Annotated in this window: 54 protein-coding genes and 1 tRNA gene (1 of these 55 cut by a window edge); 20 read left to right on the top strand and 35 right to left on the bottom strand. The window is 70.2% G+C overall.

Annotated features, from left to right (window positions below):
- A protein-coding gene (locus IEZ24_RS16385) for an asparaginase (RefSeq protein WP_129455701.1) crosses the window boundary here: on the bottom strand, positions 1-97 show its beginning. 872 nt of this gene lie to the left of the window's left edge; the window shows 97 of its 969 coding nt (coding positions 1-97); the start codon lies at positions 95-97; the stop codon falls past the left edge of the window.
- Positions 98-138: 41 nt separating this feature from the next.
- Between IEZ24_RS16385 and cysC the strand changes: the two genes are divergently transcribed.
- From cysC to IEZ24_RS16360, 5 genes are all read left to right on the top strand, one after another.
- Complete coding sequence (gene cysC / locus IEZ24_RS22425) at positions 139-1,365, top strand: adenylyl-sulfate kinase (protein WP_207206851.1); 1,227 nt, start codon at positions 139-141, stop codon at positions 1,363-1,365.
- Complete coding sequence (locus IEZ24_RS16375; RefSeq protein ID WP_129455700.1) at positions 1,358-1,903, top strand: arsenate reductase/protein-tyrosine-phosphatase family protein; 546 nt, start codon at positions 1,358-1,360, stop codon at positions 1,901-1,903. The genes cysC and IEZ24_RS16375 overlap by 8 nt, the downstream gene beginning before the upstream one ends.
- Positions 1,903-2,913 carry a sulfite exporter TauE/SafE family protein gene (locus IEZ24_RS16370; protein WP_129455699.1) on the top strand — a complete coding sequence of 337 codons (1,011 nt, stop codon included), beginning with the start codon at positions 1,903-1,905 and terminating at the stop codon, positions 2,911-2,913. Before IEZ24_RS16375 ends, IEZ24_RS16370 begins: the two co-directional genes overlap by 1 nt.
- 67 nt (positions 2,914-2,980) lie before the next feature.
- Complete coding sequence (locus IEZ24_RS16365; RefSeq protein WP_129455698.1) at positions 2,981-3,820, top strand: DUF559 domain-containing protein; 840 nt, start codon at positions 2,981-2,983, stop codon at positions 3,818-3,820.
- Between the two features lie 165 nt (positions 3,821-3,985).
- Entirely contained in the window at positions 3,986-5,044 is a 1,059-nt protein-coding gene (locus tag IEZ24_RS16360) for an NHL repeat-containing protein (protein ID WP_129455697.1), read from the top strand.
- A 13-nt stretch (positions 5,045-5,057) separates the two neighbouring features.
- On the opposite strand, the gene IEZ24_RS16355 is transcribed toward IEZ24_RS16360, so the two are convergent.
- Positions 5,058-5,882 carry a BKACE family enzyme gene (locus tag IEZ24_RS16355; protein ID WP_129455696.1) on the bottom strand — a complete coding sequence of 275 codons (825 nt, stop codon included), beginning with the start codon at positions 5,880-5,882 and terminating at the stop codon, positions 5,058-5,060.
- A 17-nt stretch (positions 5,883-5,899) separates the two neighbouring features.
- On the opposite strand from IEZ24_RS16355, the gene dtd reads away from it, so the two are divergent.
- Positions 5,900-6,328 carry a D-aminoacyl-tRNA deacylase gene (gene dtd, locus IEZ24_RS16350; RefSeq protein WP_129455695.1) on the top strand — a complete coding sequence of 143 codons (429 nt, stop codon included), beginning with the start codon at positions 5,900-5,902 and terminating at the stop codon, positions 6,326-6,328.
- Positions 6,329-6,585: 257 nt separating this feature from the next.
- Complete coding sequence (locus tag IEZ24_RS16345) at positions 6,586-7,590, top strand: DUF2157 domain-containing protein (protein ID WP_165356109.1); 1,005 nt, start codon at positions 6,586-6,588, stop codon at positions 7,588-7,590.
- Between the two features lie 12 nt (positions 7,591-7,602).
- On the opposite strand, the gene IEZ24_RS16340 is transcribed toward IEZ24_RS16345, so the two are convergent.
- Complete coding sequence (locus IEZ24_RS16340; RefSeq protein WP_129455693.1) at positions 7,603-8,766, bottom strand: glycoside hydrolase family 16 protein; 1,164 nt, start codon at positions 8,764-8,766, stop codon at positions 7,603-7,605.
- Positions 8,767-8,868: 102 nt separating this feature from the next.
- Here IEZ24_RS16340 and cysD point away from each other — a divergent pair, with 102 nt between their 5' ends.
- Together cysD and cysN are read left to right on the top strand one after the other, a co-directional pair.
- Complete coding sequence (cysD, locus tag IEZ24_RS16335; protein WP_129455692.1) at positions 8,869-9,783, top strand: sulfate adenylyltransferase subunit CysD; 915 nt, start codon at positions 8,869-8,871, stop codon at positions 9,781-9,783.
- Positions 9,783-11,072, top strand: coding sequence for a sulfate adenylyltransferase subunit CysN (gene cysN, locus IEZ24_RS16330; RefSeq protein ID WP_129455691.1), 1,290 nt, complete (start codon positions 9,783-9,785; stop codon positions 11,070-11,072). Before cysD ends, cysN begins: the two co-directional genes overlap by 1 nt.
- A gap of 170 nt (positions 11,073-11,242) precedes the next feature.
- On the opposite strand, the gene IEZ24_RS16325 is transcribed toward cysN, so the two are convergent.
- The 11 genes from IEZ24_RS16325 to IEZ24_RS16275 all read right to left on the bottom strand — a co-directional run bounded on the left by IEZ24_RS16325 (position 11,243) and on the right by IEZ24_RS16275 (position 23,927).
- Positions 11,243-12,304 carry a glycosyltransferase gene (locus tag IEZ24_RS16325; RefSeq protein ID WP_275938087.1) on the bottom strand — a complete coding sequence of 354 codons (1,062 nt, stop codon included), beginning with the start codon at positions 12,302-12,304 and terminating at the stop codon, positions 11,243-11,245.
- Positions 12,305-12,358: 54 nt separating this feature from the next.
- On the bottom strand, positions 12,359-13,729 hold the full coding sequence (locus IEZ24_RS16320) for a lipopolysaccharide biosynthesis protein (RefSeq protein WP_165356108.1): 1,371 nt from the start codon (positions 13,727-13,729) through the stop codon (positions 12,359-12,361).
- Positions 13,730-13,803: 74 nt separating this feature from the next.
- Complete coding sequence (locus IEZ24_RS16315) at positions 13,804-14,607, bottom strand: glycosyltransferase (protein ID WP_129455688.1); 804 nt, start codon at positions 14,605-14,607, stop codon at positions 13,804-13,806.
- A 161-nt stretch (positions 14,608-14,768) separates the two neighbouring features.
- Entirely contained in the window at positions 14,769-16,073 is a 1,305-nt protein-coding gene (locus IEZ24_RS22420) for an O-antigen ligase family protein (protein WP_165356107.1), read from the bottom strand.
- A 14-nt stretch (positions 16,074-16,087) separates the two neighbouring features.
- A complete protein-coding gene (locus tag IEZ24_RS16305; protein ID WP_165356106.1) occupies positions 16,088-17,188 on the bottom strand; it encodes a glycosyltransferase family 4 protein in 1,101 nt (366 codons plus the stop codon).
- Between the two features lie 44 nt (positions 17,189-17,232).
- The gene (locus IEZ24_RS16300) at positions 17,233-17,877 is read right to left on the bottom strand and encodes an acetyltransferase (protein WP_129455685.1); all 645 of its coding nucleotides are present in this window, start codon (positions 17,875-17,877) and stop codon (positions 17,233-17,235) included.
- A complete protein-coding gene (locus IEZ24_RS16295) occupies positions 17,874-18,482 on the bottom strand; it encodes a sugar transferase (protein WP_129455684.1) in 609 nt (202 codons plus the stop codon). The genes IEZ24_RS16300 and IEZ24_RS16295 overlap by 4 nt, the downstream gene beginning before the upstream one ends.
- Positions 18,479-19,624, bottom strand: coding sequence for a DegT/DnrJ/EryC1/StrS family aminotransferase (locus tag IEZ24_RS16290; RefSeq protein WP_129455683.1), 1,146 nt, complete (start codon positions 19,622-19,624; stop codon positions 18,479-18,481). Before IEZ24_RS16290 ends, IEZ24_RS16295 begins: the two co-directional genes overlap by 4 nt.
- On the bottom strand, positions 19,621-21,450 hold the full coding sequence (locus IEZ24_RS16285; protein ID WP_207206850.1) for a polysaccharide biosynthesis protein: 1,830 nt from the start codon (positions 21,448-21,450) through the stop codon (positions 19,621-19,623). The genes IEZ24_RS16290 and IEZ24_RS16285 overlap by 4 nt, the downstream gene beginning before the upstream one ends.
- Before the next feature lie 193 nt (positions 21,451-21,643).
- Positions 21,644-23,437 (bottom strand): DUF4012 domain-containing protein, encoded by a 1,794-nt coding sequence (locus tag IEZ24_RS16280; protein ID WP_129455682.1) that lies wholly within the window; start codon positions 23,435-23,437, stop codon positions 21,644-21,646.
- Positions 23,438-23,510: 73 nt separating this feature from the next.
- Positions 23,511-23,927: a hypothetical protein gene (locus IEZ24_RS16275; RefSeq protein WP_129455681.1), complete on the bottom strand. Its 417-nt coding sequence runs from the start codon at positions 23,925-23,927 to the stop codon at positions 23,511-23,513.
- Between the two features lie 215 nt (positions 23,928-24,142).
- Here IEZ24_RS16275 and IEZ24_RS16270 point away from each other — a divergent pair, with 215 nt between their 5' ends.
- Both IEZ24_RS16270 and IEZ24_RS16265 read left to right on the top strand, forming a co-directional pair.
- Positions 24,143-25,525 (top strand): polysaccharide biosynthesis tyrosine autokinase, encoded by a 1,383-nt coding sequence (locus IEZ24_RS16270; RefSeq protein WP_165356105.1) that lies wholly within the window; start codon positions 24,143-24,145, stop codon positions 25,523-25,525.
- An 81-nt stretch (positions 25,526-25,606) separates the two neighbouring features.
- Positions 25,607-26,965 (top strand): helix-turn-helix domain-containing protein, encoded by a 1,359-nt coding sequence (locus IEZ24_RS16265; RefSeq protein ID WP_129455679.1) that lies wholly within the window; start codon positions 25,607-25,609, stop codon positions 26,963-26,965.
- 432 nt (positions 26,966-27,397) lie between these two features.
- On the opposite strand, the gene IEZ24_RS16260 is transcribed toward IEZ24_RS16265, so the two are convergent.
- The 7 genes from IEZ24_RS16260 to IEZ24_RS16230 all read right to left on the bottom strand — a co-directional run bounded on the left by IEZ24_RS16260 (position 27,398) and on the right by IEZ24_RS16230 (position 34,318).
- A complete protein-coding gene (locus IEZ24_RS16260; protein ID WP_275938086.1) occupies positions 27,398-28,867 on the bottom strand; it encodes a sensor histidine kinase in 1,470 nt (489 codons plus the stop codon).
- Positions 28,868-29,056: 189 nt separating this feature from the next.
- Positions 29,057-29,359: a DUF1416 domain-containing protein gene (locus IEZ24_RS16255; protein WP_129455677.1), complete on the bottom strand. Its 303-nt coding sequence runs from the start codon at positions 29,357-29,359 to the stop codon at positions 29,057-29,059.
- Between the two features lies 1 nt (position 29,360).
- Positions 29,361-30,209 carry a sulfurtransferase gene (locus IEZ24_RS16250; protein WP_129455676.1) on the bottom strand — a complete coding sequence of 283 codons (849 nt, stop codon included), beginning with the start codon at positions 30,207-30,209 and terminating at the stop codon, positions 29,361-29,363.
- Between the two features lie 38 nt (positions 30,210-30,247).
- Complete coding sequence (locus IEZ24_RS16245; protein WP_129455675.1) at positions 30,248-30,721, bottom strand: DUF4395 domain-containing protein; 474 nt, start codon at positions 30,719-30,721, stop codon at positions 30,248-30,250.
- 286 nt (positions 30,722-31,007) lie between these two features.
- Positions 31,008-31,502, bottom strand: coding sequence for a TlpA family protein disulfide reductase (locus tag IEZ24_RS16240; RefSeq protein WP_129455674.1), 495 nt, complete (start codon positions 31,500-31,502; stop codon positions 31,008-31,010).
- Positions 31,503-31,618: 116 nt separating this feature from the next.
- Complete coding sequence (locus IEZ24_RS16235; RefSeq protein WP_129455673.1) at positions 31,619-33,811, bottom strand: carboxypeptidase-like regulatory domain-containing protein; 2,193 nt, start codon at positions 33,809-33,811, stop codon at positions 31,619-31,621.
- Between the two features lie 210 nt (positions 33,812-34,021).
- Entirely contained in the window at positions 34,022-34,318 is a 297-nt protein-coding gene (locus IEZ24_RS16230) for a MoaD/ThiS family protein (RefSeq protein ID WP_129455672.1), read from the bottom strand.
- Between the two features lie 111 nt (positions 34,319-34,429).
- Between IEZ24_RS16230 and IEZ24_RS16225 the strand changes: the two genes are divergently transcribed.
- The gene (locus IEZ24_RS16225) at positions 34,430-35,161 is read left to right on the top strand and encodes a winged helix-turn-helix transcriptional regulator (protein WP_129455671.1); all 732 of its coding nucleotides are present in this window, start codon (positions 34,430-34,432) and stop codon (positions 35,159-35,161) included.
- Positions 35,162-35,166: 5 nt separating this feature from the next.
- Positions 35,167-35,973, top strand: coding sequence for a mycothiol synthase (gene mshD, locus IEZ24_RS16220; RefSeq protein ID WP_129455670.1), 807 nt, complete (start codon positions 35,167-35,169; stop codon positions 35,971-35,973).
- Between the two features lie 199 nt (positions 35,974-36,172).
- On the opposite strand, the gene ygfZ is transcribed toward mshD, so the two are convergent.
- Genes ygfZ through IEZ24_RS16205 form a run of 3 tightly spaced genes read right to left on the bottom strand, consistent with a single transcriptional unit; the run spans position 36,173 to position 38,054 of the window.
- Positions 36,173-37,108 carry a CAF17-like 4Fe-4S cluster assembly/insertion protein YgfZ gene (gene ygfZ / locus IEZ24_RS16215; RefSeq protein ID WP_129455669.1) on the bottom strand — a complete coding sequence of 312 codons (936 nt, stop codon included), beginning with the start codon at positions 37,106-37,108 and terminating at the stop codon, positions 36,173-36,175.
- 9 nt (positions 37,109-37,117) lie between these two features.
- Positions 37,118-37,552, bottom strand: coding sequence for a Fur family transcriptional regulator (locus tag IEZ24_RS16210; protein ID WP_129455668.1), 435 nt, complete (start codon positions 37,550-37,552; stop codon positions 37,118-37,120).
- 7 nt (positions 37,553-37,559) lie between these two features.
- Positions 37,560-38,054, bottom strand: a complete 495-nt coding sequence (locus IEZ24_RS16205) for an FABP family protein (protein WP_129455667.1) — start codon at positions 38,052-38,054, stop codon at positions 37,560-37,562.
- Positions 38,055-38,077: 23 nt separating this feature from the next.
- Here IEZ24_RS16205 and IEZ24_RS16200 point away from each other — a divergent pair, with 23 nt between their 5' ends.
- The 4 genes from IEZ24_RS16200 (at position 38,078) to IEZ24_RS16185 (ending at position 42,458) form a co-directional block, all read left to right on the top strand.
- A complete protein-coding gene (locus tag IEZ24_RS16200) occupies positions 38,078-38,440 on the top strand; it encodes a DsrE family protein (protein WP_129455666.1) in 363 nt (120 codons plus the stop codon).
- 45 nt (positions 38,441-38,485) lie between these two features.
- Positions 38,486-40,663 (top strand): RNA degradosome polyphosphate kinase, encoded by a 2,178-nt coding sequence (locus IEZ24_RS16195; protein ID WP_129455665.1) that lies wholly within the window; start codon positions 38,486-38,488, stop codon positions 40,661-40,663.
- Positions 40,664-40,839: 176 nt separating this feature from the next.
- Complete coding sequence (locus tag IEZ24_RS16190; RefSeq protein ID WP_129455664.1) at positions 40,840-41,457, top strand: DUF47 domain-containing protein; 618 nt, start codon at positions 40,840-40,842, stop codon at positions 41,455-41,457.
- Positions 41,458-41,462: 5 nt separating this feature from the next.
- The gene (locus IEZ24_RS16185) at positions 41,463-42,458 is read left to right on the top strand and encodes an inorganic phosphate transporter (RefSeq protein WP_129455663.1); all 996 of its coding nucleotides are present in this window, start codon (positions 41,463-41,465) and stop codon (positions 42,456-42,458) included.
- A 162-nt stretch (positions 42,459-42,620) separates the two neighbouring features.
- On the opposite strand, the gene IEZ24_RS16180 is transcribed toward IEZ24_RS16185, so the two are convergent.
- From IEZ24_RS16180 to IEZ24_RS16155, 6 genes are all read right to left on the bottom strand, one after another.
- The gene (locus tag IEZ24_RS16180) at positions 42,621-43,496 is read right to left on the bottom strand and encodes a hypothetical protein (RefSeq protein ID WP_129455662.1); all 876 of its coding nucleotides are present in this window, start codon (positions 43,494-43,496) and stop codon (positions 42,621-42,623) included.
- Between the two features lie 447 nt (positions 43,497-43,943).
- The gene (pstB, locus tag IEZ24_RS16175; RefSeq protein WP_224745454.1) at positions 43,944-44,714 is read right to left on the bottom strand and encodes a phosphate ABC transporter ATP-binding protein PstB; all 771 of its coding nucleotides are present in this window, start codon (positions 44,712-44,714) and stop codon (positions 43,944-43,946) included.
- A 120-nt stretch (positions 44,715-44,834) separates the two neighbouring features.
- Positions 44,835-45,740: a phosphate ABC transporter permease PstA gene (pstA, locus tag IEZ24_RS16170; protein WP_129455660.1), complete on the bottom strand. Its 906-nt coding sequence runs from the start codon at positions 45,738-45,740 to the stop codon at positions 44,835-44,837.
- Positions 45,740-46,681 carry a phosphate ABC transporter permease subunit PstC gene (gene pstC / locus IEZ24_RS16165; RefSeq protein WP_129455659.1) on the bottom strand — a complete coding sequence of 314 codons (942 nt, stop codon included), beginning with the start codon at positions 46,679-46,681 and terminating at the stop codon, positions 45,740-45,742. The genes pstA and pstC overlap by 1 nt, the downstream gene beginning before the upstream one ends.
- Before the next feature lie 22 nt (positions 46,682-46,703).
- Positions 46,704-47,660 (bottom strand): PstS family phosphate ABC transporter substrate-binding protein, encoded by a 957-nt coding sequence (locus IEZ24_RS16160; protein ID WP_242498519.1) that lies wholly within the window; start codon positions 47,658-47,660, stop codon positions 46,704-46,706.
- A gap of 228 nt (positions 47,661-47,888) precedes the next feature.
- Entirely contained in the window at positions 47,889-48,746 is an 858-nt protein-coding gene (locus IEZ24_RS16155) for an NUDIX hydrolase (RefSeq protein ID WP_129455657.1), read from the bottom strand.
- Between the two features lie 40 nt (positions 48,747-48,786).
- Between IEZ24_RS16155 and IEZ24_RS16150 the strand changes: the two genes are divergently transcribed.
- Complete coding sequence (locus IEZ24_RS16150; RefSeq protein ID WP_129455656.1) at positions 48,787-49,851, top strand: hypothetical protein; 1,065 nt, start codon at positions 48,787-48,789, stop codon at positions 49,849-49,851.
- A 24-nt stretch (positions 49,852-49,875) separates the two neighbouring features.
- On the opposite strand, the gene IEZ24_RS16145 is transcribed toward IEZ24_RS16150, so the two are convergent.
- From IEZ24_RS16145 to IEZ24_RS16130, 4 genes are all read right to left on the bottom strand, one after another.
- Positions 49,876-50,037 carry a hypothetical protein gene (locus IEZ24_RS16145; RefSeq protein ID WP_165356104.1) on the bottom strand — a complete coding sequence of 54 codons (162 nt, stop codon included), beginning with the start codon at positions 50,035-50,037 and terminating at the stop codon, positions 49,876-49,878.
- A gap of 221 nt (positions 50,038-50,258) precedes the next feature.
- A complete protein-coding gene (locus IEZ24_RS16140) occupies positions 50,259-50,462 on the bottom strand; it encodes a cold-shock protein (RefSeq protein WP_045548871.1) in 204 nt (67 codons plus the stop codon).
- Positions 50,463-50,708: 246 nt separating this feature from the next.
- Positions 50,709-52,055 (bottom strand): hypothetical protein, encoded by a 1,347-nt coding sequence (locus IEZ24_RS16135; RefSeq protein ID WP_129455655.1) that lies wholly within the window; start codon positions 52,053-52,055, stop codon positions 50,709-50,711.
- A gap of 144 nt (positions 52,056-52,199) precedes the next feature.
- Positions 52,200-53,366: an enolase C-terminal domain-like protein gene (locus IEZ24_RS16130; protein ID WP_129455654.1), complete on the bottom strand. Its 1,167-nt coding sequence runs from the start codon at positions 53,364-53,366 to the stop codon at positions 52,200-52,202.
- A gap of 85 nt (positions 53,367-53,451) precedes the next feature.
- On the opposite strand from IEZ24_RS16130, the gene IEZ24_RS16125 reads away from it, so the two are divergent.
- Positions 53,452-54,108, top strand: coding sequence for a GntR family transcriptional regulator (locus IEZ24_RS16125; protein ID WP_129455653.1), 657 nt, complete (start codon positions 53,452-53,454; stop codon positions 54,106-54,108).
- A gap of 201 nt (positions 54,109-54,309) precedes the next feature.
- Here IEZ24_RS16125 and IEZ24_RS16120 read toward each other — a convergent pair whose 3' ends face one another.
- Positions 54,310-55,863 (bottom strand): DUF4082 domain-containing protein, encoded by a 1,554-nt coding sequence (locus tag IEZ24_RS16120; protein ID WP_129455652.1) that lies wholly within the window; start codon positions 55,861-55,863, stop codon positions 54,310-54,312.
- A 450-nt stretch (positions 55,864-56,313) separates the two neighbouring features.
- Here IEZ24_RS16120 and IEZ24_RS16115 point away from each other — a divergent pair.
- A tRNA-Lys gene (locus IEZ24_RS16115) sits at positions 56,314-56,386 on the top strand.
- Positions 56,387-56,515 lie beyond the last annotated feature (129 nt).

Raw genomic sequence — 56,515 nt, 5'->3', positions numbered from 1 at the left:
CGGCGGCGAGCGCCACGATCGAGCCGTAGTGGTGGCCCTCGACGAACCCGGAGCGGACGATCTCGGCGACGACGGGCTGAGCGGCAGCGGCAGACATGGGGCGCAGGCTACTCACCGTCAGGGTGAGAGGATGCGCGGGTGATCCAGCACTGCCCGACGCCGACCGAGCTCGACGACCTGGAGCTCCTGGTCTCCGGCGCCTACGCCCCGCTCACCCGCTTCAACGAGCCCGGCTCCCCCGTCACCCTGACCCTCCCCGACGGCGCCGCCGAGGCCGAGCTGGTCGATCCCGAGGGGCTGCCGCTGGCCCGGGTCGCCGCCGACGGCTCGCTCGAGCCGCTGACCCACGCCCAGTACGGCCCCTTCCGCCGGCTGCACCTCACGCCCGCGCAGGTGCGGGAGCAGCACGCCGGCGCCACGTTCGTGCCGGTCGTCGACGCGCTCACCGAGGCCGACCTCGCCGAGCTCCGCGGCCTCGGCCGTGTTGTCCTCCTCGCGCTGACCGGCACCGGGACCGCCGAGCTCTCCCCCGTCGCGCTCGTCCGCGCCACCCTCGCGGCCGCCGAGCTGCTCGACGACGCCTCCGTCGTGGCGGTGCCGCTCCCCTCCCACGGCGACGCCGAGGCCGACCACGCCCTGGGGGCGCAGGTCGTGGGGACGTACGCCGGGCCCGACCCGGTCCACGCCCTGGCCGACCGCTGGTTGAGCAGCGAGCGTGTCGAGACCGGGGCCACCCTCCCCGACGCCTTCCCCGCCGCCATCGCCGCCATCGTCGACGAGGACCGGCCCGCGCGGGAGGACCAGGGGCTCGTCCTGTTCTTCACCGGTCTCTCCGGCAGCGGCAAGTCCACCCTCGCCCGCGCCCTGATGGACCTCCTCCTCGAGCAGGGCGGCCGGTCGGTGACCAGCCTCGACGGCGACGTCGTACGCCGCCACCTGTCCGCCGGGCTCACCTTCTCCAAGGCCGACCGCGAGACCAACATCCGCCGCATCGGCTGGGTGGCCGCCGAGATCGCCCGCCACGGCGGGGTCGCCGTCTGCTCGCCGATCGCGCCGTTCGCCGAGACCCGCGAGCAGGTGCGGGAGATGGTCGAGGCCGCCGGCGGGGCGTTCTTCCTCGTCCACGTCGCCACGCCGCTGGAGGAGTGCGAGCGCCGGGACCGCAAGGGCCTGTACGCCAAGGCGCGCGCCGGCGAGATCCCCGAGTTCACCGGGATCTCGTCGCCCTACGAGGAGCCGGAGGACCCCGCCGTACGCGTGGACACGACGGGCCGCACCATCGAGGACGCGCTGGACGACGTCCTGGTCGCGCTCGACGAGGCGGGCTTCCTCCACCTGCCGACGCTGACCGGCACCCATGCCTGAGCCGCTCCGGGTGCTCTTCGTGTGCACCGCCAACATCTGTCGCTCGCCCGTCATGGAGCTCGTCGCGCGCGACCTGGCCGGTGACCCCGAGCGGTCGGGCGTCGAGTTCAGCAGCGCGGGCACGCACGCCCGTGACGGCCACGCGATCAACACGGACATGACGCCCACGCTGCCGCCGACCCTCGCTCCCGGGGGCGCCGACGCCTTCCGCAGCCGCTACCTCTCCGCAGCGGTCCTCGCCGACGCCGACCTGGTCCTCACCGCGGAGTCCACCCACCGCCAGCACATCCTCGACGACCACCCGCAGCTGCACCGCAAGGTCTTCACGCTCGGGCAGTTCGAGGCGACGATCGCGGAGCTCCCCGGCCTGAGCGGCCGCGAGCTGGTCGAGGCCGCCGGCCGGCGGCGTACGCCCGCCTCCCCCGCCCACGACGTGGCCGACCCCTACCGGCGCGGTACGGCGGCCGCCGAGACGGCAACCGGCACAATCACTGCCATGCTGAGCGTCGTCGTCCCCAGACTCGTCGGAGAGCGCTGATGCTCGAGTTCATCACCATCACCTTCTTCTCCATCCTCGCCGCCGGCTTCATCGTCGGCATCGTGGTCGGGCTGACCGGCATGGGCGGCGGCGCACTGATGACGCCGGCGCTGCTGTTCCTGGGGGTGGGCGAGGCCGCGACGGTCGTCACCGCCGACCTGACGGCGGCCGCGGTCTACAAGACCGGCGGCGCGATCGTGCACAAGCGCGAGGGCTCGCCCAACATGCAGCTCGCCAAGTGGCTGATGATCGGCTCCATCCCGATGGCCCTGCTCGGGCCGCACCTCGTGGCGTGGTTCACCGACGACATCGACGAGCTCAACCACGTGCTGATCATCTGCATCGGCTTCGCGCTGCTGCTGGCCGCGGCGACGTACGCCCTCCGCCTCTACGTCAACCTGCTGCGCGTGCGCTCCGGCTCCCACGTCGTCGACGACAACCCCACGATCCGGGTCGTGCCGACGCTCCTGGTGGGCATGCTCGGCGGCCTGCTCGTCGGCATCACCAGCGTCGGCTCCGGCTCGGTCATCATGATCGCGCTGCTCATGCTCTACCCCGGCCTCTCCGCGGTGAAGCTCGTCGGCACCGACCTCGTCCAGGCGGTCCCGCTGGTCCTGGCGGCCGCCGTCTCCAACATCGCCCTGCACGGCATCGACTGGGCGATCCTCGTCCCGCTGGTGCTCGGGTCGGTCCCGGGCACCATCCTCGGCTCGATGCTCGCCCCGCGCGTGCCGCAGTCCTTCATCCGCCGCGGCATCGTCGTCGTCCTGACCATGAGCGGCGTCGCCCTGCTCGACAAGTCCGGCTGGGCGCCGCTCGGCGAGGAGGAGACCCACCCGATGCTGATCGCCGGCATCGGCCTGGCCGTCCTGGTGGTCCTGCCCATCGTCTGGGGCTTCCTGCGCAAGCAGCAGGGCCTGCCCATGTTCGGCTCGCCCACGATCGCGCAGCTCGAGGACCCGTCCTACCGCCCCGGTCTGGTCGGGATGAAGAAGGTCGACGACGCCTGAGGGGCCCGCGCTGGCCCCTGTGGATGACCGGTCGCGCCGATCCGGCGACCGGACCAGACTCCCGGCCATGGATCCCGTCACCGCCCTGACCCGCCTCGGCGGCATCGGGTCGACGGCAGAGATCCTCTCCCTCACCACCCGCAAGCGCCTGCGCCGGGCCGTCGAGACCCGGCAGGTCGTACGCGTGTCCCGCGGCCGCTACGCGTTGCCGACGGCCGACGAGGCCCGGGCGGTGGCCCGCGAGGTCGGCGGCCACCTGCGCCTGCTCTCGGCCGCATCGCACTGGGGGTGGGAGACCAAGTGGCCGGCACGGTTCCCGCAGGTCGTCGCGCCGCGCAGGCCCGCCACACCCGTCCGTGCCGAGCTCGCGTACGCCGTCCTCCCGCCGTCCGACCGTGACGGGTGGGCGACCTCGCGGTTGCGTACGGTCCTCGACTGCGCTGCCGAGCTCCCGTTCGACGAGGCGCTGGCCGTGGCCGACTCCGCGCTCCGCCACGGCCACCTGCACCACGACGACCTCCTCGCCACGATCCGGTCCGACACCCCGGAGCGCGTCCGCCGCGTGCTCGAGCACGCCACTCCGCTCGCCGCCAACCCGTTCGAGTCGGTCCTCCGGGCGATCCTGGTCGAGGCCGGGATCGATGTCGTCCCGCAGTGGGCCACGACGGTCGGAGGCGTGACCTACCACCCCGACCTGGCCGACCCGTTCCGCGCGCTCGCCATCGAGGCCAACTCGTGGGCCTTCCACGCCGGCAAGGCGGAGCACGACGCCGACTGCGTGCGCTACAACGCCCTCGTCACCGCCGGCTGGACCGTCCTGCGCTTCACGTGGGAGCAGGTGATGTTCTCGCCGGACGTCGTCGTGCGGACCGTGCGAGCAGCGATGGCGCTGCCGGTCGCCGCCTGAGGGGCCCGAGCCAGACTCCAGCCGCGCCGCCACCGGCGTGTCGCGGGAGTCCGTACGGCGTGTCGGCGCGGCGACGTCGAGGAGCGGCCCTCACAGGCCTCGGTGGACCAGACCGCCCGGCAAATGCGGTGTGCGCCCGGCGACCCGCCGAGGATCATCGACGGCATGAGGCTCGGCCCACCCGTAGCGACCTTCCTCCTGCTGGCAGGTGCGCTGCTCGGCTGCGCGGAGGACGAGCGCCCCGAGGAGCCGACCAGCTCCGGCGAGGCCACCAGCGAGATTCCTGGCGAGAGCCCCAGCGAGACCCCCTCGCCCGACGACTCGCCCAGCCCGACGTACCTCGAAGCGGGCGACCTCCCCGCGACCCTGTCGCTGAAGGAGGTCGAGGCGCGTACGCTGCCGGCCCGCCCGTTCGCCGACTTCGCCGTGACGGCCGGCGACGGGGTCTGGCTGTCGGGCGTCGCTCCGGGTGCCGTGCGCTACGACGCGAGCGGCGCGATCACCGCACGGGCCAGGATCCCCGGCGAGGTCGTGCAGGCGCTCGCTGCGACGCCGGAGTCCGTGTGGGTGCCCAGCCTCAACCCGAGCGCGCTCTTCCGCCTCGACGCGACCACGGGCGCCGTGCTCGACCGGGTGCGACTGCCCGCCAGCCCGGTGGCCGAGGCGGTCGTGGGTGCCGCCGGCGGCCGGGCGTACGTGCTCGTCGAGCCGTCCGAGCCGCGGATCGTCGTGGTGGAGGGCGACGCGGTCGTGGAGGAGATCGAGGCACCGGAGGGGGCGGTGGCGGTGCGGGCCGGCTTCGGGTCGCTGTGGGTGCCGACCCACGAGGGCACGGTCGAGAGGTACGACCTCCGGAGGGGGTCGTGGACGAGCGTGCCCGTCGGGCCGCGGCCGCGGTTCCTCGACGTGGGCTTCGGTGCGGTGTGGGTGATGAACCAGGGCGACGGCTCCGTCTCCCACATCGACCCGCGCTCCGGCGAGGCCGAGCAGCTCGCGATGACCGGCCTGGCCATCGGCGGCGGGGACCTCACGGTCGGCGGCGGCGCCGTGTGGCTGCGTACGGACTCCGTCGTCGTCCGGATCGACCCGCGCACGCGGCGTGCCACCCACGTGATCGGGCCGCCTCCGGGCAGCGCGAGCGCGGCCGCGACCGACGACTTCCTGCTGATCTCCAACCACGACCACAACGCGGTCCACGTGGTGGGGCTGCCGCTCCCCCGCTGACGCGAGCCAGGGCTCACCCCAGCCCGAGCAGCTCCCGGCACCCGGCGGGCGTCATCGGCTCCCGCTGCGCGATCCGGCCGAGGTCGACCGCGCGCTCGACGAGCTGGGCGTTGGACTCGACCGGTACGCCGCGGCTGATGGTGAGGACGTCCTCCATCCCGACGCGCAGGTGACCGCCCATCGAGAGCGAGGCCATCGCGACGGAGAGGGTCGAGCGGCCGATGCCGGTGGCGGACCACGAGGTGACCTCGGGCGGCAGCGCGGTGACCCCGGCGACGAGCGCGGGTGCGGTGCCGGGCATGCCGCCGGGCACGCCCATCACGAAGTCGACGTGCACCTTCCCGCCGTCCGGGATGCCGTACTCGCGCAGCAGCCGGTCCAGCGCGTGCACCTGGCCGAGGTCGAACAGCTCGAACTCGGGGGCGACTCCGCGCGAGAGGGCGAGCTGGTAGAGGTCCTTCACGAAGGGCCACGGGTTGAGGAAGACGTCGTCCCCGAAGTTGGTGGTGCCCATCGTCAGCGAGCACGAGTCGGGCTCGGCGTCGAGCACCTTGAGCCGCTCCTCGAGGGGGTCGTGCACGGAGCCGCCCGTGGACAGCTGGACCACCAGGGACGACGACTCGCGCACGGCGGCGACCCACTCGCGCAGCAGCGCCTGGTCGAGCGTCGGCTGGTGCGAGGTGTCGCGCACGTGGATGTGGATCATGGCGGCGCCGGCCGCCTCGCACTCGGCGGCCGTGCGCGCGATCTCCTCCGGGGTGGTGGGGAGCTGCGGGCAGTCGGCCTTGGCGGTCTCGGCCCCGGTGGGGGCGACCGTGATCAGCAACGCGTCAGACATGGCGGCATCCTTGCACCATGCGTGCGGTCATCCAGCGGGTCCTCTCCGCCAGCGTCCGGGTCGACGGCGAGGTCGTCGGCGAGCTCGACCGCCCCGGCCTCCTGGTCTACCTCGGCGTCACCCACGACGACGGACCGGCCGAGGTCGCGTGGACGGCGCGCAAGGTGTGGGACCTGCGCCTGCTGCGCGAGGAGAGGAGCGCGAGCGACGTCGGCGCACCGGTGCTCGTGGTCAGCCAGTTCACCCTCTACGGCGACGCGCGCAAGGGCCGCCGCCCCACCTGGCAGGCGGCCGCGCCCGGACCGGTGAGCGAGCCGGCGTACGACGCGGTGTGCGCCGAGCTCGAACGCCTCGGCGCGCACGTGGAGCGGGGCCGCTTCGGTGCGGACATGCGGGTGGAGAGCGTCAACGACGGCCCGATCACCCTCGTCCTCGACTCCCCCTGAGCCCCGCTGGTTGAGCAGCGAGCCCCCGCTGGTTGAGCAGCGAGCGCAGCGAGCCCCCGCTGGTTGAGCAGCGAGCGCAGCGAGCGTGTCGAAACCAAGGCATCCCGATGACCTCGGTCTCGACTCGGGCTCGTTCCTCACCCGGCTCAACCAGCGGTCGACGACGCGGGTGGAAGACGCGCGCTGCGGGTCATGACCTTGGACTCTGGCGGTCGGCCGCGCCCGGGGATAGATGTGGGGTGGAGAAGGAGGTCGTCATGAACGAGACCACGACTCGTCGGCGAGGCCACCTGCACGTGCCCCACCAACGCGCGCCACTCGAGGCCCAGGTGAGGGACTGGGTCACCGAAGGGATCATCAGCGAGGAGCAGGCAGCCCGGATCCGGGACCGCGCCCGGGTGCCGGTGCCCGAGACGCGTGAGCAGGAGACGCAGCGGGTGACCGGCTTCGGCGGTGCGGAGCTGCGCTCGTACGCCGTGGAGGCCCTCGGCTACCTGGGCGGACTGCTCGTCGTCATCGCAGCGACGCTGCTCGCCAACCTGTACTGGAGCGACCTGGGGGTCGGGGCCCGGCTCGGCGTCCTGGCCGGGGCCGCCGTCGGCCTCGTGGCCGCGGGGAGCCTGACGCCCGCTGGCCGGGGCGACGCCTGGAGCCGACTGCGGTCGGTGCTCTGGGCGGCCGCCACCGTCGCCGCCGCCGGATTCACCGCCGTCCTGGCCGACGAGGTGCTCGACCTGCGCGGGACCGACATGGGGCTCACCGTCAGCGGCACCGCCACAGCCGTCGCCGCGCTGCTGTGGCTGGCCCACCGCGTCCCCCTGCAGCAGATCGTGCTCATGGTCGGCGCCATGCTCACCGCGGGCGCTGCGATGGACCAGTTCCTCGACGGTGACTGGGCGATCGGCATCGGCATCTGGGCCGTCGCGCTCGCCTGGCTGGCTCTCGGCTGGACCGAGGTGTTGCGGCCTCCGGCCATGGCGATGTCCTTCGGCGCGCTCGGCATGGTCTTCGGGGCCTCGGCGACCATGTCGGGTGACGCCGGCATCGTGCTCGGGCTCGTGACAGTCGTCGGCGTGGTGCTCGTGGCCGTGATCGCTCGTGAGCTGCCGATGCTCGCCGCCGGCGCCCTGGGCACGCTGATGATCGTGCCCCGGGCGGTCAACGAGTGGTTCCCCGGCGACCTGGCTGCGCCGTTCGTCCTGTTGGCACTCGGCGCCGGGCTCGTCGCGCTCGCGGTGTGGATCGCACGCAGCCGGACGTGAGACGCCAGGGGGTCAGCGCGGACCGGTCTCCCACACGCGCGCCCAGTCGACCTCCATGGTCTCGGGCAGCTCGCCGTTGAAGCGCGGCAGCTCGTAGTCCGACGACAGCAGCGACAGGATCAGGAACTCCGGCTGCCCGGAGGTCGGGCCCTCGAGGCGCTGGGTGACCTGGCCGTCGATGCGGAAGACGTACTCGTCGGGCGTCCACTCGACGGAGAACACGTGGTACTTCTCCGACCAGTCGTCGCCGTACTGCTCGGCGTCGGGCAGCCAGCCGCCGACCGTCTGCTTCTTGCCGTTCTTGTCGAGGAAGTAGGTGAAGCTCGTCAGGCCGCCCTCTGGGTGGTCGTCGCCGAAGTACTCGATGACGTCGATCTCGGCGCCGCCCTTCTCGGGGCCGCCGACCTTCTGGCCCCCGACGGACTGCAGCCAGAAGGCCGCGTGCTGCCCGCGCGCGGCCTGCGTACGGATGCGGGCGGCCGCGAAGCCGTAGGTGAAGGAGTGGCTGAACTCGGTGCCGACGTGGCCGTTGAGGCGGAAGGGGAACTTCTTGCGGCGACCGGGCAGCTGGCACTCGTCGCCCTCGCGGTCGGGGTCCACCATGACGCTCAGCCGGAGCACGCCGTCGGTGACCTCCGCGGCGTCCGCGCTGGCGCGCGAGCAGGTGCGTACGCCGATGTAGCCCTGGTCGCGGGTCAGCCAGGTGGCGCCCTCCTCGTCGACCGAGTCCTCGTCGAAGTCGTCGGTGAAGGTCGCCGCGGGCGCGTCGTCCGTCGACACCTCGGCGCCGATCGCGTCGTCGCCGTCCCCGACCACCACGTGGAGGTCGCCGGACTCGCGGCTCGTGAGCGAGACCCGGCCGTCGTCGTCGGTCTCCTGCTCGTCGACGTCGTCCCAGCCGTCGTCCGTACGCGCGACCAGGGTGACGGCCGTGCCCTCCTCGACACCGTCGACCGTCGCGTCGACGACCCAGGCGGCGTCGTCGGCGGCCTCGGGGTCCTCGCCGTTGGCGGCGAGCTGGGGCAGGACGGCGGCGTCGACCGCGTCGCTCTGCTCGTACGCCGGGGGGTTGGCGTCGCCGCCGTCCGCGGCGGAGCAGCCCGCAGTGACGAGGGCAGCGGCGAGCACGCCCGCGAGCAGGTGGTGACGGGGTGCGAGTCGGGGGGTACGGCTCATTCTGACGAGTCTGACCGACCACGCCCAGCAGTGCGAATTCACCGAGGCGTGCGTCGTCGCTACGATGAACGCTGCTGTCCCTAGAGAGGTCCTCGCCACGCCATGACCAACACCCACGTCGACTACCAGCTGAGTCAGCTGGACCAGCTCGAGGCCGAGTCGATCCACATCTTCCGTGAGGTCGCCGCCGAGTTCGAGAAGCCGGTCCTCATGTTCTCCGGCGGCAAGGACTCGATCGTCATGCTCCGCCTCGCGGAGAAGGCGTTCTTCCCTGCCAAGCTGCCGTTCCCGCTGCTGCAGGTCGACACCGGCCTCGACTTCGACGAGGTGCTGTCCACGCGCGACTCGTGGGTCGAGCGCCTGGGCGCCCGCCTGGTCGTCGCCTCGGTCGAGGACGCGATCAAGGCCGGCCACGTCGTCGACGACGGCAAGACCAGCCGCAACCGCCAGCAGATCGGCGCCCTGCTCGCCGCGATCGAGGAGAACGGCTTCACCGCCGCCTTCGGTGGCGGTCGCCGCGACGAGGAGAAGGCCCGCGCCAAGGAGCGCGTCTACTCCCACCGCGACGACTTCGGCCAGTGGGACCCCAAGATGCAGCGCCCCGAGCTGTGGAGCCTCTACAACGGGCGCATCCACTCCGGCGAGCACATGCGGATCTTCCCGCTGTCCAACTGGACCGAGCTCGACATCTGGCACTACATCCACCGCGAGCAGATCGAGATCCCCTCCATCTACTTCGCCCACGAGCGCGAGGTCGTCGAGCGCGACGGCATGCTGCTCTCGATCGGCCCGGAGATCCAGCCCAAGGGCAACGAGCAGGTCGAGAAGAAGATGGTGCGCTTCCGCACCGTGGGTGACCGCACCCAGACCGGCTGCGTGGAGTCCGAGGCCACCGACACCGCAGCCATCATCGACGAGATCGCCATCGCCCGAGTGACGGAGCGGGGCGCCACCCGCGGCGACGACCGCTTCTCCGAGGCGGCCATGGAAGACCGCAAGAAGGAAGGCTACTTCTGATGGCCAGCAACGACCCGCACACCGCCGCCCAGGGCGAGATGGACCTGCTCCGCTTCGCGACCGCCGGCTCCGTCGACGACGGCAAGTCCACCCTCATCGGACGCCTGCTGCTCGACTCGAAGTCGATCTTCGAGGACCAGCTCGAGGCGGTGGAGTCGACCTCGCAGTCCAAGGGCTACGACTACACCGACCTGGCGCTGCTGACCGACGGCCTGCGCTCCGAGCGCGAGCAGGGCATCACCATCGACGTGGCCTACCGCTACTTCGCGACGCCCAACCGCAAGTTCATCATCGCCGACACCCCGGGCCACATCCAGTACACCCGCAACATGGTGACCGGTGCCTCGACCGCCGACCTCGGCCTGGTGCTCGTCGACGCCCGCCAGGGCCTGACCGAGCAGTCGCGCCGCCACGCGGTGCTGCTCTCGCTGCTGCGGGTCCCGCACCTGGTGCTCGCGATCAACAAGATGGACCTCGTCGACTGGTCGGAGGAGGTCTACGAGAAGATCCACCGCGAGTTCACGACCTTCGCGACGAAGCTCAACATCCCCGACCTCGAGGTCATCCCGATCTCCGCGCTGCAGGGCGACAACGTCGTCAACCGCTCGGAGAACACCCCGTGGTACTCCGGTCCGACGCTCATGCACCACCTCGAGCACGTCCACGTCGCCTCCGACCGCGACCTCGTGGACACCCGCTTCCCGGTGCAGTACGTCATCCGCCCGAAGTCCGACCAGTACCACGACTTCCGCGGGTACGCCGGTCAGGTGGCCGGCGGCGTGCTGAAGAAGGGCGACGAGGTCGTCGTGCTGCCCAGCGGCATGACCTCGACCATCTCGCGGGTCGAGCTCTTCGACCAGGAGATCGCCGAGGCGTTCCCGCCCATGTCGGTGACGGTCCACCTCGAGGACGACGTCGACGTCTCGCGCGGTGACATGATCGCCCGGCCCAAGAACGCGCCCAAGCCCAGCCAGGACATCGACGCGATGATCTGCTGGATGACCAACGAGCCGCTCAAGCCGCGCCAGAAGCTCGCCATCAAGCACACGACCCGCACCGGGCGCGCGATGGTCAAGGACATCCAGTACCGCCTCGACGTCAACTCGCTGCACCGCGACCAAGAGGCCGGCGAGCTCGGGCTCAACGAGATCGGCCGCGTCCAGCTGCGCACCACGGTGCCGCTGCTGTGCGACCCGTACGCGAAGAACCGCACCACGGGCTCGTTCATCCTGATCGACGAGGCGACCGGCGTCACCGTCGGCGCGGGCATGATCAACAGCGGCAGCTGATCCACCAGCTCGCCGTCCCGACGACCGCGGCGGCCTTCGCTTTGCGCGAAGGCCGCTGCGACCATTTCATGACCTTGCTGCGAGATCAATCGACACATTCTTCTGTGCAGCCCGCGGCTTGACTCAACTGGGGCCCCGACTCGTCGCAACGTGCCGAAGTCAAAGAGTGATCACAGCTCGGTATGGCCCGTTCGATGTTCCACCAAGGACAGAATCTGCCTAGCGCGCGCCTCCCAGGACCAAAGTTCGGCGTCGTAGGTCCTATTGCCCGCAATCAGCGCCTGGCGAAGTGCGAGCGCAAGTGATTCCACACTGCCCACCTCGTACTGGAAGACTTCCGCCCCGAGGGGAGAGTTCGAGACTCCGTCGACGTCAGAGCCGACGATGGCGAGACCCGCAGCAGCGTATTCGTACAGCTTTAGGGGAGATCTGCCCATGGCCGCCCTTCCCATGGGGATGACGCCCACGACAGCCGAGTGCACGTACTGCTGCGAGGCGCTCGATGGGAGCCATCCGGTGAATCGGACGATATCGGCCAAACCGTGGTCGCCCGCGAAGCGTCGCAGCTCAAGCGCTTGATTCCCGTCGCCGACGACATCTAGGGTCGCAGCGATGTTGTGAACTGAGCGGAGCCGCTCCACCGCCATGAGTAGGGTCGTGAGGTCGTACCAAGGGGTCAGCGCCCCGCTGTAGACGATCTTCAGGGGCTGGCGAGACACCTTCACGTTGGCAACCTTGGAGCCATTCGGGACTGCGTGACACGTTGCGTTGGGCTGTCGCGTGAGCACGTAGTCAACAAGCCCAGGGCTCACAGCAATCGTCACGTCCGCGCACTTGATCTGCCAACGGAAGAGACGGTCGACGAGTCGGGCAAGAGCTGGCGAACCGAAATTGGCAGCGACTTCTTCTCGCACCGGACCGTTCACTTCCAGTACGACCACTTTGGCGATCCGCCTCGCGAGGAGAGTCCCTACCCCGAAAAGCGAGTGTCGCGACATCCACACGTCAACGCGGGTCCCCGAGATGAGCCACCACACGATCAGGGCGATTCGCGAAACCTCATAGGTCACGTGTCGGATCGCACGGTTGCCTGGGGACCGCAAGCGAGTCTGTCGAGAAGCGCCACGAGGTACGTCGACGGCTGTGCGCGAGGGAAGCACGAGGTGAGTGTCCACTCCGAGATCCGCGAGTGCTCCCGCGACCCCTTCGAAATGTCGTGGCCCGCCCCCCACTCCAGGAAACAGAGGTGCCTCATATACCAGTTTCACTTTCAAGCCTCCGTCATCTCACGCCACACGCACAACACGCGACCTTCTGTTTTTCTCACGCAACTCGATCAGCACGAGGATCACCACGGCCGTGCCCCACATCAGATACACGCGCGCACCGAGAAACGGACCAGCAAAAAGGAACGATGTCGCCAACACGCCTATGAGGGCCGCCTGTTGGTACATGCGACGCCGCGGCATTGACTTCCACACGCGTGCACTCATCTCCGTCCTCACAACTAGAAGGGTTCCGTACGCGGCCATCGTTGAGAGCAGCGCGCCTCTAGCCCCGAGGGCGGCAGCAAGCGGCACGATGGCGGTCACCCCGACAGCCGCAGCCGCTGCAGATGCAAAGGCCAACAAAGAGGTTCGCTTGCGGATATGAATGCCAACCGCAGTCACCTCTGACACGGCATACCAGATGGAAGGGGCCATCGCGGCGGGGATCATGTACTCGACACCCGCGTACTGGCTTGGCAGCAACCAGTGAACAACCCATGAGCAGCACCCGAGTATCAGGAAGATCCACAAAGCGCTTGCTGAAACCAGCCTTTGCGCTTTAGGCAACTGCTCACGGGCCTCGTCGTCGTTCCATCGAAAGACGATGGGAGCCCAGACGCTCGCCAGAACTACCTGCAAAAGTGACGCGGGCAAGGCGAAGCTCAGCGCGAGTGCGTAGAGCGCAACCTCTTGGATTGAGGCTAGCGCGCGAAGACCGACCACCCCTGTCGATGCCGCTAGCCAAAAGGCAAGAGCGGATGCGGTAAGCGGGACACCGTATCGAAGCATCGGCCGTAGTTCGACTTCTCCCATCGGCTCGGCATGGAGCACGGGGAACCGCGAGAACAGACGCGTCGACCAGACGACGAGGGCAGCGGCAAGTCCGGCGGCGTATACCCAGATGATGAACTCGAACTCCGCAACGGCCCCGACGGCGGAAGCAAGGAGGACGGCGCATATGAGAATGACCTTGGGTACGACCTGATTGACCAGAAGCGCACCAGGGGATTCCGCCATCCGAATTTGAACTGCCGCGAATCGATAGATGACATTCAGCACAGTCGCTGCCGCCAGACCGACGCCTACCGATGCAGCCCGCAAGTCGAACGCTTGTTCGGCGAACCAGCCGGGAGCGACGAGGATTGCCCCGGCAAGAACCCCGGACACCGCGGTCGGTAACAGCATGGCTGCAACAAGCAGGCGCCCTCGGACGCGAGCGTTGTGATAGAAGCGGACGTAGGCCTGATCCAAACCCAGGCACGAGATGACAACGCCAAGCCCGACGTAGACCATGAGCAGGTTGAACCGGCCGACGTCCTCCGCCGTAACGGTCCAGGCGAGAACCGGCGTAGTCAAAGCGCCAACGGCTGCCGAGGCCGCTGCGGCCATTCCCATGCGTCCCGCGGGTAGCGATGCTCGCGCAACGACCTGAGTCAATATTCGTCGAACTGGCACGGCGAGCGCTAGGCCATCTCTCGCAGGACATTGGCGAGGCGAGCGAACCGACTCTCGGGGTCGAACTCTTGTTTGGCCCAGTTGCTCGCGTCCACGTTCGGGAGGAGATCCCCTTTGCTGTGTGCGTGATGAAGATCGTCTAGCGCCGCAAGCACCGAAGGAAGTTCCCGGTCGACGAGTTTCGAGTATGGAAGCGATTCAGTATAGATAAGCGGTCTGCCATACAGCAGAGCTTCAGCCGCCGTCGCGCCGACCGAATCATGTTCAGGTAGGCGAAGCACACAACTCGAACGCGCGTAGAGGGAGGATGGGTCGCTCACCCAGCCGACGAACCGGACGTTCGCGGGTGCGTCGCCTGCCCACGTCCCGTCGCCACCCATCACTACGAAGTCGACATCAGGACGCGCGCGGGCGAGCTGGAGGATGACGTCACCGCCGTAGAACCCGCTCCGGAAGTCCGGGATGTACGTGAGCGCGGTGAAACGAGACGGCATCTCGGGCAAACTGCCGACCGGCATTGACACGAAGGACGGGAAGTCCACCAGTCTGGCGTCCACGCCGACCGCCGCGAGCTCGGACCGGAGACGCGACGACCCCGCCAAGTGCCAATGCGTGCGGCTCATCGCGCGGGTTCGCAGCGGAGCGGCACCGCCTTCAACCTCTGCAACGAGCCTCTGGACATCGGTCCCGATCCAGTACATGACGCGCAGGCTTCCCTTGGACAGGATCCCGAGCAACGCATCGAACAGGCGCCCACGGGCGGTCCTCGAACCGGGGCGGAACCCCACTCTGACGACGACATCGGAAGTCATCACCAAACGCAGAGAGGTCGGCCGCAGGAGGTTCCAAGGAGGCTCGGCGGACACGACGTGTGCGTCCAGCCCTTGGGCGCCCGTACCCTTCGCCAACTGCTGTGCCCAGCGTGCTTGGCCGACGAACGCCAGTCGTGCATGGTCACGCTTTGGGCGGCGGCTCATGCGGCAGCAACCTTGTCGTGCGACACCTCAGCGACTTCTGATCGGACAGTCTCGTCGCCGTATGCCCGCAGCCGTAGAGCGTCAATCACGAGTGCGCACCAGACCAATCCCATTGCGGCCATGTTCTCGAAGGCCGTCGCTGTTAACGACATAGTGGCTACGGCCACCGAGAGTGCGACGAACGGTCGGCGGCGGCGTTTCGGGAGCACGATAAGAGGAGAGATGAGGAGGAGCAGGTAAGCCAGCAAGAGCGGCAACGAACCCTGCAAGAACAATGCTAGATACTGACTGTCGATCGACTGGCCAAGCGTCACCTGCGGCGGGCCCCACGTTCCGAGCCAATGATCCGCTGACATCGTCCTCGCCAAGTCCCATGCCTCGAACCTCCCGGCCAAGTTCTCGTCCACACCTCGACCAGTCAGTACGAGCCAACCGCTGCGCATCCTCTCTAGTGTGCTCTCAGAGAAGAACGACTGCAGCATTCCGAACCAGTTGAGCACGGCCAAAGGCACCGCGGCTGCCGCAACTAGTGCGACCATTTTGAGGATGGCGTCCAACCCCCGGCCGGTGAGGGCCACCACGATGAGAGATACAACAAGGGCCGCCATGGCGGTGCGGGACTCGCTCGCGTAGACCCCTGTCAAAGCCAGGGCGATCGAGATCGCACGCGTGCGCCCTCTCAGGTAGAAGACACTGAATACGACCGCGAGCACCGACCACAACCCGTAACTGTTGGGGTTGATCAGCACGCCGGTGCTTCGCTGACTGACGATGTATGACTCTGCATATGCTGCTTGGCTGCTCAGGTCCCACGCCGCCATCCACCCCGAAAGCGCATCCGGGAGCAGTGACAGCCGGCCCATTAGCTGAGCCGCCCCGTAGGCGCCGTGGATCCAAATAGCCACAGTCACACCTCTGGTCCACGTCCGAGGATCTCCGGCTACCCGTCCAACCATGAAGATTGACCAGGGAACCGCAACCAGTGCGATCGAGTAGAGGCTTCGGACGTTGTGTGTGCCGTGAGCGACGCCCAAAACGGGAAGTAGCAGCAGCAAAAGAAACAATGGCCCTGCTGATCGCCAGTACATCCGAGCTGGGACGATCTTGCCTCGACCGGTGGGCGTGCAACACCAAATGGCCACTCCCAAGAGGATCAGCGCCGGGTCGAGGATCGCGAGCGTTCCCCGGCCGCCGGTGGACAGCGTCGCCGTGACCCGCGCGCCCAAGACAAGCCACCCCACGAGCAGGGCGACTGCCAGAGTCTGCAGGAGCCTCGACGGTGCTTGATTGGGTGCTGACACTGGTTGGATTGAGCTCAACGCGGGCTCTCCACGCCACAGAGTTGCTCCGCGAAGTCGACGAGGCGATGGCATACGACTTCCTGGTCAAAGTGCTCCTCCACGCGACGTCGCCCCGACTCGCCCATGGTCGCGCGAAGCTCCGGGCTTCGGAGCAACTGCTCTAGTGCGTCCGCGAGCGCGTGCGGGTCGCGGGGCTGAACGAGTAGTCCGGTGTCGCCCTCGACCACTGCGTCGACAGCACCGGTCGCCGTGGTGGTGACGACAGGACGGCCCGAGGCGCCTGCCTCCAGGACAACGTTCGGAAACCCCTCGCGCCACGTAGGTAGGCACAACACATCGAGGTCAGCCATAACCGCGGGCACATCCGACGCAAACGCTGTGTGTGAAGTCCGAGGCGTGGCCTCGATTCTGGATGCCAGGTCGACTTCCTCGAGGCTCCCCACGAGTTTGGCCTCGAACGACAACCCCCGCTGGTCTAGTAGCTCTATCGCCTCAAGCAGCTCGATGATTCCCTTGTCCCGGCGAATCCTGCCAACGAAGCCAATGACGGGCTGAGAATTCCTCCGTTGAGGAATGAACCGAAACTTGCCCAGGTCAACGCCGTGCGAACTGCCCTCCCCCAGGACCGACACACTGAGTGGCCGCCAAGTCGACGAGGTGATCGCACGCGACAGGCTCCCACTGTTCGCCAGCGTCATGTCTGCGAGGGCCGCAGTCAATGTCTCAAGCCGACCAACCATTTGCTTGAACGGAGGCTTGAGTGACTCTGAGCGAAGCCCCCAGGCCAAGTGCAGGATCTTCGCATCAGTCTTCGCGGTCCTGCCCGCAACTACGCCCAGCAGGCCGGCAACCGGAGTCGCCGCTAGAACGAGATCGGGACGCATGCGCCTGACAAGCTTCGTTCCGCTGATGAACGCCTTCAGCATCGCAAGCGGAGCGACCCCTCGGTGCAGTGGCAAGGCGTGCGCAGTGGCCCCCAGTTCCTCGGCCGTCCGGTCGAGCCCCTCCCCTGGCGCGCTCACGATGTCGACAGACCATCCGCGAGCCATAAAGGCCTTCGCGATCGGCATCACGAAACTCGCCACCGTGATCGGGCTCGTCACGAAGATCACCACCCGTGGGCGCTTCCGCAAGGGTTCCCGCGACGTTCGTAGCGACGTCACTTCGCCGGAACGCCCTTCACGACCAGCCCAGGGGTGACGTCCCGCACCACGCATGCACTCCCCCCGACGGTCGCTCCGCGGCCAACGGTCAGACCGTTGAGCACGACGCCGGCCACCCCAACGAGAACGTCGTCCTCAATCACGCAGTCACCCGAGATCGATGCCAACGGATTGACACTGACAAAGTCTTCCAGGGTCGTGTCGTGCCCCACGGTGACATTTAGATTGAGGTGGACGTGACGACCCAGCGAAATATTGGTCGTCAGTCGAACGCCCGCACAGACCACCGATCCCGCGCCGATCCGAACGTCGAAACCCTGCGTCACCGCCGGGTGCACAAGGGTCGCCGCCTTCAGGTGCGCGGCGTCGTAGCGGTCCGCGATCAGGCGTCGGACTCGGGGGTTCCCGATTCCCACTACGTAGTAGACGGGCTCGGGCCAGCTGAACGGTTTCTCGGTTCCACCGAGGAACGGCGTCCCGCGGCGCTCGAGGTGCTTGAGGTTGATCTCGGTCGGCGAATCGTCGACCACACCCACAATCTCCCATTCGGGCGCGGCGGCCTGAGCGTTGATGGCGTCGACAACATCGATCACCTCTCGTCCGAAGCCGCCTGCTCCAACGATCACGATCGGCTTGGTCATCGTCTGCTCCCTACGAACTCGGGCATGGTCACATCATCGGCAGCCGAAATGCCGTTACGTCGAACTACTTGCGTGAGGGTTCGACACACGATGCTGAGGTCGAGCAGCAGCTTGCGGTGATCGACGTACTCGATGTCCTTCACGAACTTCTCGTCCCACGTGATGGCGTTCCGGCCGCTCACCTGTGCGAGCCCGGTGACGCCGGGGCGCACCTCGTGACGGCGCGCCTGCTCGGGGGTGTACCGATCCAGGTAGCGCACCAGCAAGGGGCGGGGACCGACGAGGCTCATGTCCCCGCGCACCACATTCCACAGCGTCGGCAGCTCGTCGAGGCTGGTCGAGCGGAGGAAGGCGCCGACGGGCGTCATCCGCTGCGCGTCCGCTACGAGTCCTTGCGACTCGTCGGGCTCCAGCATGGTGCGGAACTTGATCAGCTCGAAGATCTGACCGTCCTTGCCCGGCCGCAGCTGACGGAAGAGGACAGGCGAGCCCAGCTTCCGGCGTACGACGAGTGCGAGCACTGCCTGCAGCGGCGCGGTCAGGATCAGCGCAGCCGATCCCACCACCACGTCGATGCCACGCTTGACGGGGTCGTAGGGCTTCACGCAGCGGTCACCCCGAGGATCGCGCGCTCGATGCGTTCGAACTCGCTGTCCGACAGCACCGACCCTGCGGGAAGTGTCAGACCTCGCTCGAAGATGCGCTCGGAGGTCCCGTCGAGCGCTCCACGAAGGCCCTCGGACACGGGCTGGAGGTGCATCGGCTTCCATACCGGCCGGGTCTCGACGTTGGCCCGGTCCAGTGCTGCTCCCAGGTCCCCCGCGGCCCACGCCGACACGTCGGGGTCCACGACGATCGGGGTCAGCCAGCAGTTGTCACCGGCGTCGTCGGCGCCGCCGAGGATGGAGACAGCCGGCTGGTCGGCGAAGAGCGCACGATAGCGCTCGCGCCACTCGCGACGGCGCGCAAGCATGTCGTCGAGCCGCACGAGCTGCGCCCTGCCCATCGCGGCCAGGATGTTGGAGAGCCGGTAGTTGTAGCCGACCTCGGTGTGCTCGTAGTGCGGGACCGGTTCGCGTGCCTGCGTGGAGAGCTTGCGGACGTGGTCGGCGAGGGCTCGGTCGTGCGTCAGCAGCATGCCGCCGCCCGAGGTCGTCATGATCTTGTTGCCGTTGAAGGACAGGACCGCTGCGTCACCGAAGGATCCGGCTGGGCTCCCGTTGTGTGTCGCCCCCAGAGCCTCGGCGGCATCGGAGAGGACCTTGGCCCCGGCCGCGGCCGCGATGGGCACGAGGCTCGAGTAGTCCGCGGCCCTGCCGAACAGGTCGACCGGGACCACGACGGGGACACTGCGACCATCGGCGCGCAACGATGCGAGCGCCTGCTCGAGGAGCTCCGCGCTCATGTTGCCGGTGTCGTCGCAGTCGACGAAGAACGGCTCGGCGCCGACGTAGCGGATCGCGTTGACCGTCGCTGCGAAGGTGAAGGTCGAGACGGGTACGACGTCGCCGGGGCCGACGCCCCACGACACGAGGGCGAGGTGGAGGGCGGCGGTGCCGGACGAGAGTCCCACCGCGTGGGGGACGCCCACGCGGGATGCGACCTCCGCCTCGAAGGCGTCGAGGTCCGGGCCGGCCGGCGCCACCCACCCCGACCGCATGGCCCGCATGACGTACTCCTGCTCGAGCTCGCCCACGTCGGGCGGGGAAAGCAGGATGCGTGGCTGGGTCTCGACGTCGACAGTCACGATGCCTCTCCATGCGCGCGGCCGTAGCCGTGGGCTCCCACCAGCTCCGACTCGGAGCCGTGCACCCAGTCCTCGAACGCCTGGAGCAGCCCGAGATGGTGCGCGCCGAGATCGAAGGAGCGTACGACGTCGACCGACAGCGGCTCCACGTGCGCGTGGGAGACGAGCGGGTGCTTGGATCGCTCGTCGCTCTCGGCGGCACCGAAGAGCTCCTCGTGCAGCTTCTCGCCGTCACGGAGGCCGGTGTAGACGATCTCGACGCTCTTGCCGGACATCGCGATGAGCTGCTGGGCCATGTCGACGATCTTCACGGGCTGGCCCATGTCGAGGATCATCACCTCGCCGTCCTCGCCGATGGCGCCGGCCTGGATGACGAGCTGCACCGCCTCCTCCACCGTCATGAAGTAGCGGGTGACCTCGGGGTGGACCACGGTCACGGGACCGCCGGCCTCGATCTGTGCGGTGAAGGTGTGCAGCACCGAGCCGCGCGAGCCGAGGACGTTGCCGAAGCGCACGCTGAGGTAGGCGCCCTCGGCCCGTCGAGCCATGTCCGCGGTGAGGCGCTCGGCGGCACGCTTGGAGTAGCCCAGGACGCTGGTGGGGTCGGCGGCCTTGTCGGTGGAGATGTTGACGAAGGTGGTCACGCCGACCGCCGCAGCCGCCTCGAGGACGTTGGCCGTGCCGAGCACGTTGGTCTTCATCGCCTCGTGCGGATACTGCTCGAGCATCGGGAGGTGCTTGAGCGCGGCGGCGTGGAAGACCACCTCGGGACGGCGGTCCTCGAAGACCCGCCGCAGGGCGACCTCGTCGCGGATGTCGTTGAGCACCACGTCGGGGCTGTCGAGCAGGGCGCGGCCGTGGATCGAGAGCTGCACGCCGTGCAGCGCCGACTCGTCGCGGTCGAGCATGATCAGCTCGGCGGGCCCGAACCGGTGCAGCTGGCGGCACAGCTCGGAGCCGATCGAACCGCCCGCGCCGGTGACCAGCACCCGCTTGCCGGTGACGTAGCCCGCGATCGAGGCGAGGTCGGTCTGGATGGCGGCGCGGCCGAGCAGGTCGCGCATGTCGACGTCGCGCACGTCCCGCACGTCGGCCTTGCTGGCGAACGTCTCGGCGAAGGACGGCAGCACCTTGGCGGTGATGCCGAGGTCGGTGCACCGGTCAACGACGGTCCTGATGAGCTCCTTGCTGGCGCTGGGGATTGCCACGACCACCGTCGTGGCACCGGTCACGAGCACCACGCGCTCGAGGTCGGCGACTGTGCCCAGCACCGGCACGCCGAAGTGGCGGCGCTTGCGCATCCACGGGTCGTCGTCGAGGAAGCCGACCGGCACCAGGCCCGACTCGGGGTGGCTGCGCATCGAGTGCACGAGCCGCGCGCCGCTGGCGCCGGCACCGACCACCAGCGTGCGCTGGCCGGCAGCGGCCGTCAGCGGCGCCAGCCGCATGGTGAGGCGACGCCACAGCGCTCGCGTGGTCAGCATCAGGAAGAAGCCGAAGAAGGTGGCGGTCAGCGGGAGGCTGCGAGCGATCCAGAGGGGGTCCGTCAACGCGTTGGCGATGAAGACCACCAGGCCGGCTGCTGCCGTGGCGGTCCCCAGCAGGAGGGTCTCCTCGTTGGTGGCGACACCGACGCGGCCCCGGTAGAGGCGTCCGACCAGGCCGATGGCCCACTGGAGCGCGACAGCCGCGACGACCACGAGCGCTGCATGGCGCCACGGCACCGGCGACAGTCCGTCGTAGCGCACCACGACGGCGAAGAAGTAGGCGGCGGCGAGCGCCAGCGCGTCGAGCGCCATCAGCATCGCCGTCCTGCGTCCGCGCACAGCAGACTCAAGCCCGAGCACAGTCATCGACATGTCCCCACATGTGTTGGTCGCCTCAGAGAGGCAGCAAGACCCAGTTCCCCAAGAACGGTCGCTGCTGATCCTAAGTCAAGCGACCCCTGACGCTTGACCGTGTCGGGGCCCGGACGCACCAATCCACCCTCAGGGGTGGACGGAAGGCCGGTGACCTTCATCACTGCTCGCCTCCGGCACACGGAGCCGGGACGAACTGCTTGCCGCCGCCGCGCTGCACGCCCGGGGTGCTGATGAGCTCGACGCCCCCCGAGTGGCCCTCGCCCGAGGTCGCCCGCCACGTCAGGGTGACGACGTCACCTGGCTCGAGCAGGATCGGCACCGAGACGATCGGGCGGCCCTCGAACGTGCGGTTGGTGCCGGTCGACTTCACGCCGTTGACCACGACGTCGGTGATCTTGCCCCCGGCGGGCGCGACGAGGTCGAAGACGTTGAGGTGGTCGCCGCGGGCGACGCCGTACGTCCCGGGCCCGGTCACCGTGGGCGGCAGCGACGCGGCGTCGGCGGGAGCGGTGGAGTGGATCCGGAGCGAGCCGCTGAAGCCGATCACGCCGCCCGCGCACGAGACGCTGCTGATGCGGGCGTCGTAGTCGAGGAAGTAGCCCATCTTGGACCCGGTCGCGTCGTTGACGTAGACGCCCGCCTGGGCCGCTCCCCCGGACTCCGTCGGGAAGGCGCCGGCGACACGGGTGCCGTCGAGCCGGTCCTGCTCCTGACTCTTAGCGGAGTGGACGAGCAGCCGCCCCTCGGTGGCACCGCGCGACAGCGCGCTGACGAGGGCGGACGGGCTGGTGCGCGGGTCGAGGAGCCGGTCGAAGGTCGTGGTGAGGACCTCGGCGAAGAACGCGTCCTCGGCCGCCGGGTCGTCCTGGTAGCGCAGGTAGGGCTCGTGGAGGATCTCGTCGACGAAGGTGCTGCTGGTGAGGCGGCGGCCGTCGACCGTGATCGGGCCGGTGGCCTTGAGGAGGTAGGACAGTGCGACGGGGTCGACCGAGAGCACCCCGTCGACGTCCTGCCCGGTCTCGAGCTTCCACCGGGCGGCCATCAGCTCGCTCGCCCGCTCGAAGTCGGGGATGAAGACGGCGTCCTGGAAGTACGTCCCTGGCTGGTCGAACCAGATGGCGCGTTCCTGCTCGGTGAGCGGCAGCACCGGCCGGTCGAGCTCGCCGAACTCGCTGGCCGCGACCGTCCCGCCGAGCATGACCGTGCCGCGGTCCGCGCGCAGGGGCGCCATCAGGCCGGGCATGCCGCCGAGCGACCGGGGCTCGGCGTTGTTCTGGAAGACGAGGAGGTAGTCGCGGGCGCCGTCACGACCGAGCATCGCGGGCAGCACCTCCGCGGCGCGGGTCGCGCCGTCGAGCGTGCTGACGCCCTCGTCGACCTCGCGGATCAGCGCCTCGAGCTGCGGCCGCAGCTCACGGACCAGCCCGTCGAGCCGGATGTCCTCGAGCTCGGCCTGCGCCTCGACGAAGCCGTCGCGGGCCTCGGCCAGCGGGGCCGCGGCGCGGGCGACCCGCTCGACCGGGAGCCGTCCGTCGCGTGGCGCGAACGTCGCGGCGCTGAGACCGCTCCCGACCAGTGGACCCGCACCGTCGCGGGCGACGATGTCGACGGCGCGGGAGACCCGGGCCGTCGCGTCGAAGTCGTCGCCGAGCGCCGGCAGCGCGCTGAGCACCTGCCAGGTCGGACCGGACGTACGGTCGGCGGCGGCGCCGGCGTGCGACTGGAGGGCGTCGACCGCCGCGGTGGCGCCGTCGCCGTCACCCGCCAGGGCGGCGGGAAGCGCGACGGCCTGCGCCCGGGCGGCCGTGAGGTCCCGCTGGACCTGCCAGACCGTCCAGCCCGCCCAGAGAGCCCCGGCGACCACCACGGCAAGAGCCGTCGCGAGAGCCCAGCGCCACCGGCGCCAGACCGCGCGCTCCGCGCGCTCTCGTGTGGTTCTCGCCACAGTCATCTACCCCGTCATGACTGCTGCCCACCGGCATGGCCTGGTGGGCAGCAGATCGTTGTTGCGTGTGGAGCCCGGATCAGAAGCGCTTGCGCACCTTGATCTTCTCGGTCATGGCCTCGCAGTTGCGGAAGATCGAGGTGGCCTTGGCCTTGGTCTGGAACTCGATGTAGTAGTTGCCGGTCCGCTTGAAGGAGAAGATCCGCGTCTGGGTCCGGTTGGCGGCGCCGCTCCAGAAGGAGCCCTTCTCGATGACACCGGTGCGCTTGCGGATCACGGTGTAGTCGACGCGACCCTTGGGCGTGATGTTGCCGTCGGCGGTCCACTTGAACTTGACCTTGACCCGGTCACCGGGGCCGACCTTGCGGTCGTCGGCGACCGCCACGCACGCGGTGTCGACCGAGCGCGGGTAGGGGTCTGCCTGGGCGGCGGGCGCGATCAGCATGGTGCTGAGCGCAGCGAACGTGGTGGCGGCGGCGATGGCCGTCTTCTTCATACGAAGAACCTTCCATAAGTGCGAGTGGGATCGTCCCCGGTTCGTTTCTCGATCCGAGCCGACCCTACGGCAAGGTGTCCTTGACGCGGTCAGCGGGGAAACCGTAACCCGAAAATCCACAAGCTGGTAAATGGGCGGTAAATACAGTCAAGTTGCCCGGGCCGCCGCTCGTGGCTGACACTGGCCACTCACTGACCCCGGGGGAACACCACATCGTGGAACTGTCTGACTACCTGCGCATCCTGCGTCGTCGCTGGCGACTCGTCGTGGCCACCCTCCTGCTGGTGCTGGTCGCGGCGGCGCTCATCACCTGGCGCACGACCCCGCAGTACCAGTCCACGACCCAGCTCTTCATCTCCACGAGCGCCTCGTCGTCGGCCGAGGCCTACCAGGGCAACCTCTTCAGCAGCCAGCGCCTCTCGTCGTACGCCGACATGGCGGCCGGCACCGAGCTCGCCACGCGCGTCGCGGCCTCGACCGGCAGCGACCTCACGCCCGCCGAGCTGGCCGCCAAGGTGACCGCGCAGGCCTCCCCCGAGACGGTCCTGCTCAACATCTCGGTCACCGACCCCGACCCTGCCGTGGCCCAGCAGCTCACCCAGAGCTACGGCGAGGAGCTGATGGCCCTCGTCGCCGAGCTGGAGACCCCGCCCGGGCGCAGCAAGCCCGTCCTCAAGGCCACGATCACCGACGCCGCCAGCTTCCCGACCAGCGCCGTCTCCCCCAACCCCGTACGCAACCTGGGCCTCGGCTTCGTGCTCGGCCTGCTGCTCGGCGTCGGCCTCGCGGTGGTGCGCGAGCTGCTCGACACCAGCACCAAGTCGGCCGACGACGTGACCACGGCGCTGGAGGCGCCGATCCTCGGTACCTTCGCCTTCGACGGCGAGGTCGGCAAGCGTCCGCTGCTCACTGAGTTGAACTCGCACGAGCCGCGCTCCGAGGCCTTCCGGGTGCTGCGCACCAACCTGTCCTTCGTCGACATCGACGCCACATCCAAGGCGATCGTGGTGACCAGCGCGCTGCCCGGCGAGGGCAAGTCGACCACCGCCGTCAACACCGCCCTCGCACTCCAGCAGGCCGGCGAGCGCACGCTGCTCATCGACGGCGACCTCCGCCGCCCCCAGGCCGCCGAGCTGCTCGGCCTCGACGGCACGATCGGCCTGACCACCGCGCTCGTGGGCAAGGTCTCCGCGACCGACGTGATCCTCACCCACGCCTCCGGGCTGCAGGTGCTGGCGTCCGGGGCGGTGCCACCCAACCCCTCGGAGCTGCTCCAGTCGCAGGCCATGGCCTCGCTGCTGCGCGAGCTGCGCGCGGCCTACGACGTCATCATCATCGACGCGCCTCCGCTGCTGCCCGTCACCGACGCGGCGCTCATCGCCTCCCAGGTCGACGGCGCGGTGGTCGTCGTACGCCACGGACGCACCACCCGCGAGCAGCTCGGGGCCGCGCGCGAGCGCCTCGACGCGGTCGGCGCGCACACCCTCGGCGCCGTGTTCAACATGGTGCCGCGGAAGGGCCGGGGCAACTACGGCTCGGGCTACGGGTACGGCTATGGCTACGGCTATGCCCCCGACGCACCACCCGCCGGGTCCTGACCGGCAGTCACACCTGACCCATCCGTGGGACTTTGCCGGAAATCGTCACCACGCTGTCAAGTCGTGCCGCACAATGTGCGGATGGATCCGCGTCATGCCGACCTGCTGGAGCAGACCGACCGTGAGGCGCTGGGTCGCCGCCTGAGGGCGGCACGCCTCGCTCGAGGGCTGACCCAGGGCGACGTCGCACACGACATCATGTCCGTGGCGTTCCTCTCCCGCATCGAGTCGGGCCACCGCGGACCGACGCTCCCCACGCTTGTGGCGCTGGCCGAGCGGCTCGGCGTCACCGTCGAGTCCCTGCTCGGAGAGCCCGACCGCCACGTGGTCGACGAGATCCGCCTGGCGCTCGACTATGCCGAGCTGTCGCTCGAGTCGGGCCAGCCCGCGGATGCCGAGACGCACCTCCAGCAGGCCCTGGAGAAGCTCGACACCTCGCGCCTCGACGGGATGCGCGACCGCGCCCGCCTGCTGCACGCCCGCTCGCTCGAGGCCACCCAGCGCGAGGACGAGGCGATCGTCGAGCTCGAGGAGCTCGCCGACGACGAGCAGGCCAACGGGGTCACCCGCATCAAGGCCGGCATCGCGCTGAGCCGCATCTATCGCGAGACCGGCGACCTCGGCCGCGCGATCGAGTGCGGCCAGCGCGTGATGACCTACGTCGAGGAGGCCGGCCTGGACGCCTGCGACGAGGCCGTCCAGCTCGCCGTCACCCTCGCCGCCGCCCACTTCGAGCGCGGCGACACCGGCCACGCCGTACGCATGTGCCGCAAGGCCATCACCCGGGCCGAGTCGCTCGGGTCGGCCCAGGCGCGCGCCTCGGCCTACTGGAACGCCAGCGCCATGCAGGCCCGTCGAGGCGACGTGGCGGCGGCCGTCCCCCTCGCCGAGCGAGCCCTGGCACTGCTGGGTGAGGGACAGGACGCGCGCAACCTCGCCCGCCTGCGTACGGAGGTCGGCCGACTCCAGCTCGAGCTCGACCCACCCGCCCTCGACGAGGCGCGACACAACCTCGAGCAGGCCGCCGCCGAGCTCGAGTGGAGCAGCGGCTCGCCGGTCGACCGGGCGTGGACGCTGCTCGGGCTGGCCCGAGTGGCCTTCCTCGCCGGCGACCTGGGCGAGAGCCGCGACCTGATCGGTCAGGTGCACCTCACCGCCGATGGGCACGCTCCGCTGGCGGAGGCCGAGGCGCTGGTGCTCGAGGGCCGGACCCTCGCCGCCGAGGGCGAGGCCGATGAGGCCGCTGCGGCGTACACGAAGGCCGTGCACCGGCTGTCGGCGATCGGCGCCGACCAGGGCGCGGCACAGCTGTGGTTCGACCTCGCCGACCTCTTCACCGGGCTCGGCATGGCCGAGGCCGCGCTCGACGCCTATCGGCGCGCAGCGGTCTCGACCGGGCTGCGGGCGCGCGTGGCGTCCTCCACGCTCGCCCGCAGCTGAGTCGGGCCGGACCCGTCACCGGGGCCGGCGACGTCAAGCGGTCAGCAGCACCACACCGTGCGGGTCTGCTTGACCTGCCCGGCCTCGGCCGGCGCGGCGAAGCCGGCCAGGCTGACGAGTGCGATGGTGGCGACGAAGATGCGGGTGGCCTTGCGGTTCATGGTGTCTCCAGGGTGGGGTGCTGAGTGGGGTTGGGCAGGCTCCCGAGCGTCTGCAGAAGAAATCTTGTCAAAACAGATGCCGAGTGTCGCGGTCTTTGGCAAACTTGGGCAAGTACTACTGGCAAAGTCCCTGCGATGCCAGTGTGCGCCACCTCGCGACTCCCCCTCGCGAGACACGCACCGGTCCCCACCCGGTTGCCGTCGGACCCCTCGCCCCACGCGAGGGGTCCCCGCACGTCCGGGCCCCGTACGCCGACGCGTCGCACGCGCCTCAGCGCGGGATCGTGACGCGGACGGCCGTGCCCCGGCCGGGAGCGCTCGCGAGCGCGACGTGCCCGCCGTGCGCCTCCACGATGGTGCGCACGATCGTCAGGCCCAGCCCCGTGCCGGGCACGTTGAGCAGGCGCGCGTTGGCGCCGCGGAAGAACCGTTCGAAGACCTCGCCGAGGTCACCCGGCTCGATGCCGACACCCTCGTCGGTGACGACGAGCTCCAGGCCACCGGCGTCCTCGGTGAGGTCGACCGTGACGACTCCACCGGGCCGGCTGTAGCCGATGGCGTTGTCGAGCAGGTTGTCGAAGACCTGCCGCAGCCGCATCCCGTCGGCCACGGCGACCAGCGACGCGGGGTGCCGAATCTCCAGGCGTACGCCTGCGCTCTCCGCGTCGAGGCGCGCCGCGTCGACGGCCTCGGCGAGCAGCGTCGCCACGTCGACGCGGTAGGGGTCGACGAGGGCCGAACCGGCCGAGGCCCGCGTGCTGAAGATCAGGTCGGCGACGAGGTGTGACAGGCGGAGCATGTTGCGCCGGGCGGCGGTGACCTGCTGGTGGCCCTCGGCGCTCACGTCGGTCGACTCGTCGAGCAGCTCGAGGTAGGCCAGCGCCGACGTCAGCGGCGTACGGAGCTCGTGGGACACGGTGGAGACGAACTCGTCCTTGACGCTCATCGCGCGGACGAGGTCGCTGACGTCGTGGTAGGCCAGCACCGCTCCGGCGAGGGCGCCGGTGCCGTCGAGCACCGACCGGGCCGACACCGACAGCGCGCGCCGCGACGCGGGGTCCTCACCGACCCACAGCCGGACGTCGTTGAACTGCTCGCCGCGCGCCGCGCGTGCGGACGGCATCTCGTCGGGCTCCAGGCGTCGCTGGTCGGCGTCGTAGGCGAACCCGGGCTGACCGGCCACGCCCAGGTGCCCGTCGGGGAACGCGAGGTCGAGGAACTCCCGCAGGCGGGTGTTGTGGGCGACGTAGGCGCCGGCGGCGTCGATGTGCAGCAGCCCGACGTTGACGCCCTCGAAGACGGCGTGGGCCTTGCGCCGCTCGACCTCGGCGGCGGCCTCGGCGGCATCGAGCCTGTCGACGAACGCCTGCCGCTCGGTGAGGTCGGCGATCTGGGCGATGAAGTGGACCGGGTCTCCGTCCTCGTCGCGCAGCAGCGCGACCGACAGGTCGCCGATGACGATCGAGCCGTCGGAGCAGATGCAGCGCTGCGTGATGCGGTAGGAGCTGATCTCACCCGCCAGCGCCTGGTCGACGAGACGCAGGTCGGTGGCGAGGTCGTCGGGGTGGGTGATGTCCTGGACGGTGAGGGTGGCCAGCACCTCGGGGTCGTAGCCGAGCATGTCGCACAACGCGACATTGGCGGTGAGGACGTCGCCCGCAGGCGAGACGATCGCCATCCCGACCGGGGAGTGCTCCATGGTCAGGCGCCACAGCTCATCGGTGTCGGGTGCCCGAACCACCTCTGCGACCACCACACACTCCCTCGACGACACAGCCCGAGGTCTCACCGTAGGACCCGGGCCTGCCCGGCAGCGGGGGCTGTGGGGGAACGGTGGCGAAAATGAGGGGATCACCCCGTGCTCGCCGCACGGGGTGATCCCCACCTGTCCAGACCAGTCCTCGGACCGGTGCCGCTCAGACCATGGCACTCAGGCCGTGACGAGCACCTGCACCTCGGCCACCGAGCCGGTGGCGGCCACCACGCGGGTGTCGACCGGCTGCGCCTTGGGCGCGAGCGTGCGCAGCGTCCACTCGCCGTCACCGGCGAAGAACCGGAAGTGACCGGTCGCCGAGGTCGGGACCTCGGCGGTGAACTCGCCGCTGCGGTCGAGCAGCCGGACGTACGCGTTGGGCACCGGCTCGTCACCGCGCAGGACCTGGCCCTGGATCACGGCCTCCTTGGCGACGTTGACGCCGTCGAGCGACAGCCCGCCCTCCTTGGCTCCGCACATGTCAGGCCTCCCCGGGCTCGTCGCCGAGCGCGACCGGGACGCCCACGAGGGAGCCGTACTCGGTCCACGAGCCGTCGTAGTTCTTGACGCTCTGGTGACCCAGGAGCTCCTTGAGCACGAACCACGTGTGCGAGGAGCGCTCGCCGATGCGGCACAGGGCGATGGTCTCCTTGGAGTCGTCGAGGCCGGCGGCGCCGTAGATCTCGCGGAGCTCGTCGTCGGACTTGAAGGTGCCGTCGTCGTTGGCGGCCTTCGACCACGGGACGTTGATCGACGTCGGCACGTGGCCGGCGCGCTGCGCCTGCTCCTGCGGGAGGTGCGCCGGCGCGAGCAGGCGGCCGGCGTACTCGTCGGGGCTGCGCACGTCGACGAGGTTCTTGACCCCGATCGCGGCGACGGTCTCGTCGCGGAAGGCGCGGATCGAGTGGTCCTGCTCGGTCGCGGTGTAGGACGTCTTCGCGCGGGTGGGCAGCTCGTCGGTCAGCTCGCGGGAGTCGAGCTCCCACTTCTTGCGGCCGCCGTCGAGGAGCTTGACGTCCTGGTGGCCGTAGAGCTTGAAGTACCAGTAGGCGTAGGCGGCGAACCAGTTGTTGTTGCCGCCGTAGAGCACGACGGTGTCGTCGTTGGACACCCCGCGCTCGGACAGCAGCGCCTCGAACTGCTCCTTGTTGACGAAGTCGCGGCGGACCTGGTCCTGGAGGTCGGTGGTCCAGTCGAGCTTGATGGCTCCCCGGATGTGGCCCTTGTCGTAGGCGGTGGTGTCCTCGTCGACCTCGACGAGGACGATGCCCTCGGTGTCGAGGTTGTCCTCGACCCACTGGGCGGTGACGAGCGAGTTCTCGCGGCTCATGGTTGGTGTGCTCCTTGTGGTGGTGAACAGTCGTGTGATCAAGCGGTGGCGATGAAGCGGCGGACGAGCAGGTAGACCTCGCATCCGAGGCAGAAGGCGAAGGCGGCGTTGAGCAGGGCGGCGACCAGCGCGAAGCCGACGGCGACCTGCCCGACGACGGTGGCGCCGGCCAGCAGGGCGACCAGTCCGACGAGCGTGAAGGCCAGGCCCACGGCCTGGGCGAAGCGCGGCGGCTCCGGTGCCTCCCACTCGGTGGGCGGGCCCAGCCGGGGGCGTACGAGCGTCCGGAACAGCCACGCGTGCGGCGTGGCCTGCACCCCGCGTACGGCCCCGACGGCGAACAGCGCCGCCTGGACGGCGAGAAGCGCCGTGCCGTACGGCTGCGGGAGCAGCAGGACGGCCACCAGCACGACGGCGGTCAGGCCGGCGGCGAGCTGGGGAGCGCGCGGGTCGATGCCGCCGTCCGGGCGGACGCCCGACGTGGCGGCACGGGGGTGGGCGGTGGTGGTCATGTCTCTCCTGAGGTCGGTCGGCACAGCACGGGGCCGGACGCGCCGGGACGTGACCCGGCGCAGGGTCCCAACCGAACGAGCACGGTCCAGCGGATCGCTGGACGGCAGGGCTCAGACGAGCGGTGGGACCGCTACGACATTCGACACAGCGCCGAGCGCACGCGGCAGTGGTCCACTGCGCGGCGCTTGGTGAGCATGGTCGAGGACATGGCGACGACAGTAGGCGGTCGTCGCCGCCTCTCCTGCTTCGGTCTCACCATGTGGTCCACGCATCCACATCCTGAGATCAGGTCGCTGCCAGGGCGGTCAGCACCTGGTCCCGGGTGGGCGCGCCGGTAGCCCGCGTGACCTCGACGCCGCTGGCGTCGAGGACGATCGTGGTCGGGGTGCGGAGGATGCCGAAGGCCCGCGTGGCCTCGAGGTGGTGCTCGGCGTCGACCTCGACGTGCGCGACCCCCTCGACCAGGCCGGTCACCTCGCCGAGCACCCGCCGCGTGGCACGGCACGGCGCGCAGAAGGCGCTGGAGAACTGCAGGAGCGTCGCCCGGTCACCGAGCGTCCCGCCGAGGCTGGCGACGAGCTCTGCACCGGGCCTCGCGACGGGCGCCGGGGCGCCGTCCCCGGCCGGGGTCGACGAGTCCGGGGCGCCGGCCTCGACCAGCGGCTCGGACCGGCGTACGGCGTGGGTGCCGCGGAAGCGGCCGTCGGTCGCGGCCCGCCACAGGCCGACGGCCAGGGCGAGCACGACGGCGGCGAGGGCTATCCAGGCTCCGGTGGTCACACCCGGCCAACGACGACCGCCGCCGGATTTGTTCCGGACCCGGCTCCGGATGCAGAGCGGGGCCCCGGGAAGTCCCGGGGCCCCGCGTGTGCGCGATGCTGCGTTGCGCGCAGGAGTCAGCGCTTCTTGACCTTGATGGTCCGCGCGACCTCCGCGTCGCCGTACTTGCCACCCTTGAGCGTGATGAGGAAGACGACCTTGTTCTTGCCCTTGGTCAGCTTCTTCAGGGTCAGCGAGGCCTTGCCGTTGCGCAGCTTGGCCTTGCCGATCTTCTTGTAGACCGGCGCGCCGAACTCGTCGGTTCGGACGATCTTCTTCGCGACGACCGAGCCCTTGAACTTCGCGGCCTTGACCTTCTTGGCCGACACCGAGACCTTGGCCCTGGCGCCGTTGACGGCGACCTTGACCTTGGGCTTCTTGGCGATCTTCTGGCTGGTCACCATGGCGTTGCCGGTGACGCCGTCGTTGCTGGCGGTCACGCGCAGGGTGATCCGCTCGCCCTTGAACTTCTTGGTGACCTTGAGCGTGCGGCCCTGCCCGACGATCTCGTCCTTGACCATCCAGGCGTACTGGTAGGTCGTGTCGCCGTCGAGCGTCCAGGCACCCGTGGTCGCCCGCACCTTGCCGCCGAGGTAGGGGCTGCCCTTGATCTCGGGCTTGCGCAGCGCGCGCATGCCCTCCTCGAGGGTGGCGTCGATGCCGGTCGCGGTCTTGCCGCTGGACACCCTGACGACCTTCGCGTTGGCGAAGTTGGTGTCGTCGTACCACTCCGGGCCGAAGAAGCGGTCGGAGCCGCCGTCGACGAAGAGCACCTTGTAGTCACCGGGCTTGAGCGCGGTCATGTCGAACGTGCCGTCGTCCTCGAGCGAGGCGAAGCCGACGTTCTCCAGGCCGATGGGGCCGTCCTTGGCCTCCACGACCTGGACGGCGACACCGTCGGTCGACAGGGTCGAGCCCGCGGTCACGGTGCCGGAGATGCCACCGGTGAGCGGCAGGGTGACGTTGACGCCGGCGGCAGGCACCGGAGCCGGGGCCGCGGCGGCGAAGGACTGCCCGCCGCCGTACCAGCGGCCGAGGCGGTGGTACTGGCCGTCCTCGCGGTCGAGGGTGTCCTCGACCTGGATCTTGTACTGGTTCTCCGAGGAGCCGGAGGAGTCGGGGTCGAGGTCGGTGAAGGCGTACTGGCCGGCCCGGTTGGTGACGGAGTACGCCGCCCGCCGCTCGTCGCCGGACTTCAGCGGCGTCGACCAGGCGACGACCTGCGCGCCGATCACGGGGGCGCCCGCGGAGTCGGTGACCGTGCCGCTCAGGTCGACCGTGGCGGGGTCGACGGTGAACGACGGGTCGTCGGCGAGCGCGGCGTCGATGCCGGCGACGGTCGCGTCACCGTTGAGGACCAGCTCGGTGGCCGTGGCCTGGTCGGCCTTGTCGGCGAACCACTCACCGGCGAACTGGCCGACCGGGTCGGTGAACCGGATCTTGTAGACGCCCTCCATGGCACGGTCGATCCGGAACACGCCGTTGGAGTCGGTCAGGTCGGAGTAGGACGAGTAGGGGCTGCCGTTGCGGTAGGCCTCGACCTCGACGCGCTCGAGGGGGGTGCCGGCCGTGTTGGTCAGGCGGCCGGTCAGCACGCCGCCACGGCTCACGCCGATGTCGCCGAGCGCGAGGGGCGTGGCGCCGAGGGTGATCGCGTCAGCGGTCTCCTGGGTCGTCTTGTTGGCGTACCACTCCTGGGCGTAGTTGCTGGCGTTCACCCGGAGCTTGTAGGAGCCCGCGACGGACGCGCCGACGCGGAAGGTGCCGTCACGCTCGATCCGCGCGGAGGAGACGAACGAGCCCCCGGCGTGGAGGCTCACGCTGCCGGCGCGCACCGGGCGACCCGCGGCGTTGACCACGCGGCCGGTGGCGGTCGGCGCGGGCGCCAGCACGACCGGCGCGAGCGCGGTCGGGCCGGTCACCGCGACGGCGTCGGCCGAGGCCAGGTCGGCCTTGTCGGTGTAGAACTCCGACGCGACGGTGCCGTCGATGCTCTCGAACTCGAACTTGTAGGTGCCCGGCTCGAGCGGCAGGTTCATCCGGCCGTCGGCGAGGTACTGGCCGGAGGCGCTGTAGTAGGAGCCGTCGCTGGTGCCGAGGTAGGCGGTCACGTAGCCCTCGACCGGGTTGCCCGCCGAGTCGGTGACGGTGGTGGTGACGCCCACCGGTGCCGCGCTGGCCGGCGCGATGGCCAGCACGCCCGTGGCGAGCGCACCGGCCGCCACGATGGATGAGAGGCGTCTGCGCGCCCCCGTTGAGCTGATCTGCATTCCTTGTTCCCCCTGGAACTGTCGTCGTCGCTGCATGGAGCCGCGCGCGCAGCACGACGACAGCCGTCGTCGTGCAAGCACGTCCCCCGTGCGGAGCCATGGGACTCCGGACGGGGGTGATCATGACCTGTTCGCCGGGTCCCAAACCTCACCGGGGTGGCGAACTCGCCGACCAGCAGCTTCCAGGGGTCAGTCGGGGCTCAGCCGGGGTCAGCCGCCCGCGAACGGCGGGAGCAGCTCGACGACCGCACCCGGGCGTACGACGACCGTGGCGGGGTCCTGCGAGCGGACCGGCTGCTCGCCCAGCAGCACCGAGCAGACCGCGACGGTGCGCGCCATCTGCTCGCCCGGGTGCCGCTCCAGCACCCGCTCGACGACCTCGGCCAGGGTCAGCTCGCCGGCCGTCTCGAAGACGTCCTCCGCCGTGCCGGCCGCGGCCCGGGCGCCCGCCCAGTAGCGCACGGTGACCGTCTCATCCGCGCGATCGCGATCAGTGCCAGCACTCATGCGGGATATCCTTCCTCATCCCCCGGTGGACGAGGAGGCCCAGGCCATGAACACCCCACGACGTTCCTCTCCTCCGCTGCGCTCCCCCGAACAACGCCGCGGGGACCCCGCATGAGCGCACTGCTGCTGCTCACGAGCGCGCTGCAGCCCTCCGCCGAGGTGCTCCCCGGGCTCGCGCTGCTCTCCCACACCGTCAAGATCGTGCCCGCCCAGGGCAGCGCGCTGCTGGACGCCCCCGACTCCGACCTGGTCCTCGTCGACGGGCGGCAGGACCTCGCCGCGGCGCGCGACCTCTGCCGCCTGATCCGCACCACCGGCACCGACGCCCCGGTGCTCCTCATCGTCACCGAGGGCGGCCTGGCCGTGGTGGCCCACGACTGGGGCATGGACGACGTCGTGCTGCACACGTGCGGTCCGGCCGAGCTCGACGCGCGGATCCGGCTCGCGGTCGGCCGCTCCAGCGCCGCCGCACCCGACGACCCGTCCGCGCACGTCATCCACCGCGGCGAGGTGGTGGTCGACGACGCCACCTACACCGCGCGCATCGGTGGCCGCCCCCTCGACCTCACCTACAAGGAGTTCGAGCTCCTCAAGTACCTCGCCCAGCACCCCGGGCGGGTCTTCAGCCGCGAGCAGCTGCTCCAGGAGGTCTGGGGCTACGACTACTTCGGCGGCACCCGCACCGTCGACGTCCACGTACGCCGCCTGCGCGCCAAGCTCGGCACCGAGCACGAGCACCACATCGGCACCGTCCGCAACGTGGGCTACCGCTTCGTCGTGCCCTCCCGCGACAAGGACGCCGAGGAGCAGCCCCGCTCGACGCGCTCGAGGAGCGACGCCTGAGCGCCGTGCAGGCCACCGTCGAGGAGATCGCCGCGGAGGCGGCCGACGCCGACGGGACCGACCCGCTCGACGAGGCCGCCCGGATCGCGCTGGCGGACGGTGGGGCCGAGGTGGTGGCCGAGGACGACGCCTTCGCGCTCGTGCACGACGGCGACCTGTCGCTGGTCGTACGGCCCTCCGCCCGGGGGCGCGGCCTCGGCGCCGCCCTGCTCGGCCGGGTCGAGGAGTCGTACGCCGGGCCGCTGGTCGCGTGGTCGCACGGCAACCACCCCGCGGCCGCCCGCCTCGCGGCCACCCACGGCTGGGAGCGCGTACGCGACCTCTGGGTGATGCGCCGACCGTCCTCGCTGCCGCTGCCCCCTCTGGAGCCGCCCGCCGGGGTGACGATCCGGTCGTGGCGCGACAGCGACGCCGCCGACGTCGTCGCGGTCAACGCGGCCGCCTTCGCCGACCACCCGGAGCAGGGCGCGATGGACCTCGAGAACCTCGCCCGCCGGATGGCCGAGCCGTGGTTCGACCCGGCCGGGCTCCTCGTCGCGGAGGACGCGTCCGGGATGCTCGGCTTCCACTGGACCAAGCAGCACGACGACCACCTCGGCGAGGTCTACGTCGTCGGTGTCGCGCCCGCGGCGCAGGGGCGTGGCCTCGGCAAGGTGCTCACCCTGGCCGGCCTGCACCACCTCGTCGGCCTCGGGGTGGACGAGGTCCTGCTCTACGTCGAGGCGGACAACGCCCCGGCGGTCGCGGTCTACTCCCGGCTCGGCTTCGAGCACGCCGCCGCCGACACGCACGTCCAGTACCGCCGCGGCTGACCTCCGCGCGCGCCGCCGCTGCCCCCGGCTCCCGGCCCCCGGCTCCGGCCAGCTCCCGGCCCCGCCGCCAGCGTCATACGAAGGCGCACTCATGGGTGCGGTTCTGCATGACGCAAGGCCACCCGCGAACCCCAGCGTCATACGAAGGCGCGCTCATGGGTGCGGTTCAGCATGACGCAGCGGGCCCCGAGCCGCGACCTCAGCGCAGCGGGCGGACGTGCAGGCCGACCTCGGGGTCCACGACGACCTCCTGCGCGGCGGGCATCTCGTCGACGGTGAGGGTGGCCTCGACCGGGACGTTTCGCTTGACCAGCGCGAGCGCGATCGGGCCGAGCTCGTGGTGGCGGGCGCTCGAGCCGACGAAGCCGACGTCGCGCCCGTCGTACGACACGGGCGAGCCCGCGGCGGGCAGCCGGTTCTCCGAGCCGTCGAGGTGCAGCAGCACCAGCCGGCGCGGCGGCCGGCCCAGGGTGTGCACGCGGGCGACGGTCTCCTGGCCGCGGTAGCAGCCCTTCTCGAGGTGGACGGCGGGCCCGATCCAGCCGACCTCGTTGGGGATCGTGCGGTGGTCGGTGTCGATCCCGAGCCGCGGCTCGCCGCGCTCGATGCGCAGCGCCTCGAACGCCCAGAGCCCGCACGCCGGCCCGGCCGCCGCGGCGTACGCCTCCAGCCGGTCGCGGGGCACGAGGTCGTAGCGACCGATCCCCTCGCCCGGGCGCCACATCACGGCGAGGTCCTCGACGAGCGAGATCTCGACGCGGGTCATGAACTTCATCCGCTCCAGCCACTCCACCAGCGCGGCGCCGGCGCCCGGCTCGGTGTGCGCGGTGAACGACTCCCCGTCGTCGACGCCGGTGAAGGCGTGCTCGACGTGGCCCTGCGGGCTCAGCACCAGCGCCTGCGTCCAGGTGCCCGGAGCGAGCCCCTCGAAGAACTGGGTCGTGAGGCTGTGCAGCCACGACAACCGGTCGGGGCCGGCGATCCGCACCACGTCGCGGTGCGAGAGGTCGACGAAGCCGTCGCCGGCGGCGAGGCTGCGCTGCTCGGTGTTGAAGGAGCCGTAGTGGGCGGCCACCGGGGCGTCGATGCCGTCACCGGCGACGGCCCCGGGCAGGGCGAGGAGGGGGCTGGCCATGCCCCGAGTCTAGGTCGGCTCGGGTGAGGCGGTCGCCGCCGAGCAGTCCGCGCAGGTCCCGAAGATCGCGAGGTGCCCGACGTCGACCGAGAAGCCGTCCTCGCCCAGCGCCGCGACGAGGGAGTGGACGAGGCCGGGGTCGTAGGAGCGTACGGCGTGGCAGCGGCGGCACACGACGTGGACGTGCTCGTGCTCGAGGGTGGAGTGGTACGTCGGCGCGCGGTCGCTCAGGTGCGTGTGGCGCACCAGTCCGAGCTCCTCGAGCACCTCGAGCGTGCGGTAGACGGTGGAGGCGTTGACCGAGCTCACCTGCGCGCGCACGTGGGCGAGCACCTCGTCGGGCGTCGCGTGCCGCAGCTCCTCGACGGCACGCAGGATCAGCTCGCGCTGCGGGGTCAGCCGCAGGCCCTGCTCGCGCAGCCGGCTCGCCAGGTCGTCGCTCATGAGGTCGTCAGGCGCGCTGGAGCCGTGCCCAGGTGTGCGGCTGGAGCTCCTGGCCGACCGCGGCCATGTCGAAGGCGTAGAGCAGGTCGCCGTCGACGTTGCCGTACATCCGGGACCCGGCCGTGACCTCCTTGGCGGTCTCGGTGAAGGAGACGCCGGCGGTGTGCATCTCGAGCCGGCCGCCCTCGGCCGCGCCGTACCAGATCTCCGAGAAGCCGATGTTGTGCGCGAGGAGGAGCTCGACCTTGCCGGGCTCGGGACACCTCAGGAAACCGGTCTCCATCGCCGCGTCGCGGATGAACTCGCCGTCCTCGTCCTCGAGCCACGCGCGCGACATGTAGTGGAAGAACGGACGCCCGTCGTGGGTGAAGATCAGCTCCTGGCCGAAGTGGAACTTCTCGATCGTCGGGTAGTCACCGTGGCCGTTGCCGCGCCAGGTGCCGAGCAGCCACGCGACGGGGCCGCAGTTGGGGTGCAGGTTGTCGGGCAGCTCGAAGGGCATGGGCGTCACTCTAATGTGAGGGCATGGCTCGCTCACTGGTCCTCAAGGTCACCTGCGGCGCCGACGACGCCGAGCGCTGCAACCAGGGCTTCACGGTCGCCGCGGCCGCCGCGGCGGCCGGCGCCGAGGTCTCGCTCTGGCTGACCGGGGAAGCCGCGTGGTTCGGCGTCCCGGGTCGTGCGGAGGAGTTCGACCTCGACCTCGCCACGCCCCTCGACCAGCTAATGGCCGCGGTCCTCACCAGCGGCACGATCACCGTCTGCTCGCAGTGCGCGGCCCGCCGCGGGCTCGTCGAGGGCGACCTGCGCGACGGCGTGAGGATCGCGGGGGCGGCGGTGTTCGCCGAGCAGGTCCTGGGCGAGGGTGTCCAGGCGCTGGTCTACTGACGCCGAGGTCATCCCGCGTTCACCTTCCGGTGCCAGACTTGGTCCATGAACGACCCGGCCACCCTCACCAGCGCTGTCTCCCAGTCGGTCGACGAGGGTCCGGTGGCCGAACCCTTCGGCCACCCGACCGACACCTTCGACGTCGAGCCGCCCTACACGCCCGACGCCGCGGCGATCGAGGCGGTCGAGAAGTACGACGACCGGTTCATCGACCGGGAGATCTCGTGGGTGCGCTTCAACCAGCGGGTGCTCGAGCTCGCCGAGGACCCCGGCCTGCCGTTGCTCGAGCGGGCCCGCTTCCTCGCGATCTTCGCCAGCAACCTCGACGAGTTCTTCATGGTGCGCGTCGCCGGTCTCAAGCGCCGGATCGCGGCCGGAGTCGCCGTACGGGCCGCCAGCGGGCTGATGCCACGCGAGCAGCTCGAGCAGCTCTGGGCCAGCAGCCGTGAGCTGATGGAGCGCCACGCCCGCGCCCTGGTCGACCTCCTGCCGGAGCTCGGCGGGCACGGCATCGAGATCCTGCGCTGGTCCGAGCTCGACCGCGACGAGCAGAAGGTCTGCAAGAAGCTCTTCAAGGACCGGATCTTCCCGGTCCTCACCCCGCTGGCCGTCGACCCGGCCCACCCGTTCCCCTACATCTCCGGGCTCTCGCTCAACCTCGCCGTCGTCGTACGCCACCCCGAGACCGGCACCGAGCACTTCGCGCGGGTCAAGGTGCCGCCGACCTTCGGCCGCTTCGTCGGTCTGGGCAACCAGCGGTTCGTCCCCATCGAGGACGTCATCGGCGAGCACCTCAAGAAGCTCTTTCCCGGCATGGACGTGCTCGGCGCCCACACCTTCCGCGTCACCCGCAACGAGGACCTCGAGGTCGAGGAGGACGACGCCGAGAACCTGCTCAAGGCGCTCGAGAAGGAGCTCCAGCGGCGGCGCTTCGGGCCCCCCGTACGCCTCGAGGTCGAGCAGTCGATGGATCCCAAGGTCCTCGAGCTGCTGGTCTCCGAGCTGGGCGTGGGCCGCGACGAGGTGGTGTCGCTGCCCGGTCCCCTCGACCTCACCGGCCTGCACTCGATCGCCGACCTGCCGCGCGACGACCTCAAGTACGCCGCGTTCCTGCCGACCACCCACCCGAGCCTGGCCGAGGTCGAGTCGTCCTCCCCCGTCGACGTCTTCGACTCGGTGTCTCGCCACGACGTCCTCCTGCACCACCCGTACGACTCGTTCGCGACGTCGGTGCAGCGCTTCCTCGAGCAGGCCGCCGCCGACCCGCACGTCCTCGCGATCAAGCAGACGCTCTACCGCACCTCCGGCGACAGCCCGATCATCGAGGCACTCATCGACGCCGCCGAGGCCGGCAAGCAGGTCCTCGTGGTCGTGGAGATCAAGGCGCGCTTCGACGAGCAGGCCAACATCCGCTGGGCCCGCAAGCTCGAGCAGGCCGGCTGCCACGTCGTCTACGGCCTCGTCGGCCTCAAGACCCACTGCAAGCTGTCGATGGTGGTGCGCGACGAGCCCGAGGGCATCCGTCGCTACGTCCACCTCGGCACCGGCAACTACAACCCCAAGACCGCCCGCGTCTACGAGGACCTCGGCCTGCTCACGGCCAACCAGGAGATCGGCGAGGACGTCGCGCTGCTCTTCAACAACCTCTCGGGCATCAGCCGCAACCGGACGTACGACCACCTGCTCGTCGCGCCGCACAGCGTGCGGGAGGGGCTGATCGCGCATATCCACCAGGAGATCGCCCACCACCAGGCCGGCCGGCCCGCCGGGATCCGGATCAAGGCCAACTCGGTGGTCGACGAAGCGGTGATCGACGCGCTCTACCTCGCCTCGCAGGAGGGCGTGCGCGTGGAGCTGCTGATCCGTGGGATCTGCGCGCTGCGACCCGGCGTACCCGGCCTGTCCGAGACCGTGCGGGTGCGCTCGATCCTCGGCAGGTTCCTCGAGCACAGCCGGGTGTTCTGGTTCGAGAACGGCGGCGAGCCGTCGGCGTGGATCGGCTCGGCCGACATGATGCACCGCAACCTCGACCGCCGCGTGGAGGTGCTCGTACGCCTGCGCGACCCGCACGTCGTGGCGGAGGTGGCGGCGCTGCTCGACCTGGCGCTCGACCCCGGCACCACCGCGTGGGAGCTCGGATCGGACGCCGAGTGGCGGCTGCAGCACGGCGAGCGCCACCTGCAGGACGAGCTCATCGCCCGCCAGCGCGCCCGTCGCCGCTAGCCAGCCGCTGGCGTGCGGCCGGGGCCGCTGCTGAGCCCGTCGCTGAGCCCGTCGCTGAGTCCGCCGCTGAGCCCCGCGTCACACCCGTCCGGGGACGGGCGCCGCAACTTGCGCCGTTGGGCCGCTGACCCCCTACCATGAACCACGGTTCATCCGCCCCCCGTTCGGAGTTCACCGTGCGTTTGAAGTTCCGCCCTGTCGACAGCTCGTTCTACGACCTCTTCAGCGAGGCTGCCAACCACCTCGTCGTCGGTTCCCAGCTGCTCAGCGAGATGCTGTCGGACGGCAACTCGAAGGCAGAGATCGCCCAGCGCATGCGCGAGGCCGAGCACGCCGCAGACGAGACCACCCACTCGATCATCCGACGGGTGAACAGCACGTTCGTCACCCCGTTCGACCGCGAGGACATCTACCACCTCGCGTCGGCGCTCGACGACGTCATGGACATGATGGACGAGGCCGTCGACCTGGTCCTGCTCTACGAGGTCACGTCGCTGCCCGCGGAGACGACCCAGCAGGTGGAGGTGCTCCAGCGCTGCGCCGAGCTCACCGCCGAGGCCATGCCGTCGCTGGAGTCGATGGGCAAGCTCGACGAGTACTGGATCGAGATCAACCGCCTCGAGAACACCGGCGACAAGTCCTACCGCCGCATCCTGGCCAACCTCTTCAGCGGTGAGTACGAGGCGCTCGAGGTCCTCAAGCTGAAGGACATCGTGGAGTCCCTCGAGGGGGCGATCGATGCCTTCGAGAAGGTCGCCAACATCGTGGAGCAGATCGCCGTCAAGGAGTCGTAAGACTGATGGAGATCGGCATCATCATTGCCGTCGTCGTCGTCGCCCTGGTGTTCGACTACACCAACGGCTTCCACGACGCGGCCAACGCAATCGCGACGTCCGTCTCGACGGGCGCCCTCAAGCCTCGCGTCGCCCTGGCCATGGCCGCCGTCATGAACTTCGTCGGCGCCTTCCTCGGCCAGAAGGTCGCCCAGACCGTCTCCGAGACGATCGACCCCGGCACCGGCAGCCACGCGCTGGTGATCGTGATGTGCGGGCTCCTCGGCGCGATCACCTGGAACATGATCACCTGGTACTACGGCCTGCCCTCGTCGTCCTCGCACGCCCTCATCGGCGGCCTCGTCGGCTCCGCGGTCGCCGCCGGCGCCACGGCCAACTGGAACGTCGTGCTGGAGAAGGTCGTCATCCCGATGTTCCTCTCCCCCGTCGTCGCCTTCTCCCTCGGCTTCGTGCTGATGGTCGCGATCATGTGGCTCTTCCGTCGCGCCAACCCCAGTCGCGCCAACCGCGGCTTCAAGATCGCGCAGACGATCTCCGCCGCCGCGATGGCGCTCGGCCACGGCCTCCAGGACGCGCAGAAGACGATGGGCGTGATCTTCCTGGCGCTGCTCGCCGGCGGCTACGTCGGCGCCGACGACCCGCTCCCGCTGTGGGTCATCTTCGCCGCCGCCGCCGCGATCTCGGCCGGCACCTACTCGGGCGGCTGGCGCATCATGCGTACGCTCGGCCGGCGCATCATCCACCTCGACCCGCCGCGCGGTTTCGCCGCCGAGGCCGTCGCCGCGTCGGTGCTCTACACCACGGCGTACGCCTTCCACGCCCCCATCTCCACCACCCACACCATCACCTCCGCCGTCATGGGCGTGGGTGCGACCAAGCGCCTCTCCGCGGTGCGCTGGGGCGTGGCGAAGTCGATCCTCACCGCCTGGGTGCTGACCTTCCCGGCCGCCGCCCTCGCCGCCGCGATCTGCTACTGGATCGCGCGGATCTTCCTCCCCTGACGGGCCGGCTGCGTCATACGAAGCCGCAGCCATAGGTGCCGGTTCGCATGACGCTCAGGAGGCCCGGCGGGCTGCGTCATACGAAGCCGCAGCCATAGGTGCCGGTCCGCATGACGCTCAGGAGGCCCGGCGACGGTGCGCGGCCCGCCGTACGCCGGGCGCTCAGGCCGCGGGGCCGAGCTCCGTACAGCCTGCGTCGGCCAGCGCCCGCTCGATCTGGGCGAAGAACTCGTCAGCGGCGACGCGGAAACCGAGGACCGGGACCCTCAGCACCGTGAGGTTGTCGAGGGTCACGTCGTTGTGTCGTAGCGCGTCGGCCACGACCTCCTGCGCAAGAGCGTGCTGGATGCCGTCCACCTCGACCACGACGCCCCACTCCTCCCAGAACACGTCGAGGTAGTAGCGGCCGTCCTTGCCGCGGCGTACGACCTGGCGGGTCGGCTCGGGGATCCCCCTCCTGCGGCACTCGCGCGCGAAGTCGAGCTCGGCCAGGCTCCGCACCCCGCCCAGCAGGTCGGTGACCACGTCGATCACGAACGTCAGCCGACGGTCGCGCTTCACCTGGAGCAGCGCCTGACCGATCCGGTCTGGAGGCACGACACCCTGCTGGACGACCATGGTGAGCAGCAGCGCGGCCTGCCGGTCGCTCCGCGCCCACAGCGCGCCGCGGACGGCGGCCACCTCCGGGCGCGTACGAGGTGGTCCGCCACCACCGACCAGGTCGTCGGTACGCCAGCGGCGCGTCTGGCGTACGTCGACAACGGGGTCCCGGAACACGCGGGCGCCACGCGGGACCGAGACGCGGTGGCGGTCGACGTCGAAGCCTCGCAGGCCAGCCGCGATCAGCGACGACGCCCCGTCGAGCCGAGCACGGGGGCCGCCCGACAGCTGGGCCGCCCACAGGATCGTGTCGAGCGCCATCGGACCGGTGTGCACCACGACGACGTGCCGGCCCACGAGCTGCCACCTCCGAGCTCGTACGTTGGCCCGCAGCTCCGCTCGGGTGAGGCCGGCGGCGTACAGCTGGCGTCGCGACACGGACCACGCCTGGGCGCGGGCGAGCTCCTCTGCCCGACGACGCCGAGCGGCCCTGAGGGATGCGGTGCGGGGAGTCTGTTCGGTCACCACTCCACGGTCGCGGCGCCGACGTACGTCCGCCAGCAGCCGGCCCTTCGCCTGTGGACCAGCGGCCCTCGCCCCCGCCTGTGGACGGATCGTGGCGCGACGCTGGTCGTGCCGACCGGCGAGCGTCATGCGAACCCGCACTGATGGGTTCGGATCGGTATGACGCCGACCCGGGCCCCGGGATCCCGCCCCGGGATCACCGCCCCGGGATCACGCCGACCGGGCCGGGGGGGCCGGGGACGCCCTGGTGGGTCGAACCCCCGACCGAACCACCAGGACGTTCCGGGCCACCCCGACCGTCATGCGGATCCGCACCCATGGGTCCGGATCCGGATGACGCCGAGGCCCAGGAGGAGCCGCTCAGCCGAAGCGACCCGAGATGTAGTCCTCGGTGCGCTTGTCGTTGGGGTTGGAGAAGATCGTCGACGTGAGGTCGTACTCGACCAGGAGGCCGGTGCGGTTGCCGGTGGTCTCGTCGGGGCGCGCGGTGAAGAACGCCGTACGGTCCGAGACGCGGGCGGCCTGCTGCATGTTGTGGGTCACGACGATGATCGTGTACTCGTTGCGCAGCTCGAGCATCAGGTCCTCGACGCGGGCGGTGGCGATCGGGTCGAGGGCCGAGCACGGCTCGTCCATCAGGATCACGTCGGGCTTGGTCGCGATCGTACGAGCGATGCACAGGCGCTGCTGCTGCCCGCCCGAGAGGCCGTACGCCGACTGCTTGAGCTTGTCCTTCACCTCGTCCCAGAGCGCGGCGCCGCGCAGCGCCTCCTCGACCAGGTCGTCCATGTTGTCGACCTTCATGCCGGTGACCCGGGGGCCGTAGGCGATGTTGTCGTAGATCGACTTGGGGAACGGGTTGGGCTTCTGGAACACCATGCCGATCTGGGTGCGCACGGCGATCGGGTCGACGTTCTTCTGGTAGATGTCCTGGCCGTGGTAGAGCACCTCGCCCTCGACGTGCGCGCCGGCCACCAGGTCGTTCATCCGGTTGAGGCACCGCAGGACCGTCGACTTGCCGCACCCGGAGGGCCCGATCATGGCGGTGATCTCGTGACGGCCGTAGGCCAGGTTGACGTCGTGGACGGCGTGGAAGTCGCCGTAGAAGACGTTGAGGTCACGTGTCTCCATGACGGGGTTGACCGGCGCGTCCGGCAGGCGCCGCTCGGCGCTCACGTGGACCTCGCCGAGCGAGCCCATCTGGGGGAACGTGTCGGAGGAAGTGGCTGAAGCCATGTCAGTGTGTCTCTCTCACCAGGATCGCTGGAACTTGTTGCGGATGAAGATGGCCAGCCCGTTGAGGCTCAGGATCATCACCAGGAGGACGATGATGGCTGCCGAGGCAGCGTCCTGGAACGCCTGCTGCGAGCTCGAGCTCAGGCCGTAGATCTGGATGGGCAGCGCCGTGATGGGACTCATCATGCCCTCGGGGTCGAAACGCACCGACGAGGCGAGTCCGAGCATCAGCAGCGGAGCCGCCTCCCCGATCGCGCGCGACAGGCCGAGGATCGTGCCGGTCGCGATGCCCGGGACGGCGGACGGGAGGACCTGCCGCCACGTCGTCTGCCACGTGGTCGCCCCGAGCGCGAGGGAGCCCTGACGGATCTCCTCGGGCACGGCGCGGACAGCCTCGCGGGTCGTGATGATGATGACCGGGAGGATGAGCAGGGCGAGCGCGATCGCGCCGCCGAGCACGATGCCCTTGCGCTCGATGCCGATCAGCGCCATCACCGCCACGGCGAGGAGGCCGTAGACGATGGACGGGACCGCGGCGAGGTTCTGGAGGTTGACCTCGATGATCCGGTTGTACCACCGGGTCGAGTCGGCGAACTCCTCGAGGTAGACCGCCGCGGCGATGCCCAGGGGCACGGCCATGACCGCCGTGAAGAGCATCAGCCACAGGCTGCCGAGGATGCCGGCCCGGAACCCCGTGCGCTCGGGGTAGAGGGTCGAGTCGTAGCCGGTGACCAGCGCGGAGTCGAAGCGGCCGGACCCGGCGATGGCGGTGTCGGTGATCAGCACGACGAGGACCATCACGCCGAAGAAGAGGGAGAACCACAGCAGCCCAAGGAAGACCAGGGACGCCGCGCTCCGGTCACGGCTCCTGCCCGTCGCGATGCGGACGGTGTCCCGGGCGGTGGCGGTTGCGACGCTCATCAGTAGGCCTGCCTGTAACGACGGACGAGGGCGATGCTGACCATGTTGATCACGAAGGTGATGACGAACAGCGTCAGGCCGACCGCGAACAGCGTGTTGTACGAGGTCGAGCCGACGGGGTTCTCACCGCCCGCCGTGGTCGCCATGAAGCCCGTCATGGTCTGCATCCCCTCGAGGGGGTTGAGGCTGAAGTTCTTCTGCGACCCGGCCGCGAGCGCCACGATCATGGTCTCGCCGACCGCCCGGGACAGGCCCAGCACGATCGCCGCGGCGACGCCGGACAGGGCCGCGGGCAGCACGACGCGCAGGGTCGTCTGCATCCGGTTGGCACCCATGGCGTACGACCCCTGCCGCAGGGCCTGCGGCACGGCCGAGAAGGCGTCCTCGGCCAGGGAGGCGATGGTCGGGATGATCATCACGCCGAGCACCAGGCCGGCGGCCAGGGCGTTGGTGAACCCCACGCCGAGACCGAGGATGTCCTGGAGCAGGGTCGGGGTGACGAACATGACCGCGAAGAAGCCGTAGACGACGGACGGTACGCCGGCCAGCAGCTCGACGGTCGGCTTGAGGTACTTGCGGGCGCGCCGCGAGGCGTACTCCGACAGGTACATGGCCGCGCCGAGGCCGAGCGGGACGGAGACCATCAGCGCGATGGCGGTCGTCATCAGCGTCGCCGTGATCAGCGGGAAGACGGCGAAGCGCTGTCCCTCGTCGAAGGAGAAGAAGTCCCCGAACGGCACCTCGGCGAAGAAGTGGATGACGGGCTCGACCAACGCGACGAGGATCCCGACCGTGATGGCGACGGACAGCATCGCCGACACGAACAGGACGGCCTTGATCGCGGTCTCGCCCGGGCGCGGCTTGCGGCCCAGGTTGACGGAAGCGCCGGGCAGGCCCGCCCCGAGGGACGGGCCTGCGCCGGCAGTGTTGTTGCTGCTCATAGAAGGATGACGACTCTTCCGGTCAGGAGGAGAGGCCCTCGAGGGCGCTCTGGGTCTCGCCGTAGAGCTCCTCGCTCAGCGGGATGTACTTCGCCGCCTCGGCGATGGTCTCGAGGTTCTCGATGTAGAAGTCCACGTACTCCTTGGTCGCGGCGTTCTCCGAGTACGAGGAGTTGCTGACGTAGATGAAGAGCGGGCGGGACAGCGGGGTGTACTCGCCGGCCTGCGCGGTCTCGGCGGACGGCTCGACACAGCCGTTGCCGTCGTCGATGGACAGCGCCTTCAGCGAGTCCATGTTCTCCTCGTAGTAGGTGTAGCCGAAGAAGCCGACCGCACCCTCGGTGCCGGAGATGCCCTGGACGAGCACGTTGTCGTCCTCGGAGGACTCGACGTCCTTGCGGAGCTCCTCGGACTCGTCCGCGACGACGTCGGCGGCCATGTAGTCGTAGGTGCCGGAGTCGGTGCCCGGGATGAAGAACGAGATCTCCTGGTCCGGGAAGCTCGGGTCGAGGTCGCTCCAGTTGGTGACGTCGGAGCCGGGGCCGAAGAGCTCGACGAGCTGCTCGGAGGTGATGCAGTCGACCGCGAGGTCGGGGTGGACGGCGACGGTCAGCGCGTCCGTGGCGACCTGGAGCTCGGTGAACTCGACACCGCCCTCCTCACACGCGGCGACCTCGTCCTCCTCGATGGGGCGCGAGGCGTCGGAGATGTCCGTCTGGCCCTGGCAGAACACCTCGAAGCCGCCGCCGGTGCCGGCAGCGCCGACCGTGACGCGTACGTCGGGGTTCTCCTCGGAGAGCAGCTCGGAGGCCGCCTTGGACATGGGCTCGACGGTGGAGGACCCGTCGACGGCGACGGTGCCGCTGGCACCCGAGCCGCCCTCGGAGGCGCCGGCGTCGCCGCCACCACAGGCGGCCAGGGTGAGGGCCAGGACGGCCACGCCGGACGCGATGCTCCAGCGGTGAGAAGTGCGCTTCACTTCGTTGCTCCTGAAAGGTCTTCGTGTGTGCTGACGATCAGGAAGGTAGGCACGGCAGGAGAACGACCACGCCGCCGTCGGTGAACGGGCGGTGAACTCGGCAGGACCGGTTGGCATCACCCGTCCGGGCGTGAGACGACGATCACATGAACTCGTCCGGGCGCCCTTGACGAGGCACGGCAGACCGTCCTAGAAGCAGGCCGCCCTGCAAGCCGCCCTGCAGACCGCTCAGGGCTGGAGCAGCTCCGAGGCCACGACCCGGCCCTTGCGGTGGTGGGCCACCAGCATCGCGCCCGGCTCGAGCTTGACGTCCGGCACGCCGAGCGCGTCGAGGACCGTCGGCAGCACGGGCCGGTGGGTGCAGAGCACGGCACTCTCCCCACTCTCGAGCAGGGCGTCGACGACGTCCACGACCCCGTCCACCGTCGCGCCCTCCTCGCTGAGCTCGTCGTAGAGCTTCACCGGCCAGCCGGTCACCTCGGCGTACGGCGTCACCGTCTGGACGCAGCGGGTGCTGGAGGAGGAGTGGGCCACCGTCACGTCGAACGCGGCCAGCAGCGGCACGAGCCGCTGTGCCTGCGTCTCGCCGAGCCGTACGAGCGGGCGCAGGCGGTCGTCCTTCTTCCACGCGCCCCGCGAGCGTGCCTTGCCGTGGCGCAGCACCACCAGCGCCCTCGTCCGGCGGCGCAGGGGGCGCGCCTCGGCGAGGGTGTCGCGGTCGTAGGGATAGGTCAGCCGGCGGACGGCGTCCTTCCACGGCACCCACTCCACCTCGTCGATCTCGGCGTTGGGGCGGTAGCCGGAGACGTCGTCGCCGCCCACCACGCGCGCGGTCCAGTAGTCGACCGACTTCCACCGGCCGTTGGACTGCCGGTAGCGCTGCGGGCTCAGCGCCGGCCCCAGCCGCACGTCGAGACCCGTCTCCTCCGCCACCTCGCGCACCGCGGCCGTGACCGTGTGCTCGCCGGGGTCGAGCTTGCCCTTGGGGAAGGACCAGTCGTCGTACTTCGGGCGGTGCACGAGCAGCACGTCTCCGCCCTTGCGGGTCACCACGGCACCGGCAGCGCGCACGTCGCGGGGCTCCATGGAAGTAGTGTCACACCCACCCCGATCGGCGAGGAGCCCCGTGCCACAACGTGTCGTCCCGCGTGCGTTCACCCACGCGCTCCCGGCGCTCGCGGCCGTCCTCCTGCTGCTCCTCGGCGGTGTCGTCGGCGCGCGGCTGCTCCAACCCCCGCCCCCGCTCGCCCGGGCCATGTCGCTCGTGCCCGCGGACACCACCCGCTTCTCCTGGACCGACTGGGCGGCCGTACGCAGCGAGCTGGGCGCCGACGTCGGCGCCGGGGCGTCCGCCGAGGAGGTGGACGACTTCATGGCCGACGCCTTCGACGCCGACCTGTCCCCGATGTCGGCGCTCGGCACCTCGGCCGGCGTCATGGAGGAGCAGCTCGGCTTCTCCCCCGCCAGCGTCTCCTGGGAGCTCTTCGCCCAGTCGGGCACCGGCGCGGTGGAGGTGCTGGGGGTGGACGGCGTCGACCTCGACGCGGTCGCCGACCGGCTCGCCGAGCTGGGCTGGACCGAGCCCGAGGAGGCGGACGGCGTGTGGGTCGGCGGACCGGACGTGCTGGCGAGGGTCGGACCGGCCCTGACCCCCGAGCTGCAGCACGTCGCGCTCCTCGCCGACGACGGGCTGGTCCTCACCTCCGACCAGGCGCCCTACCTCGAGCAGGTCCTGGAAGGCCTCGGCGACGACGGCCCCGAGGAGCTGGTCGACCTCGCCGAGGCGCTGGACGAGCCGCTCGCGGCCGCCGTGTACGACGGGGCGTACGCCTGCGAGAACCTCGCCATGGCGCAGGCCGACGACGACGCGCAGGCCGAGGCGGACCAGCTCGTCGCGGCGGCGGGCGCCGTCCACCCGCTCACCGGCTACGCGCTGGGGCGGCTGCCCGGTGGCGACGTACGCGCGGTGCTGCAGGTCGAGGACGAGGACGACGCCGAGGTGGACGCGGAGGCGCGGGCCCGGCTGGCCGCCGGCCCGGCGCCCGGGCAGGGCGGGGACTTCACCGACCGGTTCGAGGTCGAGGCAGCGGGCTCGGAAGGCCGCGAGGTGGTGCTGGACCTGCGCCCCGTCGAGGGGGCGTACGTCCTCTCCGAGCTCACCAGCGGCCCGGTGCTCTTCGCGACCTGCTGAGCGGCAGGCCCCAGCGGCAGGCTGCTAGTCCTGCGGCTTGCGCGGGGTGACCCCGAGGAGACGGTCGATCTCCTCCTGGGACAGGTGGTCCTCGGACTCGCTGGCCGCGATGATCAGGGTGGTGGTGAGCTCCACCTCGCCGAGGAGGTCACCGTCCTCGAGGGTCACGTCGAACTGGTCGTGCACGTCACCCTCCCTCTTCCTGGATCGGTCGACCCGCCGGCCGACCGGATCAGTCACCTGGATCCTTCGATGCTAGGCGTTGGGGTCAAGTCTGACTGACGGAACAGTCCTGCGAAATGACCCGAACGTGTCAAGTCTGCCCCGAAAACGAACCCGGCCCCACCCCGTTATGGGGTAGGGCCGGACTCGCGATCAGATCTGGAACTCAGTCCAGCGTCAGCCGATCAGAGCGGACGGACGTTCTCCGCCTGCGGGCCCTTGGGGCCCTGGGTGACGTCGAACTCGACCTTCTGGTTCTCGTCCAGCGACTTGTAGCCGTTGGTCTGGATGGCCGAGTAGTGCACGAAGACGTCGTCGCCGCCGTCCTCCTGCGCGATGAAGCCGAAACCCTTCTCGGCGTTGAACCACTTAACGGTGCCCTGAGCCATGTTGCTCGTTACTCCTCGTGTTGGGGCGGGAGTCGCCACCTCGGCGACCCGCACCAGATGCGGTGACACGCCGCTTGAGACTCACGAGCTGGCAGGGCCCGAAGAACAAACGCCGTTGGATCACAAACTCCGCGGGCGTCTACCTGCTGGAACTTGCACCTGTTGCACGACAAACACTACCAAGAATTCTCGCGACGTCACCGGTCGAGATCCACGTGCCGGTGAACACGCGTCGAACACGGTCCGTCACTGCGCGACGTAGGTGCGCGCCCACACCCGGGAGGAGTCCGGGTCCTCCAGGTCGCCGCCGTTCCACACCGCCAGCCCGTCGCCGTCCCGACGCAGGGCGACGGCACCGAGGAAGGCGTCGCCCCCGACGGCGGAGACGCGGGTCACCGGTCCCCAGCTGCCGTCGCGGGCACCGTACGCGGCCTCGACGGGGTGGTCGCCCCCGCGGACCGAGTCCCAGGCCACCAAGGCGTCGCCGGCCCGGTTCACCACGACGTGCATGCCGTAGTAGACGCTCACCCGCGGCGCCAGCCGGCTGCGGTCGACCTCACCCGTGGGTGACACCCGCGCCACCAGCACGCGCTGGCGGGCGTCCACCCGTCGGGTGGAAGCGGCGAAGGCGACGACCGGTCCGTGCCGCGAGAGGCCGAGGTCGACCCAGCCGGGCAGTCGCGCACTGCGCACGGTCACGGGTGCCGACCAGCCGGCCGCGCCGTCCCACTGACGGACGACGACACCGTGCCCGTCCTCGGTGCGGGTCGGCCAGGCAACCGCGAACCGCCCACCCAGCCGACCGAACGGCAGCCCTGCCAGCTGTGGGGCGCTGGCCTGCTCCGAGGTCGCGCTCAGGGTCTCCGGTGCTCCCCAGCTCGAGCCGGCGGATCGTGACGCGGCCCGGACGCGCCACGTCCGTCCCTGCTGCTCGCCCCACGCCACCGTTGCTCGCCCGGACCGGTCGACGACCACCTCGGGACGCGTGGCGTCCACCTCCGGGGACGACAGGGTCTGCGCGGTCGTCCAGTCGCCGCCAGCCGCGTCGCGGGTGACCACCTGCACCGAGGAGGTCGCATACGGCGGCGCCTCGTCGTCGTCCACGGCCTGCCAGCCGACCACCGCCGTGCCGGTCGCGTGGAGGGCGAGCCGGACGTACGCCGGCCGGGTGCCCAGCGGACCGGCGGCCGTGCGGTGCAGCACCACCGGCCTGGTCGTCGAGCCGTCGCGCTCCAACCGCGCCGTCACGACCCTGCGGCCGCGTGTCCAGACGAGCCGGGGGCGGCCGAGCGCGTCGTACGCCACCTCGACCTCCGAGGCATCGCGGGTCCCCTCGACCGCGACGGGGTCGCTCCAGGCGCCGTCACCGCGCTGCCACGCGGCCTCGACGCGGGTGGCTTCCCCGCGCCATCGCACCCAGACGGCGAGGCCGCGACCGCGGTGCACGGCGAGCTCGAGGTCCCAGATGTCGCCCGCGGCTCCCGACACGCGCACCGGGTCTCCCCAGCCCCCGCCCGGGACGGCGGCCTCCGCCGGAGGGCCCAGCGTCCCGAGGACGAGCGCACCCGCCGCGGCGATTCTCGTGAAGCGCATCCTGACCACCCCTTGCTGAAGCCGAATCGTTGGTGCTCCCAGTCGAGCACCGACGACCGACCGCGGGCGAGGGCCGATCGCCCGGGGGCGCCGTGACCTTCGGCTCCCCCACCTCGGCACGCCGCACGCTGCTCGCGGCGGGCGTCAGGCGTGCAGCTGGCGCAGCACCCGGTGGAAGGCCGCCTTGCCCTCGAACCCGATGCCGGGGCGGTCGTCGAGGCGCACCCGGCCGCCCTCGACGGCGGCGTCGTCGGCGAACCCGCCGGTGGGCTGGAACTCGCCGGGGTAGGACTCGTTGCCGCCGAGGCGCAGGGCGGCCGCGATGTGCAGCGAGAACTGGTGACCGCCGTGCGGGATGCAGCGGCGCGAGGACCAGCCGTGCTGGGCGAGCATGTCCTGGATGCGGCGGTACTCCACGAGGCCGTAGCTCAGTGCGGGGTCGACCTGGATCCAGTCGCGGTCGGGCCGCAGGCCGCCGTAGCGGACCAGGTTGCGCGCGTCCTGGAGCGAGAACAGGTTCTCCCCCGTGGCGATGGGGCCGCGGTAGTGCTCGGCGAGCGTGGCATTGAGGTGGTAGTCGAGCGGGTCGCCGACCTCCTCGTACCAGAACAGGCCGTAGGGGTCGATCGCCCGGCCGTAGGCCAGGGCGGTGTCGAGGTCGAAGCGCCCGTTGACGTCGACCGCGAGCCGCGAGCCGTCGCCGCCGAGCACCTCGAGGACGGCCTCGATGCGGCGCAGGTCCTCGGCGAGGTCGGCACCGCCGATCTTCATCTTGACCACCTCGTAGCCCAGGTCGAGGAAGCCGCGCATCTCGTCCTGGAGGTCGCCGAGGGTCTTGCCGGGGGCGTAGTAGCCGCCGGCCGCGTAGACGAAGACGGACTCGTCGGACCCCCCGTCACCGTAGTGGTCCGCGATCCAGCGGTGGAGCGGGACGCCGGCGACCTTGGCGGCCAGGTCGTGCAGCGCCATGTCGACGACCCCGACGGCGACGGACCGCTCGCCGTGCCCGCCGGGCTTCTCGTTGCGCATCACCACGTCCCAGGCCGCGCTCGGCGACAGGCCGCCGTCCGCGTCGAGCAGGCTGTCGGGGTCGGCCTCCAGCAGGCGCGGCAGGATCCGGCGGCGCAGGATCTCGCCGGCCGAGTAGCGCCCGTTGGAGTTGAAGCCGTAGCCGACGACCGGCTGCCCGTCGACGACGACGTCGCTCACCAGCGCCAGCACCGAGCAGTCCATCGTCGAGAAGTCGATGAAGGCGTTGCTCATCGACGAGCTGATCGGGATGACGCCCTCGTGGGCCGAGACGATCCGCATGGTCCCTCCGGTTCTTATAAGATGTGAGATCGAGACCGTACCTCCGGAAGCGCGTCCTTGCCAACTCGTCTTATAAGATCCACCCATGTCGGAGCCCGTGTTCACCAGCAAGGCGGACGTCGCGTACGCCCTCATCCGCCAGCGGATACTCGACGGCACGCTCGCGGCAGGCTCGAAGCTCGCCCAGTACGACCTCGCCGCCGACCTCGGCATCAGCATCACGCCGCTGCGCGAGGCCGTACGCCGGCTCAGCGGGGAGGGCTGGATCCTGCTCGACACCCACCGCAACGCACGCGTCGCCGAGCTCGACCTGGCCGACGCGCGGGCGCTCCTGGAGGCGCGGCGCGCCCTCGAGCCCGCCGCCGTCGCACTCGCGGCCGAGCGGCGTACGGACGAGGACGTCGCCCGGATGCAGGCCGCGCTGAAGCGGCTCCGGCCGGTCACCCGGCGATGGGGCGAGACCGCCCTCGCCGCGCACCGCGAGGTGCACCGCGCGCTCTACTGCGCCTCGCACAACGAGGTGATGGTCCGGATGCTCGACGACCTGTGGGACAAGTCCGACCGCTACCGCAGGGTCGGGCTCCAGCTGCCGCCGGGCGGCGAGGACCGCACCCGCGACTTCGAGGAGCACCACGAGCTGGTCAGGCTGGTAGTCCGGGGCGAGGCCGAGGCCGCAGCCGCGCTGATGACCACGCACGTCGACCACAGCCTCGCGGCCGCGGTGCTCGCCGCCGAGGGGTGACCGGGGCCGGGGCCTCGCCGGCCCCGGCCCCGGTCCCTCGCTAGCGGGACTGGCCGGACGACGCGGGCACGCCGTCGGCCCACCAGTTGTCGGACCAGACGTTCCCGCCGTAGGCGGGGTGTCCTCGATGATGCAGATCGGCGAGAAGGCGTCGTTGGCGGGGGTCCCGGGAGACTGCGAAGGGACGCCCCACCCCTGCCATCAGCCGAAGTCGCTTGCCTTGCACACCTTTTCGAGCGGAGCGCCGTCGAGGGTGTTGCCGGCCTGGATGACTTGGTCGATGTTCTCAGCGGTGATCCCGCCACCGGGGTAGCAGAGGCCGAAGTAGAAGTCGGCGCCGCGCAGCTTGTTGTTCGTGATCGTGTAGCCGTCCGGCACGGAGGCCCCGCCCATGATCGCGAAGTTGCCGCCGTTCAGCCAGTTGCTGTCGACCGCGATGTTGTAGTTGCCCCCGAAGGCAGGCTCGGAGTAGATCAGGACGTTGTACTCGTACTGCCACGCGCCGACGTCGAAGTTGTTGCAGTAGATGTCGACGTTCCTGACGCCGCGCATCTGGATGCCGTCCCAGTGGGCGTCGCTGCTGGTGAAGGTCGGGCGGTCGATGAAGTTGTGCTTCACCGTCAGGTTGGTGGTCTGCACTCCGTCCCACCCGCTGACGTAGAGCGCGTCGCCGTTGTGTGCCTTCAGGTGCGAGTACTGGATGGTGACGTTGTCGGAGGAGGTCACGCCTGCGCTCTCGGCCCGGACGTGGTCCAGCGTGATCCCGCTCAACTCGTCGCCGATGTCGATGCCGCCGTCGACCTGCACGTTCCGCAGGGTGATGTTGTTCGCACGGATGAGGATGCGCTCGGAGAACCGCTTGTTCTCGATGACCTCACCGGGGGTGCTCAGGGTGGTACGGCTGTCGGCGGTCAAGGTGCCGGTCGTGCCGGTGTTCGTGGCGTCCGGCTTCACGCAGGTCCCGGCAGGCTCGGTCGGAGTCGGCGTCGGGTTCGAGGTGGTCGTCGGGGTCGGCGTCGGCGTCGGGCTCGAGGTGGTCGTCGGGGTCGGCGTCGGCGTCGGGCTCGAGGTCGTCGTCGGGGTCGGCGTCGGCGTCGGGCTCGAGGTGGTCGTCGGGTCCGGGCTGGGGACCGGCGTCGACGTCTTGCTCGAGGGGGCGAAGAGGACGTCGATGAAGTAGTGCGAGCCCCTCGAGGTCTCGGTCGGTCGACCGGTGCCATAGCCGAAGGTGCCGCGATGGGCGGTCAGGTCCTTGGCGGACAACGTCCCGCCGTTGGCGAAGACGCCGGTCTCCATCGCGTGGCGCCCACGCGGGGCGCGGTAGGAGACCGTGTACTTCTCGCCCGCCCGGATCCGTACGGACGAGCTGAGCCACGCGGTCTTCCAGCCGTCGTTCGCGGTCGCGGGGAACCTGACGGAGGCGACGCGGCGGCCGGCACCGTTCCACACGTCACCGGTGGTGGCGACGCGGTTGGCGCCCGCGGCGTAGTACTGCACCGCGTGGAGCCGGCCAGCAGTGGCGCTGCTGAACACCAGGCCGAGGGTGACGCTCCGCGAGTCGTCGGAGGACGGCACCGCGGGGACCGTCGAGTCGGACCAGACGCCGTAGGAGGACGCCGCACTCCGCTCGGACACGGGTGCCGCGGTGGCGAGGACGTGGGGTAGCAGGGCGATCACCGCTGCCGTCAAGGCGGTCAGCAGCGAGAACAGGGTTGCGGGACGCGCAGAGCGCGCGCCAGTGGGGTGGGACTTCATTGCGGGGGAACTCTCCAATGTGCTGTCGGTTGCCTAGGGGACGTGTGCCGCGACTGCCCCCCGGGACGCATCCGACGCACCACGAAGCGGGCGCACAGCTCGTCCCCAGGACGCGTGCCCACAGGGCACCGACGTCCTGGCTGTCACCCTCCGGGGCGGCGGCGCGAACCGGCTCACCGCACCCGAAGGTCTAGACAAGTACAAGTACCGCGCCACGCTAACACCGCCTTCGACGGCACTTGACCAAATCTTGATGATCCAGTCCGAGATACCCAATTTGTGTCAAGTCGACCACGTCACATCTGCGGGGCGACCGTCCGCCTGGGACCCGATGCCAGGGGTGCCCGGAGCACGGAGCCCCTGCGGCCACGGACCGCCCTGCTCTGAGAGGATGCGCGACAGGAGTGAGGCGTACGGGTTCGGACAGCTCGTCGGGTCGGCGCCCACCCCGGGCCTCTAGCTCAATTGGTAGAGCAGCGGACTTTTAATCCGTTGGTTCAGGGTTCGAGCCCCTGGAGGCCTACGGCACATCGTGTATTGCTTCGCCTGATGGGTGACGTTCGGCCTTCGGTTGATGCGTCACACATCTTCGGGTGATGGGTGACAGCTACTCCGGTTGATTGGTGACACTCCCCAGATGAGGGAGTTGAGC

It is taken from the genome of Nocardioides ganghwensis (assembly GCF_014779655.1).
GTDB classification, from domain to species: Bacteria; Actinomycetota; Actinomycetes; order Propionibacteriales; family Nocardioidaceae; genus Nocardioides; species Nocardioides ganghwensis.
Note: the sequence above shows the minus strand (reverse complement) of the source record. Positions and strands in the feature narration are given on the sequence as shown.

Bases quoted from the DNA above. Each gene is read 5' to 3' on its own strand.
- IEZ24_RS16375 (WP_129455700.1), top strand. From the start codon at position 1,358: ATGCCTGAGCCGCTCCGGGTGCTCTTCGTGTGCACCGCCAACATCTGT.
- IEZ24_RS16370 (WP_129455699.1), top strand. From the start codon at position 1,903: ATGCTCGAGTTCATCACCATCACCTTCTTCTCCATCCTCGCCGCCGGC.
- IEZ24_RS16365 (WP_129455698.1), top strand. From the start codon at position 2,981: ATGGATCCCGTCACCGCCCTGACCCGCCTCGGCGGCATCGGGTCGACG.
- IEZ24_RS16360 (WP_129455697.1), top strand. From the start codon at position 3,986: ATGAGGCTCGGCCCACCCGTAGCGACCTTCCTCCTGCTGGCAGGTGCG.
- IEZ24_RS16355 (WP_129455696.1), bottom strand. From the start codon at position 5,882: ATGTCTGACGCGTTGCTGATCACGGTCGCCCCCACCGGGGCCGAGACC.
- dtd (WP_129455695.1), top strand. From the start codon at position 5,900: ATGCGTGCGGTCATCCAGCGGGTCCTCTCCGCCAGCGTCCGGGTCGAC.
- IEZ24_RS16345 (WP_165356109.1), top strand. From the start codon at position 6,586: ATGAACGAGACCACGACTCGTCGGCGAGGCCACCTGCACGTGCCCCAC.
- IEZ24_RS16340 (WP_129455693.1), bottom strand. From the start codon at position 8,766: ATGAGCCGTACCCCCCGACTCGCACCCCGTCACCACCTGCTCGCGGGC.
- cysD (WP_129455692.1), top strand. From the start codon at position 8,869: ATGACCAACACCCACGTCGACTACCAGCTGAGTCAGCTGGACCAGCTC.
- cysN (WP_129455691.1), top strand. From the start codon at position 9,783: ATGGCCAGCAACGACCCGCACACCGCCGCCCAGGGCGAGATGGACCTG.
- IEZ24_RS16320 (WP_165356108.1), bottom strand. From the start codon at position 13,729: ATGGCCGCAGCGGCCTCGGCAGCCGTTGGCGCTTTGACTACGCCGGTT.
- IEZ24_RS16315 (WP_129455688.1), bottom strand. From the start codon at position 14,607: ATGACTTCCGATGTCGTCGTCAGAGTGGGGTTCCGCCCCGGTTCGAGG.
- IEZ24_RS16300 (WP_129455685.1), bottom strand. From the start codon at position 17,877: ATGACCAAGCCGATCGTGATCGTTGGAGCAGGCGGCTTCGGACGAGAG.
- IEZ24_RS16280 (WP_129455682.1), bottom strand. From the start codon at position 23,437: ATGACTGTGGCGAGAACCACACGAGAGCGCGCGGAGCGCGCGGTCTGG.
- IEZ24_RS16275 (WP_129455681.1), bottom strand. From the start codon at position 23,927: ATGAAGAAGACGGCCATCGCCGCCGCCACCACGTTCGCTGCGCTCAGC.
- IEZ24_RS16265 (WP_129455679.1), top strand. From the start codon at position 25,607: ATGGATCCGCGTCATGCCGACCTGCTGGAGCAGACCGACCGTGAGGCG.
- IEZ24_RS16255 (WP_129455677.1), bottom strand. From the start codon at position 29,359: ATGTGCGGAGCCAAGGAGGGCGGGCTGTCGCTCGACGGCGTCAACGTC.
- IEZ24_RS16250 (WP_129455676.1), bottom strand. From the start codon at position 30,209: ATGAGCCGCGAGAACTCGCTCGTCACCGCCCAGTGGGTCGAGGACAAC.
- IEZ24_RS16245 (WP_129455675.1), bottom strand. From the start codon at position 30,721: ATGACCACCACCGCCCACCCCCGTGCCGCCACGTCGGGCGTCCGCCCG.
- IEZ24_RS16235 (WP_129455673.1), bottom strand. From the start codon at position 33,811: ATGCAGATCAGCTCAACGGGGGCGCGCAGACGCCTCTCATCCATCGTG.
- IEZ24_RS16230 (WP_129455672.1), bottom strand. From the start codon at position 34,318: ATGAGTGCTGGCACTGATCGCGATCGCGCGGATGAGACGGTCACCGTG.
- IEZ24_RS16225 (WP_129455671.1), top strand. From the start codon at position 34,430: ATGAGCGCACTGCTGCTGCTCACGAGCGCGCTGCAGCCCTCCGCCGAG.
- ygfZ (WP_129455669.1), bottom strand. From the start codon at position 37,108: ATGGCCAGCCCCCTCCTCGCCCTGCCCGGGGCCGTCGCCGGTGACGGC.
- IEZ24_RS16210 (WP_129455668.1), bottom strand. From the start codon at position 37,552: ATGAGCGACGACCTGGCGAGCCGGCTGCGCGAGCAGGGCCTGCGGCTG.
- IEZ24_RS16205 (WP_129455667.1), bottom strand. From the start codon at position 38,054: ATGCCCTTCGAGCTGCCCGACAACCTGCACCCCAACTGCGGCCCCGTC.
- IEZ24_RS16200 (WP_129455666.1), top strand. From the start codon at position 38,078: ATGGCTCGCTCACTGGTCCTCAAGGTCACCTGCGGCGCCGACGACGCC.
- IEZ24_RS16195 (WP_129455665.1), top strand. From the start codon at position 38,486: ATGAACGACCCGGCCACCCTCACCAGCGCTGTCTCCCAGTCGGTCGAC.
- IEZ24_RS16185 (WP_129455663.1), top strand. From the start codon at position 41,463: ATGGAGATCGGCATCATCATTGCCGTCGTCGTCGTCGCCCTGGTGTTC.
- pstB (WP_224745454.1), bottom strand. From the start codon at position 44,714: ATGGAGACACGTGACCTCAACGTCTTCTACGGCGACTTCCACGCCGTC.
- pstA (WP_129455660.1), bottom strand. From the start codon at position 45,740: ATGAGCGTCGCAACCGCCACCGCCCGGGACACCGTCCGCATCGCGACG.
- pstC (WP_129455659.1), bottom strand. From the start codon at position 46,681: ATGAGCAGCAACAACACTGCCGGCGCAGGCCCGTCCCTCGGGGCGGGC.
- IEZ24_RS16155 (WP_129455657.1), bottom strand. From the start codon at position 48,746: ATGGAGCCCCGCGACGTGCGCGCTGCCGGTGCCGTGGTGACCCGCAAG.
- IEZ24_RS16140 (WP_045548871.1), bottom strand. From the start codon at position 50,462: ATGGCTCAGGGCACCGTTAAGTGGTTCAACGCCGAGAAGGGTTTCGGC.
- IEZ24_RS16135 (WP_129455655.1), bottom strand. From the start codon at position 52,055: ATGCGCTTCACGAGAATCGCCGCGGCGGGTGCGCTCGTCCTCGGGACG.
- IEZ24_RS16130 (WP_129455654.1), bottom strand. From the start codon at position 53,366: ATGCGGATCGTCTCGGCCCACGAGGGCGTCATCCCGATCAGCTCGTCG.
- IEZ24_RS16125 (WP_129455653.1), top strand. From the start codon at position 53,452: ATGTCGGAGCCCGTGTTCACCAGCAAGGCGGACGTCGCGTACGCCCTC.
- IEZ24_RS16120 (WP_129455652.1), bottom strand. From the start codon at position 55,863: ATGAAGTCCCACCCCACTGGCGCGCGCTCTGCGCGTCCCGCAACCCTG.